This is a genomic window from Pseudomonas sp. HS6, from assembly GCF_023375815.1.
GTDB lineage: Bacteria > Pseudomonadota > Gammaproteobacteria > Pseudomonadales > Pseudomonadaceae > Aquipseudomonas.
In genome coordinates this window covers 5,483,662-5,539,662 of the sequence record NZ_CP067412.1, presented here as the reverse complement: position 1 = coordinate 5,539,662, position 56,001 = coordinate 5,483,662, and the positions used below count along the sequence as shown (strand labels likewise).

General features: G+C 60.5%; 53 protein-coding genes, 4 tRNA genes, 2 pseudogenes and 1 riboswitch (2 of these 60 cut by a window edge). Of the genes and pseudogenes, 19 read left to right on the top strand and 40 right to left on the bottom strand.

Going from position 1 to position 56,001, the window contains the following annotated elements:
- Together JJN09_RS25145 and hutU are read left to right on the top strand one after the other, a co-directional pair.
- Nucleotides 1-382, top strand: partial view of a HutD family protein gene (locus JJN09_RS25145; protein WP_249484223.1) — the 3' portion only. Its footprint begins 188 nt before the window's first position; only the last 382 of its 570 coding nucleotides appear in the window; the start codon falls outside the window, past its left edge; it ends in the stop codon at nt 380-382.
- A gap of 420 nt (nt 383-802) precedes the next feature.
- Nucleotides 803-1,747, top strand: a pseudogene (gene hutU, locus JJN09_RS25140) (urocanate hydratase); the annotation flags it as partial.
- Here the strand turns inward: hutU and JJN09_RS25135 are convergent.
- The 6 genes and pseudogenes from JJN09_RS25135 to JJN09_RS25110 all read right to left on the bottom strand — a co-directional run.
- Nucleotides 1,748-3,646: pseudogene (locus JJN09_RS25135) on the bottom strand (DUF6531 domain-containing protein); the annotation flags it as partial.
- A 225-nt stretch (nt 3,647-3,871) separates the two neighbouring features.
- Entirely contained in the window at nt 3,872-4,279 is a 408-nt protein-coding gene (locus tag JJN09_RS25130; protein ID WP_249484222.1) for a sel1 repeat family protein, read from the bottom strand.
- Entirely contained in the window at nt 4,280-4,651 is a 372-nt protein-coding gene (locus tag JJN09_RS25125) for a hypothetical protein (protein WP_003223109.1), read from the bottom strand.
- Nucleotides 4,648-4,989 (bottom strand): helix-turn-helix transcriptional regulator, encoded by a 342-nt coding sequence (locus tag JJN09_RS25120; protein WP_249484221.1) that lies wholly within the window; start codon nt 4,987-4,989, stop codon nt 4,648-4,650. The genes JJN09_RS25125 and JJN09_RS25120 overlap by 4 nt, the downstream gene beginning before the upstream one ends.
- Before the next feature lie 114 nt (nt 4,990-5,103).
- Nucleotides 5,104-5,559 carry a YkvA family protein gene (locus JJN09_RS25115; RefSeq protein WP_249484220.1) on the bottom strand — a complete coding sequence of 152 codons (456 nt, stop codon included), beginning with the start codon at nt 5,557-5,559 and terminating at the stop codon, nt 5,104-5,106.
- A gap of 296 nt (nt 5,560-5,855) precedes the next feature.
- Nucleotides 5,856-6,575, bottom strand: a complete 720-nt coding sequence (locus JJN09_RS25110; protein ID WP_096823013.1) for an FKBP-type peptidyl-prolyl cis-trans isomerase — start codon at nt 6,573-6,575, stop codon at nt 5,856-5,858.
- Between the two features lie 270 nt (nt 6,576-6,845).
- Between JJN09_RS25110 and JJN09_RS25105 the strand changes: the two genes are divergently transcribed.
- Nucleotides 6,846-8,654 carry a di-heme-cytochrome C peroxidase gene (locus JJN09_RS25105; RefSeq protein WP_249484219.1) on the top strand — a complete coding sequence of 603 codons (1,809 nt, stop codon included), beginning with the start codon at nt 6,846-6,848 and terminating at the stop codon, nt 8,652-8,654.
- A gap of 26 nt (nt 8,655-8,680) precedes the next feature.
- The gene (locus tag JJN09_RS25100; protein ID WP_249490851.1) at nt 8,681-9,817 is read left to right on the top strand and encodes a catalase family protein; all 1,137 of its coding nucleotides are present in this window, start codon (nt 8,681-8,683) and stop codon (nt 9,815-9,817) included.
- A 144-nt stretch (nt 9,818-9,961) separates the two neighbouring features.
- Here the strand turns inward: JJN09_RS25100 and JJN09_RS25095 are convergent.
- The 4 genes from JJN09_RS25095 to JJN09_RS25080 all read right to left on the bottom strand — a co-directional run bounded on the left by JJN09_RS25095 (nt 9,962) and on the right by JJN09_RS25080 (nt 10,495).
- Nucleotides 9,962-10,038, bottom strand: a tRNA-Asp gene (locus JJN09_RS25095).
- A 19-nt stretch (nt 10,039-10,057) separates the two neighbouring features.
- A tRNA-Val gene (locus tag JJN09_RS25090) sits at nt 10,058-10,133 on the bottom strand.
- Nucleotides 10,134-10,323: 190 nt separating this feature from the next.
- Nucleotides 10,324-10,400: transfer RNA gene (locus JJN09_RS25085), tRNA-Asp, on the bottom strand.
- Nucleotides 10,401-10,419: 19 nt separating this feature from the next.
- A tRNA-Val gene (locus JJN09_RS25080) sits at nt 10,420-10,495 on the bottom strand.
- Nucleotides 10,496-10,654: 159 nt separating this feature from the next.
- On the opposite strand from JJN09_RS25080, the gene rdgC reads away from it, so the two are divergent.
- The 3 genes from rdgC to sugE all read left to right on the top strand — a co-directional run bounded on the left by rdgC (nt 10,655) and on the right by sugE (nt 13,141).
- Complete coding sequence (gene rdgC, locus JJN09_RS25075; protein ID WP_007950430.1) at nt 10,655-11,575, top strand: recombination-associated protein RdgC; 921 nt, start codon at nt 10,655-10,657, stop codon at nt 11,573-11,575.
- 162 nt (nt 11,576-11,737) lie between these two features.
- Entirely contained in the window at nt 11,738-12,703 is a 966-nt protein-coding gene (locus JJN09_RS25070; protein WP_249484218.1) for a bile acid:sodium symporter family protein, read from the top strand.
- Between the two features lie 123 nt (nt 12,704-12,826).
- Entirely contained in the window at nt 12,827-13,141 is a 315-nt protein-coding gene (sugE, locus tag JJN09_RS25065) for a quaternary ammonium compound efflux SMR transporter SugE (RefSeq protein ID WP_249484217.1), read from the top strand.
- A gap of 123 nt (nt 13,142-13,264) precedes the next feature.
- On the opposite strand, the gene JJN09_RS25060 is transcribed toward sugE, so the two are convergent.
- The 4 genes from JJN09_RS25060 to JJN09_RS25045 form a co-directional block, all read right to left on the bottom strand.
- Nucleotides 13,265-15,139, bottom strand: coding sequence for an MFS transporter (locus JJN09_RS25060; protein ID WP_249484216.1), 1,875 nt, complete (start codon nt 15,137-15,139; stop codon nt 13,265-13,267).
- Nucleotides 15,140-15,237: 98 nt separating this feature from the next.
- Nucleotides 15,238-16,389: a TDT family transporter gene (locus JJN09_RS25055; protein ID WP_249484215.1), complete on the bottom strand. Its 1,152-nt coding sequence runs from the start codon at nt 16,387-16,389 to the stop codon at nt 15,238-15,240.
- 105 nt (nt 16,390-16,494) lie between these two features.
- Nucleotides 16,495-16,806 (bottom strand): cupin domain-containing protein, encoded by a 312-nt coding sequence (locus tag JJN09_RS25050; RefSeq protein WP_249484214.1) that lies wholly within the window; start codon nt 16,804-16,806, stop codon nt 16,495-16,497.
- A gap of 52 nt (nt 16,807-16,858) precedes the next feature.
- Entirely contained in the window at nt 16,859-18,046 is a 1,188-nt protein-coding gene (locus JJN09_RS25045; RefSeq protein WP_249484213.1) for an MFS transporter, read from the bottom strand.
- A 91-nt stretch (nt 18,047-18,137) separates the two neighbouring features.
- Here JJN09_RS25045 and JJN09_RS25040 point away from each other — a divergent pair, with 91 nt between their 5' ends.
- On the top strand, nt 18,138-18,680 hold the full coding sequence (locus tag JJN09_RS25040) for a TetR/AcrR family transcriptional regulator (RefSeq protein WP_249484212.1): 543 nt from the start codon (nt 18,138-18,140) through the stop codon (nt 18,678-18,680).
- A gap of 136 nt (nt 18,681-18,816) precedes the next feature.
- On the top strand, nt 18,817-22,287 hold the full coding sequence (locus tag JJN09_RS25035) for a PAS domain-containing hybrid sensor histidine kinase/response regulator (protein ID WP_249484211.1): 3,471 nt from the start codon (nt 18,817-18,819) through the stop codon (nt 22,285-22,287).
- 51 nt (nt 22,288-22,338) lie between these two features.
- Here the strand turns inward: JJN09_RS25035 and rmuC are convergent, their stop codons facing one another.
- Both rmuC and JJN09_RS25025 read right to left on the bottom strand, forming a co-directional pair.
- Nucleotides 22,339-23,703 carry a DNA recombination protein RmuC gene (rmuC, locus tag JJN09_RS25030; protein ID WP_249490850.1) on the bottom strand — a complete coding sequence of 455 codons (1,365 nt, stop codon included), beginning with the start codon at nt 23,701-23,703 and terminating at the stop codon, nt 22,339-22,341.
- A gap of 175 nt (nt 23,704-23,878) precedes the next feature.
- Nucleotides 23,879-24,202 (bottom strand): sel1 repeat family protein, encoded by a 324-nt coding sequence (locus JJN09_RS25025; RefSeq protein ID WP_249484210.1) that lies wholly within the window; start codon nt 24,200-24,202, stop codon nt 23,879-23,881.
- Nucleotides 24,203-25,155: 953 nt separating this feature from the next.
- Here JJN09_RS25025 and JJN09_RS25020 point away from each other — a divergent pair.
- The 3 genes from JJN09_RS25020 to JJN09_RS25010 all read left to right on the top strand — a co-directional run bounded on the left by JJN09_RS25020 (nt 25,156) and on the right by JJN09_RS25010 (nt 27,557).
- Nucleotides 25,156-25,380 (top strand): hypothetical protein, encoded by a 225-nt coding sequence (locus tag JJN09_RS25020; RefSeq protein WP_007950419.1) that lies wholly within the window; start codon nt 25,156-25,158, stop codon nt 25,378-25,380.
- Between the two features lie 276 nt (nt 25,381-25,656).
- Nucleotides 25,657-26,139, top strand: coding sequence for a hypothetical protein (locus tag JJN09_RS25015; RefSeq protein WP_249484209.1), 483 nt, complete (start codon nt 25,657-25,659; stop codon nt 26,137-26,139).
- 146 nt (nt 26,140-26,285) lie between these two features.
- Nucleotides 26,286-27,557, top strand: a complete 1,272-nt coding sequence (locus JJN09_RS25010; RefSeq protein WP_249484208.1) for an OmpP1/FadL family transporter — start codon at nt 26,286-26,288, stop codon at nt 27,555-27,557.
- 81 nt (nt 27,558-27,638) lie between these two features.
- On the opposite strand, the gene JJN09_RS25005 is transcribed toward JJN09_RS25010, so the two are convergent.
- The 14 genes from JJN09_RS25005 to cobO form a co-directional block, all read right to left on the bottom strand.
- Nucleotides 27,639-28,199, bottom strand: a complete 561-nt coding sequence (locus JJN09_RS25005; protein WP_096823002.1) for a glutathione peroxidase — start codon at nt 28,197-28,199, stop codon at nt 27,639-27,641.
- A 53-nt stretch (nt 28,200-28,252) separates the two neighbouring features.
- A complete protein-coding gene (locus tag JJN09_RS29675; RefSeq protein ID WP_302851920.1) occupies nt 28,253-28,378 on the bottom strand; it encodes a hypothetical protein in 126 nt (41 codons plus the stop codon).
- The gene (locus tag JJN09_RS25000; protein WP_249484207.1) at nt 28,375-29,583 is read right to left on the bottom strand and encodes an MFS transporter; all 1,209 of its coding nucleotides are present in this window, start codon (nt 29,581-29,583) and stop codon (nt 28,375-28,377) included. The genes JJN09_RS29675 and JJN09_RS25000 overlap by 4 nt, the downstream gene beginning before the upstream one ends.
- A 54-nt stretch (nt 29,584-29,637) precedes the next feature.
- Nucleotides 29,638-30,042 (bottom strand): MarR family winged helix-turn-helix transcriptional regulator, encoded by a 405-nt coding sequence (locus JJN09_RS24995; RefSeq protein WP_007950413.1) that lies wholly within the window; start codon nt 30,040-30,042, stop codon nt 29,638-29,640.
- 43 nt (nt 30,043-30,085) lie between these two features.
- Entirely contained in the window at nt 30,086-30,817 is a 732-nt protein-coding gene (locus tag JJN09_RS24990) for an adenosylcobinamide-GDP ribazoletransferase (protein WP_249484206.1), read from the bottom strand.
- Between the two features lies 1 nt (nt 30,818).
- Nucleotides 30,819-31,394: an alpha-ribazole phosphatase family protein gene (gene cobC, locus JJN09_RS24985; protein WP_249484205.1), complete on the bottom strand. Its 576-nt coding sequence runs from the start codon at nt 31,392-31,394 to the stop codon at nt 30,819-30,821.
- Nucleotides 31,391-32,446, bottom strand: coding sequence for a nicotinate-nucleotide--dimethylbenzimidazole phosphoribosyltransferase (cobT, locus tag JJN09_RS24980; protein ID WP_249484204.1), 1,056 nt, complete (start codon nt 32,444-32,446; stop codon nt 31,391-31,393). The genes cobC and cobT overlap by 4 nt, the downstream gene beginning before the upstream one ends.
- Entirely contained in the window at nt 32,443-32,964 is a 522-nt protein-coding gene (cobU, locus tag JJN09_RS24975) for a bifunctional adenosylcobinamide kinase/adenosylcobinamide-phosphate guanylyltransferase (RefSeq protein WP_249484203.1), read from the bottom strand. Before cobU ends, cobT begins: the two co-directional genes overlap by 4 nt.
- 99 nt (nt 32,965-33,063) lie before the next feature.
- Nucleotides 33,064-34,566, bottom strand: coding sequence for a cobyric acid synthase (locus JJN09_RS24970; protein WP_249484202.1), 1,503 nt, complete (start codon nt 34,564-34,566; stop codon nt 33,064-33,066).
- Nucleotides 34,563-35,573 carry a threonine-phosphate decarboxylase CobD gene (gene cobD, locus JJN09_RS24965; protein WP_249484201.1) on the bottom strand — a complete coding sequence of 337 codons (1,011 nt, stop codon included), beginning with the start codon at nt 35,571-35,573 and terminating at the stop codon, nt 34,563-34,565. Before cobD ends, JJN09_RS24970 begins: the two co-directional genes overlap by 4 nt.
- Nucleotides 35,566-36,474 carry an adenosylcobinamide-phosphate synthase CbiB gene (gene cbiB, locus JJN09_RS24960; RefSeq protein ID WP_249484200.1) on the bottom strand — a complete coding sequence of 303 codons (909 nt, stop codon included), beginning with the start codon at nt 36,472-36,474 and terminating at the stop codon, nt 35,566-35,568. Before cbiB ends, cobD begins: the two co-directional genes overlap by 8 nt.
- Nucleotides 36,471-37,121, bottom strand: a complete 651-nt coding sequence (gene bluB, locus JJN09_RS24955) for a 5,6-dimethylbenzimidazole synthase (RefSeq protein WP_249484199.1) — start codon at nt 37,119-37,121, stop codon at nt 36,471-36,473. The genes cbiB and bluB overlap by 4 nt, the downstream gene beginning before the upstream one ends.
- A complete protein-coding gene (locus tag JJN09_RS24950; protein WP_249484198.1) occupies nt 37,118-38,413 on the bottom strand; it encodes a cobyrinate a,c-diamide synthase in 1,296 nt (431 codons plus the stop codon). The genes bluB and JJN09_RS24950 overlap by 4 nt, the downstream gene beginning before the upstream one ends.
- Nucleotides 38,410-39,021 (bottom strand): cob(I)yrinic acid a,c-diamide adenosyltransferase, encoded by a 612-nt coding sequence (gene cobO / locus JJN09_RS24945; protein WP_007950401.1) that lies wholly within the window; start codon nt 39,019-39,021, stop codon nt 38,410-38,412. Before cobO ends, JJN09_RS24950 begins: the two co-directional genes overlap by 4 nt.
- Before the next feature lie 80 nt (nt 39,022-39,101).
- Nucleotides 39,102-39,328: riboswitch (cobalamin riboswitch) on the bottom strand.
- A 166-nt stretch (nt 39,329-39,494) separates the two neighbouring features.
- On the opposite strand from cobO, the gene JJN09_RS24940 reads away from it, so the two are divergent.
- Both JJN09_RS24940 and JJN09_RS24935 read left to right on the top strand, forming a co-directional pair.
- Complete coding sequence (locus tag JJN09_RS24940; RefSeq protein ID WP_249484197.1) at nt 39,495-40,079, top strand: hypothetical protein; 585 nt, start codon at nt 39,495-39,497, stop codon at nt 40,077-40,079.
- Nucleotides 40,080-40,144: 65 nt separating this feature from the next.
- The gene (locus JJN09_RS24935; protein ID WP_249484196.1) at nt 40,145-41,458 is read left to right on the top strand and encodes a sorbosone dehydrogenase family protein; all 1,314 of its coding nucleotides are present in this window, start codon (nt 40,145-40,147) and stop codon (nt 41,456-41,458) included.
- 70 nt (nt 41,459-41,528) lie between these two features.
- On the opposite strand, the gene JJN09_RS24930 is transcribed toward JJN09_RS24935, so the two are convergent.
- The 5 genes from JJN09_RS24930 to JJN09_RS24910 form a co-directional block, all read right to left on the bottom strand.
- Nucleotides 41,529-42,065, bottom strand: a complete 537-nt coding sequence (locus JJN09_RS24930; RefSeq protein ID WP_249484195.1) for a C40 family peptidase — start codon at nt 42,063-42,065, stop codon at nt 41,529-41,531.
- Between the two features lie 218 nt (nt 42,066-42,283).
- Nucleotides 42,284-42,901 carry a C40 family peptidase gene (locus JJN09_RS24925; RefSeq protein ID WP_096822988.1) on the bottom strand — a complete coding sequence of 206 codons (618 nt, stop codon included), beginning with the start codon at nt 42,899-42,901 and terminating at the stop codon, nt 42,284-42,286.
- Nucleotides 42,902-43,115: 214 nt separating this feature from the next.
- Nucleotides 43,116-43,820, bottom strand: coding sequence for a DnaA regulatory inactivator Hda (hda, locus tag JJN09_RS24920; RefSeq protein WP_249484194.1), 705 nt, complete (start codon nt 43,818-43,820; stop codon nt 43,116-43,118).
- Nucleotides 43,821-44,039: 219 nt separating this feature from the next.
- The gene (locus JJN09_RS24915; protein ID WP_249484193.1) at nt 44,040-45,113 is read right to left on the bottom strand and encodes an AI-2E family transporter; all 1,074 of its coding nucleotides are present in this window, start codon (nt 45,111-45,113) and stop codon (nt 44,040-44,042) included.
- A 36-nt stretch (nt 45,114-45,149) separates the two neighbouring features.
- A complete protein-coding gene (locus JJN09_RS24910) occupies nt 45,150-46,202 on the bottom strand; it encodes a DUF2066 domain-containing protein (protein ID WP_249484192.1) in 1,053 nt (350 codons plus the stop codon).
- 375 nt (nt 46,203-46,577) lie between these two features.
- Here JJN09_RS24910 and purM point away from each other — a divergent pair, with 375 nt between their 5' ends.
- The 3 genes from purM to JJN09_RS24895 are packed head-to-tail and all read left to right on the top strand — an operon-like array spanning nt 46,578 to nt 49,008.
- On the top strand, nt 46,578-47,636 hold the full coding sequence (gene purM, locus JJN09_RS24905; protein ID WP_249484191.1) for a phosphoribosylformylglycinamidine cyclo-ligase: 1,059 nt from the start codon (nt 46,578-46,580) through the stop codon (nt 47,634-47,636).
- The gene (purN, locus tag JJN09_RS24900; RefSeq protein WP_249484190.1) at nt 47,636-48,286 is read left to right on the top strand and encodes a phosphoribosylglycinamide formyltransferase; all 651 of its coding nucleotides are present in this window, start codon (nt 47,636-47,638) and stop codon (nt 48,284-48,286) included. The genes purM and purN overlap by 1 nt, the downstream gene beginning before the upstream one ends.
- A gap of 8 nt (nt 48,287-48,294) precedes the next feature.
- Complete coding sequence (locus JJN09_RS24895; RefSeq protein ID WP_249484189.1) at nt 48,295-49,008, top strand: DUF3108 domain-containing protein; 714 nt, start codon at nt 48,295-48,297, stop codon at nt 49,006-49,008.
- A 53-nt stretch (nt 49,009-49,061) separates the two neighbouring features.
- Here the strand turns inward: JJN09_RS24895 and JJN09_RS24890 are convergent, their stop codons facing one another.
- Complete coding sequence (locus JJN09_RS24890) at nt 49,062-50,687, bottom strand: methyl-accepting chemotaxis protein (protein ID WP_249484188.1); 1,626 nt, start codon at nt 50,685-50,687, stop codon at nt 49,062-49,064.
- Nucleotides 50,688-51,063: 376 nt separating this feature from the next.
- Here JJN09_RS24890 and JJN09_RS24885 point away from each other — a divergent pair, with 376 nt between their 5' ends.
- Both JJN09_RS24885 and JJN09_RS24880 read left to right on the top strand, forming a co-directional pair.
- Nucleotides 51,064-51,480, top strand: a complete 417-nt coding sequence (locus JJN09_RS24885; RefSeq protein WP_096822982.1) for an OsmC family protein — start codon at nt 51,064-51,066, stop codon at nt 51,478-51,480.
- Between the two features lie 61 nt (nt 51,481-51,541).
- Nucleotides 51,542-52,408 carry a pirin family protein gene (locus JJN09_RS24880; RefSeq protein WP_249484187.1) on the top strand — a complete coding sequence of 289 codons (867 nt, stop codon included), beginning with the start codon at nt 51,542-51,544 and terminating at the stop codon, nt 52,406-52,408.
- A 216-nt stretch (nt 52,409-52,624) separates the two neighbouring features.
- On the opposite strand, the gene JJN09_RS24875 is transcribed toward JJN09_RS24880, so the two are convergent.
- From JJN09_RS24875 to JJN09_RS24860, 4 genes are all read right to left on the bottom strand, one after another.
- Nucleotides 52,625-53,353, bottom strand: a complete 729-nt coding sequence (locus JJN09_RS24875) for a dienelactone hydrolase family protein (protein WP_249484186.1) — start codon at nt 53,351-53,353, stop codon at nt 52,625-52,627.
- A 68-nt stretch (nt 53,354-53,421) separates the two neighbouring features.
- Complete coding sequence (gene htpG, locus JJN09_RS24870; RefSeq protein ID WP_249484185.1) at nt 53,422-55,326, bottom strand: molecular chaperone HtpG; 1,905 nt, start codon at nt 55,324-55,326, stop codon at nt 53,422-53,424.
- An 81-nt stretch (nt 55,327-55,407) separates the two neighbouring features.
- Nucleotides 55,408-55,860, bottom strand: a complete 453-nt coding sequence (locus JJN09_RS24865; protein ID WP_249484184.1) for a PaaI family thioesterase — start codon at nt 55,858-55,860, stop codon at nt 55,408-55,410.
- On the bottom strand, nt 55,857-56,001 hold the 3' portion of the coding sequence (locus tag JJN09_RS24860) for a PaaI family thioesterase (RefSeq protein ID WP_249484183.1). The gene runs 332 nt beyond the window's last position; 145 of the gene's 477 nt are visible here — the last part of the coding sequence; its start codon lies beyond the right edge, outside the window; it ends in the stop codon at nt 55,857-55,859. Before JJN09_RS24860 ends, JJN09_RS24865 begins: the two co-directional genes overlap by 4 nt.

Sequence of the window (56,001 nt, the reverse complement as noted above, 5' to 3'; positions counted from 1 at the left end):
CACGGTGTTGCAGGGCGATGGCATGACTTTGTGCGTCGACGGTGACGACACGCGGCCGCTGTTACCCCTCGACCCGTTTGCCTTCAGCGGTGAAAGCCAAGTGTCCTGCACCTTGCTCGGCGGGGCGATCCGCGATTTCAACCTGATCTACGCGCCACAGCGTTACAGCGCGCGTTTGCAGTGGCTGGATGGCGAGCAACGGTTTTTCAGCTCCGCCCGCACTGTTCTAGTCTTCAGCGTCAGCGAGTTGCTGGAAGTGACGGTCGGTGACAGCGCTTCGCAACTCGGCCGACATGATTGCCTGCAACTGGACGGCAACACCGGGCTGGTGGAAATCGCCGTGAATGCCGGCTGCTGCGTGATCGAATTGACTGCACACTGATTGGCCCCTTAAAAACCGCCGCTTTGAACAGTGCCCGTAAGGGCCGTTGAGAGCGGCGGTTTTTTTCATCCCGGCGTTCCCGAACGCGCACCAACTTGTTACCGAACGCCCCAGCGTGGCGCAAAACCACGTTCCTGAAACAGCCTTCCGCGTCCTCTAACCAACCCCGCGAAAAAAATCATACACGCCACAACCCTTGATTCAGGCGTCCTCCAGCCGTGCCCGGCGTTTTTGTGGAACAGCCCTCCAACAAGTTGGCCGCTAGATTGCATATGCTTGTATGTACAAGTAAAGACGTATGCGTATGAGTCGTTAGAGGTTCTCCGCAGCGTCCCTGATTCGCTTGTCGCGCATTGAAGCGCACAAGCCGCTTGCCCATCGCCAGGGTTGGTTTGAATTGATCGCTGAGGAGTCTTTTTCGTGACTGACAATACCCAGAAACCTACGAAGTATCGTGACGTTGAAATTCGTGCATCGCGCGGCAACAAGCTGACCGCCAAGAGCTGGCTGACTGAAGCGCCGCTGCGCATGCTGATGAACAACCTCGACCCGGAAGTGGCCGAGAACCCGAAAGAGCTGGTGGTTTACGGTGGCATCGGCCGCGCCGCGCGCAACTGGGAATGCTACGACAAGATCGTCGAAAGCCTGACCAACCTGAACGACGACGAAACCCTGCTGGTGCAATCCGGCAAACCGGTCGGCGTGTTCAAGACCCACAGCAATGCCCCGCGCGTGCTGATCGCCAACTCCAACCTGGTGCCGCACTGGGCGACCTGGGAGCACTTCAACGAACTCGACGCCAAAGGTCTGGCGATGTACGGCCAGATGACCGCCGGCAGCTGGATCTACATCGGTAGCCAGGGCATCGTCCAGGGCACTTACGAAACCTTCGTCGAGGCTGGCCGCCAGCATTACAACTCCAACCTCAAGGGCCGCTGGGTCCTGACCGCCGGCCTCGGCGGCATGGGTGGCGCCCAGCCTCTGGCTGCAACATTGGCCGGTGCCTGCTCGCTGAACATCGAATGCCAGCAGGTGAGCATCGATTTCCGCCTGAAAAGCCGTTACGTCGACGAGCAAGCCAAAGACCTCGACGACGCGCTGGCGCGCATTGAGAAGTACACCAAGGAAGGCAAGGCGATCTCCATCGCCCTGCTGGGCAACGCCGCAGAAATCCTCCCGGAACTGGTCCGTCGCGGCGTGCGTCCGGACATGGTCACCGACCAGACCAGCGCCCACGATCCGCTCAACGGTTACCTGCCGGCCGGCTGGAGCTGGGACGAATACCGCGCCCGCGCCAAGACCGAACCGGCCGCTGTGATCAAGGCCGCCAAGCAATCGATGGCGGTGCACGTCAAAGCCATGCTCCGCCTTGCCGGAACGCTCCCACTCCCAGAAGAAACTCGCTCCGCCCGTTAACTGCCGCTGCAGGATGACGTGCTGGTCGTCGTAATCGTAACGCTCGCTTTCGCCGACGGCGTTGGTCGCCTCGATCAGTCGATGACGGGCATCAAAGCGGTAGCTGACCAGCGTCTGCTCGGTGCGCCAGGCCGCCTCACGCAAGACCTGATAATCGACCGCCACCAGATGCGCCCGGTCGTAGCGCAGTAACAGCGAACGGCCGGCCCCGTTGTCGAGGCGCAGCACCCGGTCGGAAAGATCCCGATGCACCGTCAGACGATTGCCGTAGGCATCGCTAACAGCAGTCAGACGCCCAGCCCGAAAGTGATAAAACCGCGCCGCGTCCCCCGCCAGCGCAACAATCAACTCCTCCGGCTCATCCCCGAGAAAGATCGCCGCCCGCGACAAGCTGTTGTGAATCGCCGGCCGCTCGACACTCGGCAACGGAAACCGCGTGTGCCGGTTCTCGTGGTCGATCCAGACCACCGAAGCGCCCTCAACCTCCAGCCGATGCGCCAGCGAATGACTCCAGCCAAACCCCAATCCGACATCGATCTCGGCGGCACTGGTGCGATACAACCGGCTGAACTCGAACGACAGCAACCCATCGAGCACGCCATCGGTCAGCGTCAGCAGCTCTTCGCCAGTGACCATCGACACCGGACAGCCATTGGTGCAGGTCAGCGGCGCGCAATCAGCGCTGTCACCGTTTGGATTTTTCGCCTGATCTGGCTTGTCGTCGTGGTGTTCGTCTTTTTTCAGGGAAGCGTTGCGCCGGGCATCCCAGCGCAGTTGCATGCGGCCCTTCTTCACGCCGGCGGCGATGCCGCGTGCGGCGACGGATTTGTACTGGTTCACATAGCCAATGAAGGTGCTGACGATGCCGAACATCGCCTTCACCAGACGCGTTACCGCCCACAACAATTGAGCGCCACGATCCACCAGACGCAAGGTCAGATACGCGATCCCCGCCCCGGCGCCGACGAAGGTCAGCACAATGCCGATCAAAACGTCGATCAGCAGCTGCACCACCACCATCGAGACCGCCTCGGCGGTTTTCCCGGCAATTTCAGTAGGCGGCAGCATCTCCAGCCAGAGGCTGGCGGTACGCAGCAACAGGCACAGCGCCGCCTCGTCACTGACCAGTAACTGCAGTTTCTCCATCATTGCAGGCGCAGTCTCTGCCAGCGCGATCAACTGTGCGGCGCCACTGCCCAATCGCTCGGCAAACTTTCCGGGATCCTGGAGAATCTCCGACAGCAACCCAATGCTGTCCCACACCCCCTCGATCGCCGCCCAGCTCCCGGCCAGCAAGCCGTTGCCCGCCGCCGTCGCCACCGATTGCGACCACTGCGGCCTGAAGCCCTGCCACTCGCTGCGCAGCCACCCATCCAGCTGCCGAGTCAGCCCATCGTAGGACTCGAAAAGCGCATCAACCTGCTGCTCGCTGGCGCCGCCGTGCACCACTACCCGGTAGAACTTGCCTGCCTCACCGGTGAACAAACCTTTGCCCTGAGCATCGAGCGTGACGGATTTGACTGCACCGCCATCCACCGCCACCACATCGACAACGATGTCGCCCAACGGAATGTCGTACACCGACTCGAATTTGCTTTCGATCTCCATCGGCCCGGTTTCCGGGCATTGCACGACAGCCGAAGAGAAGCGGCCGTCGTCAATCGCGACCGCCGTGCTGTGTTCGCCGAAACGAATGATCCGCTCCATCCCCATCAGCGACGGCAGATCGGCCGCATGACTGACGCTGTCTGCCGAGCGACTGAGCCAGTGCCTGAGCTGTTTACGATAGAGATCGAGGGTGCGGGGAAAGCTGTCGAGTGCTTGCTCGATGCGGGTGACGGCGTCCATCAGCGCACTCCCATGCGCATGACGAAATGAAAAACCGGGTCGAGCATGTGCGTTCCCTCGCGCAGAAATCAGGCGAAGGACTTTGCGGGGGATCAAACAGAAAAGAAGTCAGGCGAGTAGGCGATGGATGTAGGAGAAGTCTGTAACTGATCTTTATCGAACAGCAGACGCAAAAACGGAGCGGGAGGTTGCCCTCACGCCCCGTTCAGAGAACATGAAAATCGCTTACCGAGAATGATCCCGGCCGGCCAGCTCTTTCAATTTGAGCTCGGCCAACGGATGCCCGGCCTTGGCGGCCATGGTCCACCAGCGAGCAGCTTCCGAAGGGTCCGGAGCCTTGCTCGGTGTACCGGCAAGACTGATGACACCGACCTGATACGCCGCTTTGCCATCCCCGGCCAGTGCCGCCAGCCGCAGCAACCGGACACCCTCCTCACGCGCGCCAAGACCAACGCCGCGAAACGTCAGGATGTGCCCGTAAAAACTTTGCGCGCCGACATCGCCCAGGTTGGCCATGCGCGCAAATTGCCCTTCGAGCCAGCGCCAGCCTCGGGGCTGACGGACAAACCATGCCCAGTGAAACAGCCTACGGGCCAGCCAGTAACTTGCCCGCGCCTTGAGTCGTAAAAACACTCAGGCCTCCGCCGATTCCGGGTACTCGTATTCAAAGACCCGCACCACTTCCGAGGCATGCCATGAGGCTGCGGCAACACCATCTGACGGCCCGGAAAAACGCCCCAGGCGCTCGACACATTCAAAGAAACCGGTGCGTGGCAGGCGACTGGCGCCCTGGCTGATCACCAGCGAACTGCGCAACGGTTGTTCGGCTTTCGCGTCCAGCGCAGCGAGATGCTCCAGTGCAGCAGTCAAGGTCTGCATCGCCGGCGTGGGCAGTTGCAGACGTTCGAGCAAGGCTCGATAGGTCAGAAGATGGCGCTGCCTGCGCGCCTGGTCCAGCTCCCCCAGCAATCCGTCCCAATGTTGACGACTGATGCGTACGCTCACGATTGTTCCCTCCACCCTGGCACCGTCAACTCCCAGGCCAGACTGCGGCGAATCGCAGCGTCGGGCAGACGCTCACCGCTTTCGATCATGGCCAGGTAAGACGGGCTGATGCCTACCGTGCGGGCGAGCGCCTCAATGGCGATGCCCTTCCCTTCGCGCAAACTGCGTAACTGATCCAGACCTGGAAGAAGCGGGTCCGGTGTGGCCGCCAGCGGCGCTGGAGCCGGTTGCGACGGTGCTTCGTTGATGCCTGCTGCTTTCAGTAGAGCCTGATACTGAGCCCATGGCAGAACCGCATACTCGGGTTCGCCATCGCGTGCAATTATCTGAATATCCATGACTACCCCGTAGGACAACAACACTTAGCGAGTCGGCACTTTTCCCTAGAAGTGTAATCCTAACAGCGGCCAAGGTCGTGGGGGGTATCTATCTGTATAAGAGGCTGTCGCGATTCAGGACTTTTTCGGGCCCTGAAGCTGAAGCTGTTCGGGTGTATCGGGCAGTCGCTCGACAACCCTGAGCTTTTCCGGCGCCTGGCGCTGACGCCAGAGGCGGAACGCAGTGAGCTCGTCGTCGAGGGTTTTCATCACCCAGGCAAGAACCGCGATGTCATCGAGCATGCCGAAAACGGGAATGAAATCCGGGATCGCATCCACCGGACTGAGGAAGTACATCAGGCCTGCAACGACCGAAATCATGGCCTTGGGACTGATCGCGCGATACTCGCCACGCCAGTACGCCAGGCACAGGGCCTGGAGCAATCGCAGATCATCCTTCAGCTTGCCGAGACGATTGCCCTGGGCTGCACCTTTGCTCGCCACGGCGAACAACAGCGTTGGCAAGCGGCCTCGGGCCAGGAGTCGACCGGCCAACGGCAGGAATCGGGCGAAATTCCATGGAGCTTTCATCTATTTCTCCCGTTGAAATGTTATCCACACAAATTGTGGATAACCTTGTGAACAGAGCTGCATTTCGACGCTGAAAGCCCCGGTTCATAAGGGCTGCGCTCAGATCGGGCGTTTTTTACTCACATAAAAAACCCCATTATTTCATTGACTTGGCGGCTCAGGGCGTCTAGCGCGGGCGGCCTCAAAGTCTAGGACTGCGGTGACACGCATCGGTTCGGTCTGTTTACTCTGGCCGTGGCCCGGATGCAACAACGCCCCGCATAAGCGAGGCGTTGTTGAAGTCGGTGCCGAGCCTATTACTTGGCGGCGGCAGCGTCTTCTTTGGCTGGATCCTTGATGGCCAGCAGTTCCAGGTCGAAAACCAGAACCGAGTTGGCCGGGATTGCCGGGCTTGGCGATTGTGCGCCGTAAGCCAGATCGCTAGGGATGTACAGCTTGTACTTCTCGCCAACGTGCATCAGTTGCAGGCCTTCGACCCAACCCGGGATCACACCGCTGACCGGCAGATCGATCGGGCTGCCGCGCTCGACGGAGCTGTCGAATACGGTGCCGTTGGTCAGCTTGCCGGTGTAGTGAACAGTCACCACGTCGGTAGGCTTAGGCTGTGGGCCGTCGGCTTTCTTGACCACTTCGTACTGCAGACCGGAAGCGGTGGTGGTCACGCCGGCTTTCTTGCCGTTTTCTTCGAGGAATTTCTTGCCGGCGGCTGCCGACTCTTCGCTCATCTTGGCCATACGCTCTTCGGCACGCTTTTGCAGTGCAGCGAAGGCTTCGACCAGATCTTCATCTTTCAGCTTCTGTTCTTTCTTGCCGACGGCATCTTCGATGCCCTGGGCTACCGCTTTGGAGTCCAGATCATCCATGCCTTCCTGAGCAAGGCTTTTGCCCATGTTCAGGCCGATACCGTAGGAAGCTTTTTGCGCCGGGGTTTTCAGCTCTACGCTGGTCTGCGAATCACAACCCGCGAGTACCAGGCTAACCAGGGCTACCGCCGCCGCCAACCGATGCTGTTTCATGCTATTTCCTTGTTCATGCGCCGAAAGGGCAATCGAGTAAAGCCGCGAGCTTATCAGGCCGCCACGACCAATGGCTACCGGCATGAGAGCAGGAATCTTCCGATAAGTTCAGGGATTAAAAAGCATTTGGGCAAAGGCAGGATGAAGCTTCTGTCATCTTGACCTGACAGCGACCGATGCCCCTTCCCACAACACTTGGCGTAATGGCCACTTGCCGCATACGACTCGCCTCAGGCATAACAGCGCAACAACTCGACAAGGATGTTCATCTTGCGCCTCTTATTCCGTGTGCTGACGCTGATCGTGGTGCTGCTTGGACTGGTCCTGGCGGCGGTTCTTTACTATGTCGCCAATCCGAAATTGCCCTTCCCGACGCCCGTAAAACAAGTCCATTACCTTGAACAATGGACCGACGAGCAGCGCCAGACCTATTACTTCACGCCGCAAGGCACCCAGGTCAAAGGCCTGCGTTATGAATGGTTTCAGGCGCTGGAGCTGCCGTTCTCGCAGCAACGCTTTGCCTCCCCGGAATACCTCACACGCTTCGGTTTTCTGATCGACCCACAGCAGAAAGCCACGCCGAACAACCCTGGGAATCTGCCCGTGGGTTTCGCCCGGCATCAAAATTCCGGCAGCTCCGAGCAGTATCTGGACATCACCTGCGCGGCCTGCCACACCGGCGAGTTGCACCTCAACGGCCAGGCCGTGCGCATCGACGGCGGCTCGGCGCAGCACGTGCTGCCTTCCAGTGTTCCTACAATGCGTGGCGGCAGTTTCGGACAGGCTCTGGTCGCCAGTCTCGCCTCCACTTACTACAACCCATGGAAATTCGAGCGATTCGCCCGCAACGTGCTGGGCAATGACTACGACGCCCGCCATGAACAGTTGCGCAAAGACTTCAAAGGCTCACTGAATACCTTCCTCAAAGTGGCGTGGAACGACACCCATCGCGGACTCTACCCCATAGAGGAAGGCCCTGGCCGAGCCGATGCATTCGGACGAATTGCCAACGCGACCTTCGGCGATGCGATCTCCCCCACCAACTATCGTGTGGCCAACGCTCCCGTGGATTACCCGCAACTGTGGGACATGTGGACATTCGACTGGGTGCAGTGGAACGGCTCCGCGCAGCAGCCGATGGCACGCAATATCGGCGAGGCGCTGGGGGTTGGCGCGACCCTGAATTTCTTCGATGCCAATGGCCAGCCGCTGCAAGGGGACGAGCGTTATGCATCAAGCGTGCGCGTGCGTGATCTGCACAAGATCGAAGAAACCCTGCAAAAACTTCAGCCGCCTGCCTGGCCTGAAGAACTGTTTGGCAAGGTCGACAAGCCACTGGCGGCCAAGGGCCGAGTGTTATTTGCCGAAAACTGCGCCGGTTGTCATGTTCCGCGAGTGACGCAAGAAGGCGAACGCTGGGTCAAGCACCTGCACATGCTGCCGGTGGACGTCATCGGCACTGATCCGAACGCGGCCAACAACATCGCCAACCACCGTTTCGACCTGACAGCCCTGCAATGGGATCCGGCAGAACTTGAGCAGATGGACGTGAAGTTGCACCCCACGCCCAGCGAACCACTGGACCTCAGCCAGTTATCCGTGGCTAAGGGCCTGGCTTACGTCACGGCGTTCGTTGAAAACCGCGCCTATCGTGAAGCCGGCGTCACTGCCGCTGAAAAACCTCAGCTCGACGGCTTTGGTCTGCCGATCGGTGTCCGGGAAAAAGTCGCCTACAAGGCTCGGCCGCTGGCAAGCGTGTGGGCTACACCGCCCTTCCTGCACAACGGCTCGGTGCCGAGCCTCTATCAGTTGCTTTCGCCTCAGGATGAACGCGCCACCACTTTCTATAAAGGCACCTTCGAATATGACCCTCGGCACCTGGGTTATCGCACCGAAGCTTTTACCAACGCTTTCCTGTTCGACACACGCATCACCGGCAACCACAACAGTGGCCATGAATTCCGCGCCGGCGAGCGTGGCAACGGGGTCATCGGACGGTTGCTGCAGCCTGAGGAGCGCTGGGCGCTGCTGGAATACCTGAAAGTGCTGGGCGGCCCACTGGAGGCGCAACTGCCATGATCTTCAATTCGTTCAAGAAACCATCGATGCTGGCGCGTTTCTGGTTGTGGCTGGGGCGGTTACTGGGCAAAACCCTGCTGCTTTTGCTGGTGATCGGCGTGATCGGCTGGGCTTTGGCAACCGCCTGGTTCGCCTGGCAGCATCGAGGGCCGGTATCGGCACTGGAGCAAATTCCGGACGGCGAAGCGGACATGACGCAGGACGTGATCCAGACCGCTGTGCGAATTGTCGACCAGCACCGGGAAAGCACGCGTTTTCTGCGCGACGCCCATGCCAAGGCCCACGGATGTGCGAAGGCCGACGTGCAAGTGCTGCCGGATCTGGCTGAGGACCTGCGCCGAGGTGTTTTCAGCGAGCCCGGCAAGGTCTGGCAGGCGACGATGCGCCTGTCCAACGGCAACGCCTATCCGCAGTTCGACAGCATTCGCGATGCCCGGGGTATGGCGATCAAATTGCTCGACGTGCCGGGCAAGCCGTTGCTGGGCGATCGTCAGGGCCTGCACGAACAGGACTTCGTGATGTTCAGCCATCCGAATTTCTTCGTCAGTGATGTCGCTGAATATCGTCAGAATGTGGCGGCGCAGGCTGACGGCAAAAAGGTCATGGCGTTTTTTCCGGGCTGGGATCCTCGCACCTGGCAAGTCAGACATTTGTTCATTGCGCTGGCGACGCTTTCTCCGCCGCCAGAAAGTCCGACACGTACGACCTACTTTTCGGTATCGCCCTACAAGTTTGGTGAGGCCAATGCGAAGTTTCGGGTGATGCCGGATCCGGACAACTGCCCGGCCTACACGCTGCCGAAACAAAACCAGGATCTGCCGAATTTCCTGCGCAGTGCGCTGAATCAGCAACTGTCCACGGATCGGGTACCCGCGTGTTTTGTGTTGCAGATCCAGCGTCAGGACGCCAACCGGTTCATGCCGATCGAAGACACCAGCATAGAATGGCGCGAACAGGACAGTCCATTCCAGACGGTAGCTCGGATCACCCTGCCCCCGCAGGACTTCGACACCCCGGCTCTGAACCTGCAATGCGACAACCTGTCGTTCAACCCATGGTTCGGCATCGAAGCCCATCGCCCGATTGGCGGGATCAACCGTTTGCGTAAAGCGGTGTATGAAGCAGTGAGTGATTACCGGCACAGTCGCAACGCCGCGCAATAGCAGCGTCAGAAACGAAAAAAGCGACCGTCATAGGTCGCTTTTTATGTTCAGGCCCGGCAATAGCCGAACCCCGGACAGCAAAAAGCCCGCACTAGGCGGGCTTTCTGTGGCGACCTGGCGTTCAGTGTTCCAGGTTACCGAATATGGCGCAGCGGACGGGACTCGAACCCGCGACCCCCGGCGTGACAGGCCGGTATTCTAACCGACTGAACTACCGCTGCGCGAAACGCTTGAAACGAATGGTGGGTGATGACGGGATCGAACCGCCGACATTCTGCTTGTAAGGCAGACGCTCTCCCAGCTGAGCTAATCACCCTTCGCTTCGTTACGGGACGCATTATGCCACAAGTTTTCGTAAAGTGTTGATTTAATTGAAGTTTTTTTCAAATAAATCCGAAAACCGGTGAAACGACACATTCCGCATGTACAACTCGAGGCAGAAAAAAACCCGCCTTGGCGGGTTTTTCCGTGGTGACCTGGCGTTCAGTGTTCCAGGTTACCGAATATGGCGCAGCGGACGGGACTCGAACCCGCGACCCCCGGCGTGACAGGCCGGTATTCTAACCGACTGAACTACCGCTGCGCTAAACACTTGAAACGAATGGTGGGTGATGACGGGATCGAACCGCCGACATTCTGCTTGTAAGGCAGACGCTCTCCCAGCTGAGCTAATCACCCTTCGCTTCGGTGTGGCGCGCATTCTACGGAGCGACCCAACCTCTGGCAAGCACTTTTTTAATTAATTTTCTCAGGCCTTCCAAAGGCTTAGAGAAGGGTTGGCCTATGACCCGGCGAAGACAATAATGCCCCCCTTTGTATAAAGGAGAGACTCACCCCATGTGGTTCAAGAACCTGCTTATCTATCGCCTGACCCAAGACCTGCCTGTCGATGCCGAGGCGCTGGAAACTGCACTGGCCACCAAACTGGCGCGTCCATGTGCAAGCCAGGAGTTGACCACCTACGGTTTCGTCGCGCCGTTCGGCAAGGGCGAAGATGCACCACTGGTGCACGTCAGCGGTGACTTCCTGCTGATCTCCGCCCGTAAAGAAGAACGCATCCTGCCGGGCAGCGTCGTGCGCGACGCGGTCAAGGAAAAGGTCGAAGAGATCGAAGCCGAGCAGATGCGCAAGGTCTATAAGAAGGAACGCGATCAGATCAAGGATGAAATCATCCAGGCGTTCCTGCCGCGCGCCTTTATCCGCCGCTCGTCGACCTTCGCCGCCATCGCGCCGAAACAGGGCCTGATCCTGGTCAACTCCGCCAGCCCGAAACGCGCCGAAGACCTGCTTTCCACCCTGCGTGAAGTGATCGGCACCCTGCCGGTTCGTCCGCTGACCGTGAAAACCGCGCCGACTGCCGTGATGACCGAATGGGTCACCACCCAGCAAGCCGCCCCGGACTTCTTTGTACTGGACGAATGCGAACTGCGCGACACCCATGAAGATGGCGGCATCGTGCGTTGCAAGCGTCAGGACCTGACCAGCGAAGAAATCCAGCTGCACCTGAGCACTGGCAAAGTCGTTACTCAACTGTCGCTGGCCTGGCAGGACAAACTGTCGTTCATGCTCGACGACAAGATGACCGTCAAACGCTTGAAATTCGAAGACCTGTTGCAGGATCAGGCTGAACAGGACGGCGGCGACGAAGCCCTCGGTCAACTGGACGCCAGCTTCACCCTGATGATGCTGACGTTCGGCGACTTCCTGCCGGCGCTGGTTGAGGCACTGGGCGGTGAAGAGACGCCGCAGGGGATCTAAGCATAAAGCGGTTTCAACTGAAGAAACCGAATCAACTGTGGGAGCTGGCTTGCCTGCGATAGCGGTGTTACAGATAGCTCAAATGGCGTCTGACATACCGCCATCGCTGGCAAGCCAGCTCCCACAATGTTTTGTGGTGTCATTAATAATAAGGAACAGGCCATGCGCGCACTGGCTGCACTGAGTCGTTTTGTCGGCAACACCTTCGCTTACTGGGTTCTGATTTTCGCCGTGGTCGCGTTCCTGCAACCTGCGTGGTTCCTCGGTCTGAAAGGCGCAATCGTGCCGCTGCTCGGGCTGGTGATGTTCGGCATGGGCCTGACCCTCAAACTCGACGACTTCGCCGCCGTCGCCCGCCATCCGTGGCGAGTGGCGCTGGGCGTGGTCGCGCATTTCGTGATCATGCCGGGGATGGCGTGGTTGCTTTGCCAGATCTTTCACCTGCCGCCGGAAATTGCCGTCGGGGTGATTCTGGTCGGTTGCTGCCCGAGCGGCACCTCATCGAATGTCATGACCTGGCTGGCCCGGGGCGATCTGGCGCTGTCAGTGGCCATCGCCGCCGTCACCACCCTCCTCGCTCCGCTGCTGACGCCGGCGCTGATCTGGCTGCTGGCTTCGGCGTGGTTGCCGGTTTCGTTCATGGAGCTGTTCTGGTCAATCCTGCAAGTGGTGCTGTTGCCAATCATCCTCGGCGTGGTGGCGCAGCGACTGCTTGGGGATAAGGTTCGGCATGCGGTGGAAGTGCTACCGCTGGTATCGGTGGTCAGCATCGTGATCATCGTCGCCGCCGTAGTTGCTGCCAGTCAGGCGAAAATCGCCGAATCCGGCCTGTTGATCATGGCTGTGGTGATGCTGCACAACAGCTTCGGCTATTTGCTGGGTTACTTCACCGGGCGCCTGTTCGGTTTGCCGCTGGCTCAACGCAAGTCCCTGGCGCTGGAAGTCGGCATGCAGAACTCGGGACTGGGTGCCGCGCTGGCCAGTGCGCATTTCTCGCCGCTGGCGGCTGTGCCGAGCGCGCTGTTCAGTGTGTGGCACAACATTTCCGGGGCGCTGCTGTCGACCTGGTTCCGCCGCATGAGCGAAAAGGAAGATCGTGAGGCGTTGGCTCAGCAGACTGCCGACTGACTGATCCCCGGATTGATCCCCGGCGCACATTTTTAGGTACTATGTGCGCCACGCAGGGACGACCCTGCGGCTCAATCGAGTTTTCAATCTGGGGACGGCCCCGTCAATCGATGGAGGTCTTTCATGTCCTGGATCATTCTGTTTTTCGCCGGCCTGTTCGAAGTCGGCTGGGCCGTCGGCCTTAAATACACCGATGGCTTCACCCGTCCGCTTCCGACCGTTCTCACCGTCGCCGCCATGGCGGTCAGTCTTGGCCTGCTGGGCCTGGCGATGAAGGAACTGCCGCTGGGCACGGCTTATGCGATCTGGACTGGCGTCGGTGCAGTGGGCACGGTGATTGCCGGGATCATTCTGTTTGGCGAGTCGATGGCGTTGATTCGGCTGGCCAGCGTTGCACTGATCATCGCCGGATTGATCGGACTCAAGGTCAGCGCTTAAGCCATTACCGCCATCGCTGGCAAGCCAGCTCCCACAGAATCTCCAGTGAACACAAATCTTGTGTGCACCCAGGAAACCTGTGGGAGTCGGGCTTGCCCGCGATGAGGCCAGCACAGTCACTGATTATCTGACTGTCCCGCGCAATTCCCCGACCAACGCCTGCAACTGAGCAGGCTGCGCCGCCTCGACCGCCACCGGCGACCCCGCCACCAGCGTCACCCGCGACCACAATCGGTGAAACAGCCCTTTATTCGGATCGCGGCTGAAGAAACTCCCCCACAACCCCTGCAACGCCAGCGGAATCACCGGCACCGGCGTCTCTTCGAGAATCCGCGTCAGCCCACCCTTGAACTCGTTGATCTCACCATCGGCAGTCAACTTGCCTTCGGGGAAGATGCAGACAAGCTCACCATCCTTCAGATATTGAGCAATCCGGGTGAAGGCCTTTTCGTAGATCTGGATGTCTTCCTGGCGTCCGGCGATAGGAATGGTCCCCGCTGTGCGGAAGATAAAGTTCAGTACCGGCAGGTTGTAGATCTTGTAGTACATGACAAAGCGAATCGGCCGACGCACCGCGCCGCCAATCAGCAAGGCATCGACAAACGAAACGTGGTTGCACACCAGCAACGCCGCACCCTCATCGGGAATCGCTTCAAGGTTGCGATGCTCGACGCGGTACATGGAATGGCTGAGCAGCCAGATCATGAAACGCATGCTGAACTCGGGGACGATCTTGAAGATGTAGGCGTTGACGCCGATGTTCAGCAGCGACACCACCAGGAACAGCTGTGGAATCGACAGTTTGACCACGCTCAACAACACGATGGAGACGATGGCTGAAATCACCATGAACAGCGCGTTGAGAATGTTGTTGGCGGCAATCACCCGCGCCCGCTCGTTCTCGGCGGTGCGCGACTGGATCAGCGCATACAGCGGCACGATGTAGAAACCGCCAAAGATGCCGAGACCGAGGATGTCGACCAATACGGCCCAGGCGTGACCGAAGCCCAGCACCTCAGTCCAGCTATGGCCAACGGCGCTCTCTGGGATTCCACCGGAATGCCACCACAGCAACAGCCCGAAAACCGTCAGGCCAAACGAACCGAACGGCACCAGACCGATCTCGACCTTGCGCCCGGAAAGCTTCTCGCAGAGCATCGAGCCCAGTGCGATGCCGACCGAGAACACAGTGAGGATCAAAGTGACCACGGTTTCGTCGCCGTGCATCCATTCCTTGGCGTAGGCCGGGATCTGTGTCAGATAAATCGCCCCGACAAACCAGAACCACGAATTGCCGACAATCGAGCGCGACACTGCCGGCGTCTGGCCCAGCCCGAGTTTCAGCGTGGCCCAGGACTGGCTGAAGATGTTCCAGTTCAGGCGCATTTCCGGCGACGCGGCCGCCGCCCGGGGAATGCTGCGACTGGCGAGGTAACCGAGTACGGCGATGCCGACAATCGCGGTCGACACCAGCGGCGCATAGTGCGTCGAAGACATGATGACCCCGGCGCCGATGGTGCCGGCCAGGATCGCCAGGAACGTGCCCATTTCCACCAGACCGTTACCGCCGACCAGCTCATCTTCGTGCAAGGCCTGCGGCAGGATCGAGTACTTCACCGGCCCGAACAGTGCCGAGTGAGTGCCCATGGCGAACAGCGCCACCAGCATCAGCGACAGGTGATCGAACAGGAAACCGACGGATCCCACGGCCATGATGGCGATTTCCGCCAGTTTGATCAGACGGATCAGCGCATCCTTGGCGAACTTTTCACCGAACTGTCCGGCCAGCGCCGAAAACAGGAAGAACGGCAGAATAAACAGCAGCGCACACAGGTTGACCCAGATCGAGCGGTCACCTTCGATGGTCAGTCGATAGAGAATGGCGAGGATCAGCGACTGCTTGAACACGTTGTCGTTGAACGCGCCCAGCGACTGAGTGATGAAGAACGGCAGGAAGCGCCGGGTACGCAGCAGGTTGAACTGTGAGGGGTGACTCATCTTCCGTGTGTCCCTGATGTTGGGTAGCGAGTGGCCTGGATACGTTTATTGGAATGTCGATCCGCGATCCAGGCCACACCTTACCTAAACTTTTCAGGTTATTTCTTCAAACCTGCAATGCACGGTGAAACAAACAGCTCGCCGCGCCATGCGCCTTGCAGCGTGCGCTTGCCGACGATCAGCCACATCACCGCCAGCAGCGCCACCAACACACAACCGGCCACGCTGAAGAACGTCAGGTTCAACGTGCTGCCGAGCTTCAGGGTTGCCAACGAATACACGCCCAGCGGGAAGGTAAATCCCCACCAGCCAAGGTTGAACGGGATGCCGTCGCGCAGGTAACGCACGGTGATCAGCAGCGCCATCAACATCCACCACAAGCCAAAGCCCCAAAGCGTGATCCCGGCTATCAGGCCCAGGCCCGACGCGATTTCACCGATACCCGGCATGCCGTTAGCCGCGAAGATCGCCGGCGCGTCGCCGCCCAGCAGCAACATGCCCAGGGCACCAGTGCCGATCGGCCCCAGGGCCAGCCAGCTCGACGCCGCCATGTTTTCGTGGGGCAGTTTATGCAAGGCCATGCGCAACAGCAGGATGGTCAGAATGCTGAACGCCACGGGTAAGGAAAAGGCCCAGAGCACGTAGCTCGTCGCCAGCACCACCAGTTGCGAGTGCGCGTCAGCCAGATGTGGCGCCAGCAGTCCGCCGCTGGCCGCCGCCACTTCCGCCGCTACCACCGGCAACAGCCAGACGGCGGTCATCTGATCGATGCTGTGTTCCTGACGGGTAAACATCATGTAGGGGATCAGCACGCCGCAGGCCAGCGACATCGCCACGTCCAGCCACCACAGCACTTCAGCCAGATGAATGACGCCCTCGCCCCAGCGCGGCAGGCCGAACAACAGAAAACCGTTGATGATGGTCGCCAGGCCCATGGGAATGGTGCCGAAGAACATCGAAACCGTGGAGTGCCCGAAGATCCGCCGCGCCTCGTCGAAGAACAGAATCCAGCGCGCGGCGTAGGCGGCGGTAAACAGCACGAACAACAGAATGTTGAACATCCATAGCCCTTCGGCCACGGCGTGCAGTCCCGGGATGGCGAAAGGCAGTTGCGCCAGCGCCAACGCCAGCACACCGGTACCCATGGTCGCGGCGAACCAGTTCGGTGTGAATTGACGGATCACTTCACGCGGATGCTGAAGCTGGCTGAAAGGCTTGATGCCGGTTTTGGCACTGTTGGGGCAAGTCATCATGAACTCCTGTCCTCAGGTGAGGTTGAGTCCATGGTAGAACCGAATCGAATATCTATATAACGGGTAATATCTCTAACTGTTATCTGTTTTGTAGATATGCAGTCAGACACTGCCTTCGGTTTCAATCACCAGAATCCGCGCAGCGCCTTGCGGATGAGCAACATGCTCCGTGCCAATGGACGCGTAGAAGATGTCACCGACATCCAACTGCACCTGCTTTTCCTCGCCGGCTTCGCGGTAGTGCATGAGCACCTGACCATCGAGCACCACGAACACTTCCTCGCCATCGTTGACGTGCCATTTGTAGGGCTGATCAGTCCAGTGCAATCGCGTGGTGATGCCGTTCATGTTGGCGATGTCGAGCGCGCCCCAGGCACGCTCGGCGGTGAAGGTCTTGCTGCGGATAATCTTCATGTATCGATCCATGAGAAGAATGGGCTGGTCAAGGCTAACCGAATCCGCAGGGTTATGGCGCACTACAGGTCTTGGCCGCTTGCGCACGAAAACTCATCAGCAGCGCGCCGACCGCCAGCACGATCAGCACCGCGCCATACACATCGGTGGTGGCCAGCAGGCCCAGGCTATGGGTGAAGTGCCCGGCCAGCAACGCCGGCAGGCAGAACGCCAGGTAACTGAGCGCGTAGTAGGCCGACATCAACCCGGCCCGTTCGTGGGGTAAGGCCAGCGGCACCAGACTGCGCACTGCTCCCAGAAAACCAGAGCCGAATCCACAACCGGCGACCAATGTACCGAAGAAGAACAGCGACAGGCTGGCACTGTGGACACCCAGCAGAATCAACACGATTCCGGCCGGCAACAGGCTCGCGCCGAGTTGCAGCGCACGGGAGGCTGGGCGATTGCGCAAGGTGAAGATCATCAGGGCGCCGGTCACGGTCAATGCCGCCACGGTCGCACCGCCGATCAGATTAGAGGTGGAGCCGGTCGCCGTGCGCACCAGTGACGGTGCCAGCGAAGCATAGAAACCGCCGAGCGCCCAGGTCGCGGTGTTCAGCGGCAACACTCGCCACAGCGTCGAACGCGCCTGAACCGGCACATGCAGGGTCGGCCGCAACGAGGCCCACGCCCCGGCTTGCGGCGAGACGCTTTCCGGCAAGCGCCAGACGTAAATGCCCTGCACCACAAACAGTGCGAGTAGCAGCCAGTAGGTCAGTTGCAATGGTGCGGGGGCGAATTCCGCCAGCAAACCGCAACCCATCGCACCGAGTGCCATGCCGAGCAGCGGCGCCACGCTGTTGATCAGCGGCCCTTGTTGGCGGTCGGTGTCCAGCAGCGTCGCGCTCAACACGGCGGTGGCCATGCCGGTGGCGAACCCTTGCAGCACCCGCGCGCCGATCAGCCAGCCCACGCTGTCGGCGTAGATGAACAGCAGCATCGCTACGGCATTGAGGACAACAGCGGTGAAGATCACCGGTTTGCGTCCCAGGTGATCGGACAGCGAACCGACCGTCAGCAGCGCGGCCAGCAGACTCAGTGCGTAAACGCCGAAAATCAGTGTCAGCACCGCTGCCGAAAAATGCAGGTGATCCTGATACAGGTGATACAACGGCGTCGGCGCAGTGGAAGCGGCGAGAAAACTGAGTAAGGTGATCGCCAGAAACCACAGGCTGGAACGGTTGGAAGCAAGGCGGGTCATGGATATACTCCTTAAAAGCTATTTTTTTGCTTTTGCGGAGTGTGCTCCCGGCTTGCGCTTAAAGCAAATTCTTTGTGTTAAGGTCTGCCGCATGGCTATTAAAGAAGGTTTACGTCCGGGCGGTCGCAGTGCCCGGGTGCAGGAATCGATTCACTCGGCAGTCCGCGCACTTCTGCAGGAACAGGAGCGCTCAACGGTGACCGTCCCGCAAATCGCGGCGCGCGCCGGCGTGACGCCGTCGACAATTTATCGACGCTGGGGAGATCTGGCCACCTTGCTGGCCGACGTCGCCCTCGCCCGTATGCGCCCCGATAGCGAGCCAGCTGAAACCGGCAGTCTGCGCAGCGATATCCGTGCTTGGGCCGAACAATATCTCGACGAAATGAGTTCGGAACCCGGGCGTAACATGATGCGCGACGTGCAGGCGAGCGCTACGCCGGGCTATTGCGTGACAATCATCGGCGCGCAATTGCAGACCATCATTGAGCGTCACCCCGAGGAACCGGCGCCGAGCGTGGATCGGCTGATCAATCTGGTGGTGTCCCCTGTCGTGTTCCGCATTCTGTTTGCGGCAGCGCCTCTCGAAGTCGAAGAACTGCACCGGATGATCGACATCGCGCTGCGTCAGGACTGACAGCGCAGAACCGCCCGGTTCTGCGCCTGCGACACCCCGCCACGCCACGACCTTGGTCGACACTGACTAACCGCCGCGCGCATGCGAGACTGTCTGGCCGGGCGCGAGTCCGGTCGTATTTTGTCGGGAGTGTTCCATGTCGTTGTCCAGCGGGCTGATCGCCGCCGTCGCCCTGGCCTATATGGCCATCATGTTCGCCATCGCCTTCTACGGCGACCGTCGCAGCGCGCCGTTGCCGCCGCGGATACGTGCCTGGGTGTACAGCCTGTCGCTGGCGGTTTACTGCACCAGTTGGACGTTCTTCGGCGCGGTCGGTCAGGCGGCCGAACAGTTGTGGTCATTCCTGCCGATTTACCTCGGGCCGATCCTGCTGTTGCTGGGCGCACCGTGGGTCCTGCAGAAAATGGTGATGATCAGCAAACAGGAGAACATCACCTCAATTGCCGACTTCATCGCAGCCCGTTACGGCAAATCCCAATCGCTGGCGGTGGTCGTCGCGCTGATCTGCCTGGTCGGCGTTCTCCCTTATATAGCCTTGCAGCTCAAAGGCATCGTCCTCGGCGTGAATCTGCTGATCGGTGCCGGCGCCGACGCCATGGGCACCCGCGCCCAGGACACGGCGCTGATCGTGTCATTGGTGCTGGCGCTGTTCACCATCGTTTTCGGCACGCGCAACCTCGACGCCACCGAGCACCACCGAGGCATGGTGCTGGCGATTGCGTTCGAATCGCTGGTGAAGTTGTTCGCCTTCCTCGCCGTCGGCGCCTTCGTCACTTATGGCCTGTATGACGGCTTCGACGACCTGTTCAATCAGGCGATGCTCGCGCCGCGCCTCGAGGAATACTGGAAAGAAACCATCAACTGGCCCTCGATGGTGGTGCAGACCGGCGTGGCGATGATGGCGATCATCTGCCTGCCCCGGCAGTTCCATGTGACGGTGGTGGAAAACATCGACCCGCAGGACTTGCGTCTGGCCAAGTGGGTGTTCCCGGCCTACCTCGCATTGGCAGCGCTGTTTGTAGTCCCGATCGCCCTGGCTGGTCAGATGATGCTGCCCAGCTCCGTCCTCCCGGATTCTTTCGTCATCAGCCTGCCACTGGCCCAGGCCCACCCGGCGCTGGCGATGCTGGCATTCATTGGTGGTGCGTCGGCGGCCACCGGCATGGTGATCGTGGCGAGCGTGGCTTTGTCGACCATGGTGTCCAACGACATGCTGTTGCCGTGGCTGTTGCGACGCAACAATGCCGAGCGGCCGTTCGAAGTGTTCCGGCAGTGGATGCTCTCGGTACGCCGGGTCAGCATCGTGGTCATTCTGTTGCTGGCTTACGTCAGCTATCGCCTGCTCGGCTCCACCGCGAGCCTGGCGACCATCGGCCAGATCGCTTTCGCCGCCGTTACCCAACTGGCGCCGGCGATGCTCGGCGCGCTGTACTGGAAACAGGCCAACCGCCGCGGCGTGTTCGCCGGCCTCGCCACGGGCACCTTCCTGTGGTTTTACACCCTGATTCTGCCGATTGCCGCCCGCAGCCTCGGTTGGTCGCTGGACACGTTCCCCGGCCTGGCCTGGCTGCACAGCAATCCGCTCAACCTGCCGATCACCCCGCTGACCCAAGGCGTGGTGCTGTCGCTGGCGGGTAACTTCACGTTGTTCGCCTGGGTCTCGGTGTTGTCGCGCACCCGGGTGTCGGAACACTGGCAGGCCGGGCGTTTCATCGGTCAGGAAATCAGTGCCCGGCCCAGCGCACGCTCGATGCTGGCAGTGCAAATTGACGACTTGCTGCAACTGGCCGCGCGATTTGTCGGTGAAGAACGTGCGCGGCAGAGCTTCATCCGCTTCGCCTATCGCCAGGGCAAAGGCTTCAACCCGAACCAGAACGCCGACGGCGAATGGATCGCCCACACCGAGCGCTTGCTGGCGGGTGTCCTCGGCGCTTCTTCGACGCGGGCTGTCGTAAAAGCCGCCATTGAAGGTCGGGAAATGCAGCTGGAGGACGTCGTCCGGATCGCCGACGAAGCCTCGGAAGTGTTGCAGTTCAACCGCGCGCTGCTGCAAGGCGCCATCGAAAACATCACCCAGGGCATAAGCGTGGTCGACCAGTCGCTGAAACTGGTGGCCTGGAACCGGCGCTACCTGGAGCTATTTAACTACCCGGACGGATTGATCAGCGTCGGCCGGCCGATTGCCGACATCATTCGCTACAACGCCGAACGCGGCTTGTGCGGCCCCGGCGAAGCGGAAGTCCACGTCGCCCGCCGCCTGCACTGGATGCGTCAGGGCCGCGCCCACACCTCCGAACGTCTGTTCCCCAACGGCCGGGTGATCGAACTGATCGGCAACCCGATGCCCGGTGGCGGTTTCGTCATGAGTTTCACTGACATCACCGCGTTCCGCGAGGCCGAGCAGGCGCTGACCGAGGCCAACGAAGGGCTGGAACAACGGGTCAGCGAACGGACTCAGGAACTGTCGCAACTCAACGTCGCGCTGACGGAAGCCAAGGGCAATGCCGAGGCGGCCAACCAGTCGAAAACCCGCTTCCTTGCAGCGGTCAGCCACGACTTGATGCAACCCCTGAACGCGGCGCGGCTGTTCTCCGCCGCCCTCTCCCACCAGGACGACGGCTTGAGTAGCGAGGCGCAGAAACTGGTGCAGCATCTCGACAGTTCGCTGCGTTCGGCCGAAGACCTGATCAGCGACCTGCTGGACATCTCCCGCCTGGAAAACGGCAAGATCAACCCGGATCGCAAGTCGTTCGCGGTCAATGAAATGTTCGACATTCTCGGTGCGGAATTCAAGGCACTGGCTCAGGAGCAAGGCCTGAACTTCCGGGTGCGCGGCAGTCATTTGCGCATCGACAGCGACATCAAATTGCTGCGGCGGATTCTGCAGAATTTCCTCACCAACGCCTTCCGCTACGCCAAAGGCCCGGTGTTGCTGGGCGTGCGTCGGCGACAGGGCGAGATTTGCCTGGAGGTCTGGGATCGTGGGCCGGGGATTCCGGAAGACAAGCAGCAGGTGATTTTCGAAGAATTCAAACGCCTCGACAGCCACCAGACCCGCGCCGAGAAAGGCCTGGGCCTGGGCCTGGCGATTGCCGATGGCTTGTGCCGGGTGCTCGGGCATACCTTGCGCGTGCGTTCATGGCCAGGGCGCGGCAGCGTGTTCAGTGTGCGGGTGCCGCTGGCACGGACGCAGATCGCCCAGCCGAGCGCGGCGGTCGAACTCAACGGCAAATTGCACAGCGGCGCGCAGGTGCTGTGCATCGACAACGAAGACAGCATCCTGATCGGCATGAACAGCCTGCTCACACGTTGGGGTTGTCAGGTGTGGACGGCGCGCAACCGCGAAGAATGCGCGGCGCTGCTCAACGATGGCGTGCGGCCGCAACTGGCACTGGTGGATTTCCATCTCGACCACGGCGAGACCGGCACCGATCTGATGGCCTGGTTGCGTACGAGCCTGGGCGAGCCAGTACCCGGCGTGGTGATCAGCGCCGATGGGCATCCGGAAACCGTGGCCAAAGTGCATGCGGCGGGGCTGGATTATCTGGCCAAACCGGTAAAACCGGCGGCGTTGCGGGCGTTGTTGAGTCGCTATTTGCCTCTCTAAAAGCGCCTCTCTAAAAGCGCCTCTATAAGAGCGCCGCTTTGGCGCCGCGGCTTATTCGGGTAATTCGACCAAGCCGTCGGCATCGGTCATCGCGCGCTCCAGCAGATCTGCCGGCAGGCTCTTGCTGGCCCGTGCGCCGAGCAATTTCAGCTGTTCGCTGCGGCTGACAAGGTTGCCGCGCCCTTCTGTCAGCTTGTTTCGCGCTGCGCTGTAGGCTTTGTCCAGTTGCTGCAGACGATTGCCGACTTCATCCAGATCCTGAATGAACAACACGAACTTGTCGTACAGCCATCCGGCACGCTCGGCGATTTCCCGGGCGTTCTGGCTCTGGCGCTCCTGCTTCCACAGGCTGTCGATGACTCGCAGGGTGGCGAGCAGCGTGGTCGGGCTGACGATCACGATGTTGCGATCGAAAGCTTCCTGGAACAACGTCGGCTCGGCTTGCAGCGCCGCGGAAAACGCCGCCTCGATGGGTACGAACAGCAAGACGAAATCGAGGCTGTGCAACCCTTCCAGTCGCTTGTAGTCCTTACCGGCCAAGCCTTTGACATGACTGCGCAGCGACAGCACGTGCTGCTTCATGGCGATCTGGCCAATGGCATCGTCGTCGGCCGCTACATATTGCTGGTACGCCGTGAGGCTGACCTTGGAGTCGACCACCACTTGCTTGTCGCCCGGCAGGTAAATGATCACGTCCGGCTGGAAGCGCTCGCCATCCGGGCCCTTGAGGTTGACCTGGGTCTGGTACTCGCGGCCCTTCTCCAACCCGGCATGTTCCAGCACTCGCTCAAGGATCAGTTCGCCCCAGTTGCCCTGAGTCTTCTGGCCTTTCAGGGCGCGAGTCAGGTTGGTCGCTTCATCGCTCAGGCGCAGGTTCAGTTGCTGCAGGCGCTCAAGCTCCTTGGCCAGCGAGAAGCGCTCGCGGGCTTCTGCCTGATAGCTTTCCTCGACACGCTTTTCGAAGGACTGGATGCGTTCTTTCAAAGGATCAAGCAACTGCCCGAGGCGCTGCTGACTGGTTTCGGCAAAGCGCTGTTCACGCTCGTCGAAGATCTTGCCGGCCAGTTCGGCGAACTGGGCGCGCAACTCGTCACGGGAACCTTGCAGGTCATCGAGGCGCTGCTGATGGCTTTCCTGCTGCTCGCGCAACTCGGCACTCAATGAAGCCGCCTGAGCGTCCAGGCGTCGCAGCTCGGCTTCCTTGTTGGCGCGCTCCAGGTTCCAGGCATGGGCGGCGTCACGGGCGTCGTCGCGTTCGATCTGCAACAGCTCGACTTCCCGGCGCACGGCCGCAAGGTCCGCTTGTTTCGAGGCATTGGCCTGACCAAGGTCGGCGACTTCGTCGCGACAGGCTTCTAGCTGGGCGTTGAGGCCGTCCTGGGCCATTTGCGCCGTGGCCAGTCGCTCTTCGAGCAATGCAACTTCAGACTCGCCATGACTGGCCCGGCGCTGCAGTTGCCAGGCCAGCGCCAGCAGTGGCAAAGCCGCGCCTGCCAAACCGAGCAAGAGGCTGGTCAAGTCCATCGCCATAGTCATTCCCGCCAATCCGATAAAGCCTGAAGGTTAACCAAGGCGTCAGGTCTTGGACAGCTCAGTCTTCGATCAGGCCAAGTTCCTGTTGCGCACGTCGATCACCCGCACGGGCAGCCTGACGCAACAGGTCCTGACCGATTCGACGATCCCGGGCATTGCCGCATTCACGGCACATCAATTGACCAAGGCGACTTTGCGCCACAACTACGCCTTCACGGGCCGGTTGTTTGAGCAGGCGGCCGGCGAGGTGCTTGGCGTTCTGGCTGTCGCCCAGGCGCGGGCTGTCCAGCAGCCATTCGGCCACGCGCACGGAAAATCGCTTGGGAGCGGTAACACGAGAGGGTTGGGAAGTAACAGAATCTGGAGCTGAGCGAAACTTCATAAAGCACTGTGGGACAGATCGGAAGGCGCGCCACTCTACTCTTTTTTTCGCACAGGTAAAGTCGAAAAAAACCCGGCACGCCCGTGCTAGAGCAAGCGCTCGGGACAATCCACAGAAGCTGTGGATAACTCAGTGGACAACCGCCCCTGACTCGCCGCAAAGCCTTATGGAATGGGGCCCGCAGTCAAACTGACGATTTTTTCACCAGTAAAAAAAAGCGATGTTTTTCATTGACTTAAACTTTCGTTACAGGCAGCCACCGGGGTCAGGATCGATGTGACAGCGTCGTTACCGTCCGCGCAACTAATGTGCACAAGTACCTGTTACGCGGTTATATCGGTGCGCGTTTTCGGGTCGTTTTGGCCACTTGGCTGGGGATAAGCCCTTGCGCTACGCTCGTCCGGCTCGCCCAGTGCGACGACCGACGGTCGGAATGTGAGCCAAATCGGGGCAGGGCCGGGGCTCTCGGCACCGTCTGCTCGTACTTTTTAAAAAACAGGTTTGCCTTCCTGGAAGCGTTCCGTTAGTATCCGCGGCGTTAGTACCAAGCTGAAAGTCAATTCCGGTCGAACAAACCCCACGGTCAGCCTTCTCTCAGGGAAGCCTCCACCGACAAAGCGGGATCGACCCCTCGATGGTTTCCAGGTAAATCTTGCGACGACACAGCCTTTGAATCGAAAGCAAAGGGTGTTGCGAAGACCACTTACTCTGACCGAACCAACCTGCAAATTGATCAGGATCTTCACCCCGGGCCCAGAACCTTTGCCCTCGATGTGTTGCCTGCCCTCCTAAGTACCTACCTGCCAGCCCAAGCGCGCCAACTTATCAGCGCTTCAAACTGGCTGCTTTGTTCCAGTCGGGTTCTTCGTTCGACCAATGGTGGTCGACGTTACTGGAACGTTTTAACGTTGCACGGTTCTTATCCGTGTCATTTGTAGGAACACCTAATAACTATGTCTACTCAAATCCAGACTCAGGATGCCATTCGCACCCTAACCAACGCTTTTGCTCCAATGAACTGCCTGATCATGGCCGCTCGCAAAGGCTGCTTCAGCTTCACCGTGGTCAATGAACACGGGATCGCCCGCCATAGCGAGCGTCTGTACCCTGATCAGTACTCCAGCGCCGAACCGCTGCAGGCCGTGATTGATCGCACCCGCCAGGCATTGATCGCCTGAGAGGCCGCAATGGCTGCAAAAGCAAAAGCCCCGCTTGAAACGCGGGGCTTTTTATTGCCCGATGTTTCTCTTTTTGTCATTCGCGATTAAGCACCAACCGGTATAACGGTTATAACTGCTCGCTGGAAATATTTTAAAAACAGGCCTTTACGTCGCGAATATGACACTACACTTCAACTCAAGCGGCGTGATCCGCTTCCGGCGGGCCTGAGTCGATTCACAGCTGCCAAGCTCCCCTTCAGGCCTCGCCGCCCAATAACAAGATCCGAGGCTTTTATGGGTATCGCCGCCAGCGAACTGTGCCGCTATGTGATCCGTCCAACGCTGATTTATCTGGGACGCCACTGCGCCACCGCCGAATCCCTGCTGCTGGGCATCGCCGCCAGCCAGTCCGCCCTGGGTTCCGCCCTGCATGACCGCCGCGGCCACGGCTTGTACCGGATTGCCGAACATCGCCACCAGGCGCTCTGGGATCATTATCTGGCGCTCGATCCGGAGCGCGCCAGCCTGGTTCGCGGCCTCGCCAGCCAGCATGCCTTTCTCAGCGGTCCGCACCTCGAACTGACCGTCAACCTGCGTTATGCCACAGCCATCGCCTGGCTGCTGGTCGAAGAGCAAAATCCCACCCTCCCCGACCCGGAGGATCTGCTGGGAATGGCGCGTATCTGGCGCCAGACCTTTCAACCCCAGGGTCGTCTGCGTGACTTCACCTGTGCATGGCAGACCTGTGTTTCACCGCTGAATCAGGTCGCGTGCTGACTCACCAGTTTCGCAAGATCGCCCAACGGGTCGCGAATCTGGTCGGATTGTCCTACAAAACCGCTCTAACTCAAGCCATACGGACTATAGCGCTGTGACGAAAATGTTGGTAATTTTCGCCCCGGTGATCACCAGGAGTTCTAATAATGAAAAAAGTAATGCTCAAAACCACCCTTAGCCTCGCCGTTTCCTTGGCATCCACCCAGATTTTCGCAGCTGGCTTTGCCATCAACGAACACAGCATCAGCGGGATGGGGACTGGGTACGCCGGGCGATCTTCTTCTGCCGACGACGCAAGCACTGTTTATGGCAACCCTGCCGGCATGTCGCGCATCACGCGCGAACAAGTGACCGGTGGTGTTGCATTCCTCGATGCCAAGACCGATATCAGCGACGCCAGCTCCAGCCCTAACGGCGGCAGCAACAAAGGCGACATGGTGCCCTTCACCTCCGTACCTATGGGCTACTACGTCAAGCCAATCGACGAGCATTGGGCATTCGGCCTGGGTGTCTACGTACCCTTCGGCCTGATTACCGATTATGAAAAAGGCTTTGCCGGCCGTTACTTCGGCAGCAAATCCGAAGTACAGGTCATCACCTTCCAGCCGACTGTCAGCTACAAGTTCAACGACGTTGTGTCGATCGGCTTCGGTCCGACCATCAACCGTATCGACGGCACCCTGGAATCCAACCTGTCGATCACTCAGGCCCTGCCGGACGGCAAGGTCAAGATCAAGGGTGACGACACTGCACTGGGCTACAACATCGGTGTTCTGGTACAGGCGACCGACACCACTCGTCTGGGTCTGACTTACCACTCGAAAGTCGACTACAAGCTCGAAGGCAACACTAAGGTCAACTATGGCGCCCTGGCCCTGGCCGGCCTTAGCTCGAGCCAGAAGTACGACGCTTCGCTGAAGATCACCACGCCTGAGTCCGTGGACTTCTCGGTTACCCAGGAGATCAACGACCGCTGGAACGTCTACGCCGGTACCACCTGGACCCGCTGGAGCCAGCTGGAAAAGATCACCGTCAACAACAGCGGCGTACAACCAGCGCTGGCCGGCCAATTCGGCCAGATCACCGAAGAACAGAACTGGCATGACACCTGGGCTTACGCCATCGGTACGTCCTACCAGTTGAACAAGGAATGGGTACTGCGCACCGGTCTGACTTTCGACCAGTCGCCGACCAACAACGTCGACCGTTCGCCACGCATTCCTACCGGCGACCGTACGATCTTCAGCATCGGTGCCGGCTGGAGCCCGACCGAAGACCTGACCATCGACGTTGCTTACTCGTACCTGCAGGAAGAGAAAGTCAGCATCCGCAACGAGAACGATCGCGGTCAGACCTACGATTCCAAGTATGAAAACTCGGCAAACGGTTTCGGTGTTGGCGCAACCTACCGCTTCTGATGCTGTGCGGCGAGGCTAACCCCTCGCCCACTAAAAAGCCCCGCTCTCTCGACAGAGGCGGGGCTTTTTTGTGGGCGTCGATCAGGGTTTCAGGGGCTTCGACGCGATGGCTTTCTCGATGGCCGCCAAAAACTCCGGATCGTCAGGCTTGGTCAGGCTGGAGAAATTGGCGATTACCTTGCCCTGGCGATCGACCACATATTTGTAGAAATTCCACTTCGGCGCGCTGCTTTGCGCGGCCAGTACCTGGAACAGGTGGGTGGCACCGTCACCGCGGACTTTCTGCGGTTCGGTCATGGTGAACGTCACGCCGTAGTTGGCGTAGCAGACCTTGGCGGTCTCGGCACTGTCCTTGGACTCCTGCTTGAAGTCATTGGAGGGTACACCAAGCATTTCCAGCCCTTGCGCCTTGTAGCGCTGATTGAGCGCTTCGAGGCCTTCGAACTGCGGAGCGAAACCACAGAAGCTGGCGGTGTTGATCACCACCAGCGGTTTGTCGGCGTAGTGCTGGCACAGGTCGATGGATTCCTTGGCCCGCAATTTGGGCAACGAACCTTGCAGCAACTCCGGACAGTCCGCGGCCTGGGCCAGTCCGGTCAACGCCATCAGCAACGCGGGAACAGCACACCAGCGCTTGAGCATGTCGGGCTTCCTTGATGCATTCGTCAGAACCCGACGTTACTCGCCCACCCAGCCTACAAGCAAGCGCCCATGCCCAACTGCATCAGCGCCAGCCCGCCCTGATGCCAGCCCCACCACACCAGCGCCAGCAACACGGCACCGAAAGCGATGGCCAGCATTCGAGGCCAGTAGCCGTTCATGCTGCGCTCGCGTGGGTTTGCAGGCGCGCGACCGGACGCTCGCGCACCGGCCAGTTCAGCGCGGCTGCCAACAGACTCAAGAGAATCGCCACTTGCCAGATCAAGTCATAACTCCCGGTTCGGTCATACACCACCCCGCCCAGCCAGCCACCGAGGAACGAGCCTAGCTGATGGAACAGGAACACGATCCCGCCGAGCATGGACAGGTTTCGCACGCCAAACAAGGTTGCCACCGTACCGTTGGTCAACGGCACCGTCGACAGCCACAGGAAGCCCATCGCCATGCCGAACAGATACGCCGTGGTGGTCGTCACCGGCAGCCACAGAAATAGCCCGATCACCACCGCCCGCAGCAGGTACAGGCCGGTCAGCAGTCGCGGCTTGGACATGCGTCCGCCGAGCCAGCCGGCGGTGTAGGTGCCGAAGATGTTGAACAACCCGATCAACGCCAGCACGGTAGTGCCGACGGTCGCCGGCAGATGTTGGTCGACCAGATACGCCGGCAGGTGCACGCCAATGAATACCACCTGGAAACCGCAGACGAAGAAGCCGAACGCCAGCAGCCAGAACCCGGAGTGCGAGCAGGCCTCACGCAGGGCTTCGGACAACGTTTGTTCATGCCCGAGCACCGGCAACGGTTTGTCCTTAAGCATGCTCACCAGCGGCACAATCAGCGCTACCAGCACGCCCAGCACCAGCAACGCGGCAGACCAGCCCAGCCAGCCAATCAGCCCGAGAGTGCCGGGCAGCATGGCGAATTGGCCGAAGGAGCCGGCGGCGCTGGCAATGCCCATACCCATGCTGCGCTTTTCCGGTGGCACGGCACGGCCGACGACGCCGAGAATCACCGAGAAAGACGTGCCGGACAGGCCGATGCCGATCAGCAAACCGGCGCTCAGGGACAGGCCCAACGCTGTTTCCGACAGGCCCATGAACACCAGCCCCAAGGCGTAGAGCACGCCGCCGATCAGTACCACTTTCGCTGCGCCAAAACGGTCAGCCAGTGCACCGGTGAACGGTTGCGCCAGACCCCAGATCAGGTTCTGCAAGGCAATGGCAAAGGCGAACACTTCACGCCCCCAGCCGAACTGGGCGCTCATTGGCGACAGGAAAAGCCCGAAGCCGTGCCGTACGCCCAATGACAACGCCAGAATCAGCGCGCTCCCCAGCAACACCCAACCGCACGTACGCCACATCGAACTCATTGTTATTCTCCAGTCGCGGGTATATACCCGCTTAGATTCGGAAAAAACCGGCTCTCAGGCCAGTTCATCCAATAGCCGCAGCAAGGTTTCACGCTTCTCGGCACCCAGTCGGTCGATCAACCGCTGTTGCGCCGCTTCCCAGGCCGGCAGGGCCGCTGCCAAGCGTTGTGCGCCGGTTTCGGTGAGCCGGACGATGCGGTTGCGCATGTCTTCGCCCTCGGCCAGCGCCACCAGCCCCTCACCTTCCAGCACCCGCAGATTGCGCCCGAGAGTGCTGCGATCCAGACCCATGGCCTCGGCCAGTTCGGAAATGCTCGGCTGATCCAGACGCTGCAGGTTGCACAGCAAAGAATACTGGGCAACGTTGATCCCGAAGCCGTCGAGAGCGCCGTCGTAATGCCTGCTGACGCCACGCGCGGCGCGACGCAGGTTGGTGCACAAACACTGAGAAGGAAGCATGATGCGTGTATATACCCGCGAGTCTGTTAAATCAAGTTACAGATCAAAACAAGGCCAGCCCAATCAGCACTGACATCTCCAACAATTCCAGCAGTGCGCCCGCCGTATCGCCCGTCGTCCCACCCAGTCGCCGCACCATCAAATGCCGCAGCCAGATGAACACGACGACCGACAGCAGCAACGCCACGACAGCATTGAACCCGGCGATCAACACGCACACCACCGCACTCACCGCCAGCACCTGCCAACCCGTTTTGCGCGGCAGATGATCCGCCAGCGCCTGCCCCAACCCGCCGGCCCGGACATAGGTTGTGGTGAGGAACAGTCCGAGCAGTGCTGCCCGCCCAAGTAGCGGCACAATAATCAACGCCAAGCCTTGTTTTTGCTCGATTAACGCCAACAACGCGGCGTATTTGAGCAGCAACACCAGCACCAGCGTCACCACCGCGATCGGCCCGCTGCGCGGATCCTTCATGATCGTCAGCGTACGCTCGCGATCACCGAAACCGCCGAGCCACGCATCGGCGCTGTCCGCCAATCCATCAAGGTGCAGCGCACCGCTGAGCAACACCCACACCGTCAGCAACAACGCGGCATGCAACAGCAAGGGCGCGCCCGCCAACGCAATATTCAGTGCCCAGAGAATCACGCCGAACAGCAATCCCACCAGCGGATAGAACAGCAGCGAGCGGCCGAGTTCTTCAGGCGCCGGCATGCCCGGCAGACGAATCGGCAGGCTGCTGAGAAATTGCAGGGCGATCCACAGGGGCAGCATGTCAGCACACTTCCTTGAGCGAACCGTCAGCCTCGACGATCAGCGAAAACAGCGCGCCGTGGCCGACTTCGACATTGAGCAGTTGTTCACGGGGCAAACCACGAGCGCGGGCCAGCAACAGGCGCATGACGCCGCCATGACTGACCAGCAACACCCGCTCTCCCGCATGCGCCGCGTGCAAGCGCGTGACCGCCGCCAGCACCCGCGCCGAAAAATCACTGACCGGCTCACCCTGCGGCGGGGTAAACCCATACGGATCGGCCCAGAACAAGCCCAGCGCTTCTGCATCGGTTTCCATCAGTGCCGCTGCGCTCTGCCCTTCCCAGACACCGAAATGCAGCTCTTGCAGATCCTTGTCCAGAGATACCGGCAAATCCCGTTGCGCGCCCAGCTCATCAGCGAATCGCGCGCAACGCTGCAATGGCGAACTGACCAGCCGATCCCACGGTCCCTGCCCGATCACCGACTCGCGCATCTGCGCCCAGCCCTTTTCGGTCAGCGCATCGTCGAGACTGCCGCGCAGGCCGCCGCCGAGCTCGGTTTCACCGTGGCGCAGCAGGTCCAGACGCAAGGTCATGCCGGGCGATCCGCCACCGCCGCTTCGGCGAAGGTCGCCATCTGCCCGTGCAGGTCGCAGGCCAGACGCAGCAACGGCACCGCCAGCGCTGCGCCACTGCCCTCGCCCAGACGCAGGCCCAGTTCCAGCAGCGGTTCAGCGCCGAGAGTTTCCAACACATGGCGATGGCCCGGCTCGGCGCCGCGATGCCCGAACAGCAGCCATTCACGGCAGGCCGGATTCAGTTGCACCGCCACCAACGCCGCCACCGTGCAGATGAAACCGTCCACCAGCACCGCAACGCCTTCCTGAGCACAGGCCAGATACGCGCCGACCAAAGCCGCAATCTCGAAGCCGCCGAGATTGAACAGCGTCTGCAACGCATCGCCGCGTTGTGCCGCGTGCAGCGCCAGCGCCCGCTCGATCACCTGCGCCTTGTGGCTGACGCCTTCGGCATTCAGCCCGGTGCCGGGACCGGTCAGATGTACAACCGGGCAATCGAGCAGTGCACAGGCCAGCGCACTGGCGGCCGTGGTGTTGCCGATGCCCATTTCACCGCCGATGAACAGTTGCGCACCCGCCGCCTTCGCGCGCAGCACACTGTCGCGGCCAGCTTGCAGGGCCAACTCGCCCTGAGCCGACGTCATCGCCGGCCCCTTGGCGAAATTCGCGGTGCCCGGGCCGATGTTCAAGTGACGCACACCCGGAAGGTTCAGCGACGGGGTCACCGTGCCCAGATCCACCACTTCCAGTTGCGCGCCCAGTTGCCGCGCCAGCACGCTGATCGCCGCGCCGCCACTGACGAAATTCAACAGCATCTGCCCGGTGACTTCCTGCGGGAACGCGGAAACGCCTTCGGCGACAACGCCGTGGTCGCCAGCAAAAATCGTGATCCAGACCTGATCGAGTGTCGGCTTGATCCGGCCCTGCAATCCGGCCAGTTGCACCGCCACCGATTCAAGCTGCCCGAGGGAGCCCGCGGGTTTGGTCAATTGCTGCTGACGCGCCGCCGCGTTTTCAACGGCGTCCGTATCCACCGGTTTGCACGGGTTCAGCCACCAGGCTTGGGTCATAACGCAGGTCCTTTCAGAGTCAGGGGCAGGCCGGCAACCGTCAGGACGACTCGCTGACAACGCTCGGCCAGAGCTTGATGCAGCCAACCGGCTTCATCGACGTAGCGGCGAGTCAATTCGCCCAGCGGCACGACACCCATTCCGGTCTCGTTGCTGACAAAAATGATTTCACCCGGCAGTGACGCCAGGCATTCAAGCAGGGCTTCGCGTTCGGAGGCGAGGCGTTCAGCGTCATCGAGCATCAGCAGATTGGTCAGCCACAGCGTCAGGCAGTCCACCAGCAGGCAGCGCTCTGCACTGGCGGTTTCGCGCAGCACACGGGCCAGCTCCAGCGGCTCCTCAATCAACGCCCATTCGGCGGGACGACGGGCGCGATGATGGGCGACACGTTCATTCATCTCGCCATCCAGCGGCTGGCTGGTGGCGATATAAGTCACGGCCAGCGCGCTGTCAGTGGCGAGTTTTTCGGCCAGGCGACTTTTGCCGGAGCGGGCACCGCCAAGGATCAGTTGGAGCATGGAGGCATCCTGAAAAAAAATCGTTGAGACAACTGACCTCTTCGCGGGCAAGCCCGCTCCCACAATGGATTTAGGCCAAACATGGCATTTGAGTACACCTCAGCACCCTGTGGGAGCGGGCTTGCCCGCGAAGAGGCCATCACATCCAGCCTGAATGCCACAGAGTTCACACAACAGATCAGTATCGAGATGCTTTTCCACCAGATCCGCCAGCCGCTCGATATCGCGTTCGCGCAGGCCGTGGTAATCCACTTCCTGCACATCGCTCAAACCGGCCCAGCGCAACAGCGCCGCACTGGCCGCCGGCGATTCGAACAGGCCATGCAGGTAGGTGCCGAAAATCTGTCCATCGAGACTTTGCGCACCGTCGCAGCGGCCGTCGTCCAGATGTACAGCGGCGTTTTCCAGCGCAGTTCCCGTCGTCACGCCGGCATGAATTTCATAACCGCTGACCTCGGCATCTTCCAACCCCAGACGCCCGCGCACATTGCGCAACTGCTTCTCGGCCTCGAGCTGCGTTTCAAACGCCAGCAACCCCAGACCGGCGCTGGAGCCCGGCGCGCCTTCAAGGCCCAACGGATCATGCACCTGCTCGCCGAGCATTTGCAGACCGCCGCAGATTCCCAGAAGCTTGCCGCCATAACGCAGATGTCGGCAGATGGCGGTTTCCCAGCCATTGGCACGCAGGTAGGCCAGGTCGCTACGCACGCTTTTCGAGCCCGGCAGGATGATCAAATCAGCTGGCGGAATCGCTTGCCCCGGGCCGATAAATTGCAGATCGACTTGAGGATGCAGACGCAGTGGATCGAAATCGGTGTGATTGCTGATGCGCGGCAACACCGGCACCACCACTTTCAAGACTTGCTCGGCCTTGTCCGTCTGGCGCTGGTCGATGCCGTCCTCGGCTTCCAGATGCAGATCCATCACATACGGCAGCACGCCCACCACCGGTTTGCCGGTGCGTTTTTCCAGCCAGTCGAGGCCCGGTTGCAGCAAGGCGATGTCGCCGCGAAAACGGTTGATGATGAAGCCTTTCACCCGCGCCTGTTCACTCGGAGACAACAGTTCCAGCGTGCCCACCAGATGGGCAAACACGCCGCCACGATTGATGTCGGCGATCAGCAACACCGGACAATCCACCGCTTCGGCGAAGCCCATGTTGGCGATGTCGCCGGCACGCAGATTGATCTCTGCCGGCGACCCCGCACCCTCGACCATCACCAGCGGATACGCGGCGCTCAAGCGCTCGTGGGAAGCGAGAACCGCCTGCATGGCGATGGCTTTGTAGTCGTGATAGGCGACAGCGTTCATGCTGGTGACCGCGCGCCCGTGGATGATGACCTGGGCGCCGGTGTCGCTGTTGGGTTTGAGCAGCACCGGATTCATGTCGGTGTGTGGCTCAAGGTGGGCCGCTTGCGCCTGCACCGCTTGTGCCCGGCCGATCTCGCCGCCGTCCGCAGTCACCGCGCTGTTGAGCGCCATGTTCTGCGGTTTGAATGGCACCACGGCAATGCCCTGTCGGGTTGCCCAGCGGCACAGCGCCGTCACCAACGTGCTTTTACCGGCGTCGGAGGTGGTGCCCTGCACCATTAATGTGGTCATGCTGGTTTGATTTCCATAGAACGGTCCATGGCGAATGCTTGCAGGGCTTGCTCAAGGCGCGCTTCATCGCTGGCATTGGCGGGCAGGCCGAAACGCAGGCTGCTGTTGTGCACGAAGAGGCGCAGGAGAATGCCGCGTCTGGCCATGAATTCGTGCAGCGCGGCGGCGTGTTCGGTAATCAGCCATTGAAACAGCGCGCAGCCTCCCTGAGGCTTGAAACCGAAACGTTCGAGCAGCGCAGCCAGCCGTTCACTGGCCTCGTCGCTGCGGATCCGCTGGCGGGTATGACCTTCGGTATCTTGCAGACAGGCCTGACCCAACACGCGGGTCGGCCCGCTGACGGCCCAAGGGCCGACCTGTTCGGCCAGCAACCGGAGCAACTTGCGCTCGGCCAGCACAAACCCCAGTCGTACGCCGGCCAGACCGAAAAACTTGCCGAACGAGCGCAACACGATCAAACCGACCTGATGAGCATGCGGAGCCAGACTCAGCTGTGGCGTGTTGTCCATGAACGCTTCGTCGACTACCAGCCAGCCGCCCCGTTGGGCCAGCCGCGCATGCCAGTCGAGCAACCGCGCCGGGGTCAGGCTCAGGCCCGTGGGGTTGTTCGGATTGACCACCACCAGCACGACGAGGCTATCGAGGAAAAAATCGACTTCCTGCTCCAGCACTTCGCGGACGATGTAACCACTGCGTCGCCAGGCTTCGGCATGCTCGGCGTAACATGGCGACAGCACGCCGACCTTGCCGGCACGACGCAATCGCGGCAGCAACTGAATGGCCATCTGCGAACCGGCCACCGGCAACACTTGCGCGGCGCCGTAGTAGTCACACGCAGCCTGCTCCAGACCGTCATCGGCTTCCGGCAACCGCGCCCAGGCCCGCTGCGGGATGTCCGGGACCGGAAACGGCCATGGCGCGAGACCAGTGGACAGGTCGAGCCAGTCTTCTTCCGCGATGCCGTATTCGAGCGCCGCCCTGCGCAGCCGGCCACCGTGTTCAAGCATAGAATTCAGCCCCCACGCAGAGAATCAGCAGCCATAACCATACCCCGCGCTGGACCAATTGCCAGCCGCGATCAATGGAATCGGCATCCGCCGGTGCGCCTTCGCCCAGTTGCGGACGCTCGTGCAACTCGCCGTGGTAAATCGCCGGACCACCCAGCTCGACGCCCAAGGCACCCGCGCCGGCGGCCATCACCGGGCCGGCGTTCGGGCTGTCCCATTTCGGCGCCTGGGTGCGCCAGCATTTCAGCGCCAGTCGGGTTTTGCCGAGCAGCGCGTAGGTCAACGCCACCAGCCGCGCAGGAATGTAGTTGAGGACGTCGTCGATTTTTGCCGCTGCCCAGCCGAAACGTTCGAAGCGTTCGTTGCGATAGCCCCACATCGCATCGAGCGTGTTGCTCAGGCGATAGAGCACCACGCCCGGCGCACCGGCCACGACAAACCAGAACAGTGCGGCGAACACGGCATCGCTGCCGTTCTCCAGCACCGATTCGGTGGCGGCGCGGGCGACAGCAGTGCTGTCCAGTTCACTGGTCTGGCGGCTGACCAGATAACCCACGCGTTTGCGCGCTTCTTCCAGATCATCGCTGCGCAGGGCCTTGGCCACCGGCTCGACGTGTTCGCCGAGGCTGCGCATGCCGAGAGCGCAATACAACGCGAGAATCTCGACGACCCAGCCGACATAAGGCGCCCAGGACAATGCCGTGGCCAGCAGGGTCAGCGGCAGCACTGCAATCACCCACGCAGTAACACCATGGCTGCGCCAGCCGCGACCGCCGCTATTGAAACGTTGCTCGATGCGCCCGGCGAAATTGCCGAACGCCACCAGCGGATGCCAGCGTTTCGGTTCACCCAGCAGCGCGTCCAGCGCAACCGCGGCGACACTCAACAACGCCACACTCATTGACTCACTCCCCAGAAATTTTCATACAGCAGCTCATTGAGCGGACGCACCTGCGCCCACCCTTCGAGTACCAGCATCGGCGCCGGATAGAATTCCTTGACTGGCCCCAGACAAAGAACCGCCAACGGCTTGGCCCCGACCGGCAGTTTCAGCAGATTGGCCAGCGCCTGCGGCTCGAACAGCGACACCCAGCCCATGCCCAGGCCTTCGGCGCGAGCCGCCAGCCACAGGTTCTGGATCGCGCAGGACAGCGACGCCATGTCCATCTCCGGCAGCGTGCGGCGGCCGAAAATGTGTCGCTCGCGATCGTCCATCAATGATGCAACCAGCACTTCGGCGCAATCATTGATGCCTTCGACTTTAAGCTTCATGAACTCGTCGCTGCGCTCGCCTAGGGCTTCGGCGGTGCGTACGCGTTCTTCCTCTACAAGATCCTGGATCTGGCCGCGCAAGGCGCGGTCGCTAATACGGATGAAGCGCCACGGCTGCATCAAGCCGACGCTCGGCGCCTGATGTGCGGCCTCAAGCAATCGGCGAAGCAATTCAGGCTCGACCGTGCCGCCGCTGAAGTGGCGCATGTCGCGACGTTCGGCGATGGCGCGATAGACCGCTTCGCGCTCGGTTTCAGTGAATGCGTTGTCGGTCATGGCACCAACAGTGCGGCAATCGCCGACGGATTCGACGGGAAGTAAAAATGCACGTACGAAGCGGTCATCCGCCCTTCCCGGTAAACCGCTTCCGCGCCGCGCCCGCCGTTGGGGCTGTGGCCACGGGCGATGGGGGTCAGTTCGGTGGTGGTCAGGGAATGGTGATAGGTGTGACCTCGCAGCAAGCCCTCCGGCAGTTCCACGGACTGCAACGCCAACGCAGCCAGTCGTTTTTGCATCACGGCATCACCGTTGAGCAAACCGACCAGTTCGGCGCGGGTACCTTCGACGTCGGTCAAGGAGTCGAGCAGATACAACATGCCGCCACATTCGGCGAGCAGCGGTTTGCCGGCGGCGTGATGTGCGCGGATCGCTTTGAGCATGTCGGTGTTCTGCGACAAGGCAACGTGGTGCAACTCCGGATAACCGCCGGGCAGGTACAAGCTGTCGGCCTCAGGTAATTGCGTATCGCGGATCGGCGAGAAGAAACTCAGCTCCGCGCCCATCGCCCTTAGAAGGTCGAGACTGGCGCCATAGGTGAAGGCGAAGGCTTCGTCACGGGCGACGGCAATCCGTACGCCTTCGAGCAGTCTTTCGTTCTTGACGATTTCTGGCGCAGCGAATTCCACGGCCGGTGGCAGCGCTACCTCGCAGGTACTGGCCAGCGCTTCAGCGGCGGCGTCGAGGCGCAGATCGAGGTCATTGAGTTCGCTGGCCTGCACCAGACCGAGATGGCGGCTTGGCAATTCGATCCCGGTTTCCCGGGACAATGCGCCGTACCAGCGCAGGCCTTCGGTGAGACTGCCTTCAAGCAACTGCGCGTGGCGCACAGTGCCGACACGGTTGGCCAGCACGCCGGCGAACGGCAAGTCCGGCTGATAGCGCGCCAGCCCCAGGGCCAAGGCGCCGAAGGTCTGGGCCATGGCGGTGCCGTCGATCACGCCGAGCACCGGCACGCCGAAGTGCCGCGCCAGATCGGCGCTCGACGGTGTGCCGTCGAACAAGCCCATCACGCCTTCGATCAGGATCAGATCCGCTTCAGCGGCGGCTTCCCACAACAGACGTCGACTTTCCTGCTCGCCGACCATCCACATGTCCAGTTGATAGACCGGCGCACCGCTGGCACGTTCGAGGATCATCGGGTCGAGAAAATCCGGGCCGCATTTGAACACGCGAACCTTGCGCCCCTGATTGCGATGCAGGCGAGCCAGCGCGGCGGTGACGGTGGTCTTGCCCTGGCCGGAGGCCGGCGCGGCGATCAGTACCGCCGGGCAGTGACGTGGTTGATTCAAAGTTCGACGCCTTTCTGCGCTTTGATACCGGCCTGAAAGGCGTGCTTGATCATGCCCATTTCGGTGACGGTGTCGCCCATCTCGATCATTTCCGGCTTCGCAGCGCGACCCGTGACGATCACATGCTGCATCGGCGGACGAGCCTGCAGATCGCTGAGTACCTGATCCAGATCGAGGTAGCCATGCTTGAGGGCGATGTTCAGTTCATCGAGCACCACCAGACCGATCGACGGATCACGCAACAGCTCACGGGAGACTTCCCAGGCAGCCTCGGCGGCGGCGATGTCACGCTGGCGGTCCTGGGTTTCCCAGGTGAAGCCTTCGCCCATCACGTGAAAGCGCACCTGCTCGGGGAATCTACGGAAAAACAATTCTTCGCCTGTGCTGTTACGACCCTTGATGAACTGCACCACGCCGCACTGCATGCCGTGGCCCATGGCGCGGGCAAGCATGCCGAACGCCGAGCTGCTTTTGCCTTTGCCGTTGCCGGTCAACACCAGCACCAGACCGCATTCATCTGGTGAATTGGCGATGCGCTCGTCGATCACGGCTTTTTTACGCTGCATGCGCGCCAGGTGACGCTCGTCGCGTTCGGGGGAATCAGTCATGAGGGAGCTCTCCGTTGAGGCTGGATAACGGCGGGCAGGCACAAGAATAGACGGCAAAAAGCCTGGCATCGCCCACCGTGATGCCGCTGGATGGATCAGGCCGGTCTCCGGGCTCATGAGCGGCGTTGGCCTGGCTGCGCGCCTTCCCGCTTTGCAGCAGTGGCATCGGACGCAGCTTTTACTCATTTACCGTTGCGGGGGCAGCGCCGGGATCGCGAGGGTTCTTCGCTTGAAGACCCGCCTCACCGGCTTCCCTGTTTCACTCTGTCGACAGCGGTCACAGAGCACCTGAAACAAGCCGCGAAGGTTAGAGGGTTGGGGGTGGAGCGTCAAATGAAGAGGCCCCCTGAAAGCGAATAACTGCCGTCGATCAATTATCTGACGCCAATCTTGTGCCACACTGTCAGCAGTGATATCAAAGAGCCATGCTTTTTGAACGCAGAGAGCACATCACAATAACAAGGGAGAGCACCATGCAAGGCATGATCATCAGCAATCCGCGGCTGGAATTCCTGCGCCCGGTGCTGGAACGATGGTTTGACTGTATCGACCGCTACAACGCCGTGCGCGGCGACAACGACACACCGTACTGGCACGACGAAAAAGCCAACCTCGGCCTGCTGTCAGCCGCCGCGTGGATGGCAGAACTGGTGACACTGCGCGATACCGCCACGCGCAAACAGAACGAGGAAGGCGAACGCAATGCCCGCGCCGACCTGTTCCTGGCCGGCGCCGAAGATCGCGCCTACATCCAGGCAACCCAGCGCTGGCCACGCGTCAACAGCCTGAATCTGACCCAGGCCCTGGTCGATATCACCAGCGATGCGAAGCGCATCAGCTACGCCAGCGATCTCAAACTTGGCTGCCTGTTCGTCGCCCCACAGAAAGCCCAGCACAGCGCCAGCCCGGAAGAATTGCAGGACATGGTCGACGACCTGCAAAAGGAACACACCTGCGCCGTCGCCTGGTACTTCCCGTACGCCTACCGCAAATTGCGCAGCGAGGCTGGCAACTATCACCCCGGCATTGCCGTGCTGTTCAAGGAAGCTCGCGGCTGAGGGGGGGACCATCGGCTCGCGCACTTATGTATGATTAGAAATGCATTCATAAGGGAAGATAAATAATGCGCAAGCCCCACCTCGTTTTCGTCATCGCACTTGCCGGAGGGCTCACCGCCTGTGGTGAATCCTCCAGCCTGCAAGTTTCCGACGGCACCGGCCCGTCTCCAAAACTCCCCGAACCGAACAAGACCCTGATTCCGACGGTGAACATCGCCCCGGCGATCGGCTGGCCGGCCGGCGCGAAACCGACGCCAGCGGCAGGCACTCAAGTGGCAGCGTTTGCCGAGAACCTCGATCACCCGCGCTGGCTATACATGCTGCCCAACGGCGATGTGCTGGTGGCGGAAACCAATGCCCCGCCAAAACCGGACGATAGCAAAGGCATACGTGGCTGGGTGAAGAAAAAAGTCATGGACCGCGCCGGCGCCGGCGTCCCCAGTCCGAACCGCATCACCCTGTTGCGCGATGCCGATCACGACGGCGTGGCGGAAACCCGCACGGTATTTCTGCAAAATCTGAATTCACCGTTCGGCATGACGCTAGTCGGTAACGATCTGTACGTCGCCGACACCGACCGCCTGCTGCGCTTTCACTACGAGCCCGGCGCAACGGAAATCAAGAGCCAGCCGATCAAGGTCGTGGATCTGCCGGGCGGCACGCTCAACCATCACTGGACCAAGAACGTCATCGCCAGCAAGGACGGCAGCAAGCTGTACGTTACGGTCGGCTCGAACAGCAACGTCGGCGAAAACGGCCTGGATCAGGAGGAAGGTCGCGCGGCGATCTGGGAAGTGGACCGGGCGACCGGCAATCACCGGATCTTCGCCTCGGGCATTCGCAATCCCAACGGCCTGGCCTGGGAGCCGCAAAGCGGAGCATTGTGGACAGCAGTGAACGAGCGTGACGATATCGGCAGCGACCTGGTGCCGGACTACATCACCTCGGTCAAGGACGGCGGCTTCTATGGCTGGCCGTTCAGCTATTACGGCCAGCACGTCGATGTGCGCGTGAAACCACAACAACCAGAGATGGTGGCCAAGGCCATCGCTCCGGACTACGCCGTCGGCCCGCATACAGCGTCACTGGGCTTGTCTTTCGCCGAAGGCAACACGCTGCCGGCGCAATTCAAGGAAGGCGCATTCATCGGCCAGCACGGCTCATGGAACCGTAAGCCGCACAGTGGCTACAAGGTGATCTTCGTACCGTTTGCCGCCGGCAAGCCGAGTGGAGCGCCAGTGGATGTACTGACTGGCTTCCTCGATAAAGATGAAAACGCCTTGGGTCGCCCGGTCGGCGTGGTGATCGACCAACAAGGCGGGCTGCTGGTGGCGGACGACGTGGGGAACAAGGTCTGGCGAGTATCAACGGCTAAATAGCCGGGCCCAAACGCAAAAAAACCTGTGAGAGCCAATGTGCTCCCACAGGTTTTTTTATCGTTTCGCCTGACTATGGGTTATGCGCCAGATGCTCCGGCTGCAGAACGCGCTTGGCACTCAGGTAGGCTTTCTGCCAATAGGCCTTCGACAGGCTGTCCAGCTTCACCGTGCCACCGGTGGCCGGTGCATGAACAAAGCGCCCTTCCCCGACGTAGATTCCCGCATGGCTGACTTGAGAGCCGCCATTGGTCGCGAAGAAGATCAGGTCGCCGGTTTGCAGCCCTTCCTTGCCGACATTCGGCGCCTGCATGACGATCAACTCGCGGGTCGAGCGCGGCAGGCTGATGCCGGCGGCGTCGCGGTAGACAAAACCGATCAAGCCACTGCAATCGAAACCCGAGTCCGGCGTGTTGCCGCCCCAGCGATAAGGCGTGCCCACCAGCCCGAGCGCACGGAACAGCACGTCTTCGGCAGCGGGAGAAAAGGCCTGGGAGGATCCGAACACAATCGGAGCACGAACCACCGGCGCAGGTGGCAGAGTGCGGCTGGCGCAAGCGCTGAGCAGCGCTGCGAAGAACATCAGGGCGAGGCGGGCCGGCATCGTCATAAGCAGAACATCCTGATCTGGCTGCGGCTTTTACTGCCGATTCGACAGAAAACAAAACCGCCTGCGTTTGGACGCAGGCGGTTTGCCATCAATATAGATCAGGATTCTAGCGGCTACGCGGCAAACTTCAAGTAAGACTTTAACTTCACCTTGTAAAGTTTAAGTCTATTACCCCTGAAGGACCGCTTGTCGCCACGAGCGTGGCGACTAAGGCGTGATTACTTGCGAGCGGTAACCACGGTTGGAGCGTTCGCCAAAGCGCGTTTGGCTTCGATGAAGGTCTTGCTCCAGTAGCTGTCACCCAGGCTGTCGATGCGGACACCGCCACTGCGACGACTGCTGGAGTGGATGAACTGGTTGTCGCCCAGGTAGATCCCGGCGTGGCTAACACGACCGCGACGACCATTGGTGGCGAAGAACAGCAGATCACCCGGCTCGAGGTTGCTGCGCGATACCAGCGGAGCATCCACGTTGATCATTTCGCGGGTGGAGCGCGGCAGGTTCATGCCGGCTTCTTCGCGGAACAGGTAGCCGATGAAACCGCTGCAATCGAACCCGGCTTCAGAAGTACCGCCGAAACGGTAACGGGTACCGATCAGGGACATGCCGCGTTCAAGAATGCTGTCTGCCAGAACCGGGAGCTGATAAGGCTTCTTGCCGTTGAAAGCGGCGAGTTCCTTTTCGGTGTCCAGCTCTTCCTGATAAATAACGGAAGACTGGGCGGTGGCAGAATTTTTAGCCTGTTGCTGCTCTTGATTAACAGGTGAATGAGCAGCGCAACCGAACAACAGGGTGACGAGTGCGAGAGGCACGAGGGGTGCGAAGCGCTTTAGCATGGGCACGACCGTGGCTGATAGTTGTAAAGAAGCCGAGACTATGCCCGCTATCAGCCTCATTTGCAAATTCAATCGATCTTTTTGTGACTTCTCGGTTTCTCGTTTACATCTAAGCGCTTAAGCCTATTTGAATCGAGACGCGGCCTGTGCAGTGCACAGGAAAGCGGATTTTCTGGCGCCTGAAATATGCCGAAACCCGCTGAAACCCACGGTTTTACCAGCCCAGGGTTTCTTTCAGGAAGGGAATGGTCAGCTTGCGTTGAGCCTGCAAAGAGGCCTGATCGAGCTGTTCGAGCAGGTCAAAAAGCGCGCTCATGCTGCGGGTGCCGCGAGTCAAAATAAAATGACCGACCTCGTCGGTCAGATGCAGACCGCGACGGGATGCACGCAATTGCAGGGCACGCAGTTTGTCTTCATCGGAGAGAGGACGCATCTGAAAAATCAGCGCCAGGGTCAGGCGAGATTTCAAATCCGCCAGTTTTACCGGCAATTCACGCGGTGATGTAGCAGCGGCGATCAGCAACCGGCGACCGCTGTCGCGCAGACGGTTGAACAAGTGAAACATCGCCTCTTCCCAGTCGGGCTTGCCGGCGATCACCTGCAAGTCGTCCAGACAGACCAGTTCGTACTGTTCGAGGTTGTCGAGGATTTCGATGCCACGATCCATCAGCTCGGCCAGCGGCAAGTACACCGCCGGTTCGCCCATCTGCTCGAACCGCAGGCACGCGGCCTGCAACAGATGCGTACGCCCTACCCCGTGCTTTCCCCACAGATAGATGAGGCTTTCGGTCCAGCCGGCGTCGGCTTCGCATAGACGCTCGACATAGCCGAGTGCAGCGGCATTGGCGCCTGGGTAGTAGTTGATGAAGGTGGCGTCGTCACGCAGACGCACACCTAGGGGCAGCTGAATCGGTTTCATGCTGACTGAACAGTTCCCAAGGAACCGTTAGTGGCCTCTGTGTAAAGTGTGCGAAGTTTATACCCGTGAAGCGGAGCGCACAATGCGACAGACCCCAAGCAAAATCAAAGGTTTGCGTTAACGTGCTGGTTTTATGACAGTTTCTTTGGCGCACAGGCGCCGGCCTTGCCTGCATGAGACGGGCCAACCCGGCGATCCACCGGGCGGCCCTCCATTGCCTTACAGCTTCGGATCATCCACTCCGCTAAAAATGTCGGAGTCCTTGTACAAGTCATGGACGTGACGCACCAATACCATGATCACCGCCGCTACCGGCAGCGCCAGCAGCACCCCCGTGAAGCCGAACAGCTCACCGCCGGCCAGGATCGCAAAGATCACCGCCACCGGATGCAGGCCGATTCGATCGCCGACCAGCAACGGCGTCAGCACCATCCCCTCCAGCGCCTGCCCCACCATGAACACCGCCACAATCCCGATCATCGGGTACAGGTCGCCGCCAAACTGGAACAGCCCGGCAATCAGCGCAGCGCCGATACCGATCACAAATCCCATGTAGGGCACGATGGCCGCCAGACCGGCAATCAGGCCGATCAACAGCCCCAGCTCCAGGCCGACAATCATCAGGCCCGCCGCATAGATCACGCCCAATGCCAGCATCACCAGCAACTGCCCACGCACGAAAGCGCCGAGCACCTCATGACACTCGCCCGCCAACGCCACCACACGCTCTTCGCGATCGCGCGGCAACAGACTGCGGATCTTGGCCACCATCACGTCCCAGTCGCGCAGCAAGTAGAAACTCACCACCGGGATAAGCACCAGATTCGCCAGCCAGCCGATCAGCGCCAGGCTGGAAGCCGTGGCCTGACTCAGTACCACACCGACGATGTCGGTTGTCTGACCCATGTGTTCGGTGATCGCCGCCTTGACCTTGTCGAATTTCCAGAAGCCCTCCGACAGCCCCAACTTCGACTGCGCCCATGGCAGTGCCGTGTGCTGCAGCCAGTCGAGCATCTGCGGTGCCAGCTCATACAGGCGCAGCAACTGCTTGGCGAGCATCGGCACCAACACCAGCAACAGCGTGGTGACGATCAGGGTAAATAAGGCAAATACCGCGATCACACCCCAAGTACGGGACAAGCCAAGCCGCTCAAGACGATCCACCAGCGGATCGAACAGATAAGCGAGCAACAGCGCCACCAGAAATGGCGTGAGGATCGGATGCAGCAACCAGACAAACGCGCAAAGCAGGAGCACCCCACCGAGCCAGAACCAACGCCGCGTATCGGCCATGTAACACTCCATTGCTTCTATATATGAAAGAAAAACCTACCAGCGAAACCGCAACGACGGTGCCGCAGGTGTCGGTGCCGGCGCACCACCTGGCACTGCGGGTTGCGGAGCCACCGGAGCCACTGGAGCCGGCGCCTCGGCCGGCATTTCCTGCAACTTCGCCAGCGACAACTGCGCCCGCAACTGATCGGCACTGCCGTTCACCCGATACACAATGCGATCGGCGTCGACACTCTGCAGACGCACACCAAAGGGTTCGAGCATCCGCAGCAACGTCGCGTAATGCTCCAGATTCATGCCTTGCACTTCCAGAGTCTGTTGACCCGAAGCGCCAGGCTTGGCGACAAAACGAGGCGCCAGACGCTCGGCGACCGCCAGCATCACGGCATCGGCGACGGCGGCCTGATCAGCCCCTTGCACGCTGCCCGCTTCCTTTTGTTCGCCCAGCCACAAATGCCATTTGGCTTGCCACTGACCGCCTTCTTCGCGGGCATGCACCGCGAGCAAGGCATCAGCGTTGTAGCGCTCCGAGGCTGCATGCAATGGTGCGGGATCGGTGCCTTCGAGCGTCGGCGCGGTCGCGACCAGTTGCTCGCTCAAATCCGCCAGCGGCAGGCGCAGCGGCAACCCTCGGTGCTGGGCGGCACGCCGCAACGGCGCGGCACTGGCCTGACCGTCGCCCACCAGGCTCGAACCTTCGGCGGAATCGTTCAGCCACCAGCTCAGGATCGATGGCCGACTCGCCCCCCACAGCGCCAGCCCGGCACGGCGCAACGCCTGCTCGGTGGTGGCCGGGTCGAAATCGACCTTCAACACTTCAGGCGGCCCGGCATCGAAGCCGAATTGACTGATGATCTGCTGCGGGTCCTTGCGAATCGTCGCCAGCCCGGGGTTCTGCGGCGCCTTCGGGTCGCCGGTGAGACGCAGCACCAGCGTGTCGAGCGCGGACTGAGTGGCGCGATCACGCTCCTCCGGCGACTGGCCGTTGACCGGTTCGCGCACCTGATAAAGACCTTTGACGTTTTCGGCCTGGCTCGCCAGGCTGACCAGAGACAAGCAGCCCACTAACAGCAATTTACACAAACGCATGGAGAATTCCCGTCGACAAGAGCGGCTGGAACAGGCCGCGTGAACCGGATTGAGCAAGCCTGTGACCACTGGCCGTTGCAAAACATTCACACGCTGGCGATAAGTTTTTGCATAGCCCTAACGATAGACGGTTCCTTATACAGGCACCCGTGATGTCACCCACAGCTTCATTTGCAAAAAATTTCGGTCGATATGCCCCTGCCCGTCGGCGTGAGGATGGCCGCTGCCCCTCAAGCCTGATAAAATCGCGCGCCTTCGCAGACCGGCAACAGCCGGGCACATCGATTTCGCGTGAGGCAATCGCCTCCGTCGGATTCGGCGTTCCCGCTGGACTCGGTCGTTACCCCTGAATCCCCTCCCCTAAAGGCCTGGATCATGAGCAAGCAACCCTCCCTGAGCTACAAGGACGCCGGTGTAGACATCGACGCCGGTGAAGCATTGGTCGAACGCATCAAGAGCGTCGCCAAGCGCACTGCGCGCCCGGAAGTCATGGGCGGCCTGGGCGGTTTCGGCGCCCTCTGCGAAATCCCGGCCGGCTACAAGCAGCCAGTACTGGTTTCCGGCACCGACGGCGTCGGCACCAAGCTGCGCCTGGCGCTGAACCTGAACAAGCACGACAGCATCGGCCAGGACCTGGTCGCCATGTGCGTCAACGATCTGGTGGTATGCGGCGCCGAGCCGCTGTTCTTCCTCGATTACTACGCCACCGGCAAGCTGAACGTTGATGTTGCAGCCACCGTCGTCACCGGTATCGGTGCAGGCTGCGAACTGGCTGGCTGCTCCCTGGTCGGCGGCGAAACCGCTGAAATGCCTGGCATGTACGAAGGCGAAGACTACGACCTGGCCGGCTTCTGCGTCGGCGTCGTGGAAAAAGCGGAAATCATCGACGGCTCGAAAGTCGCTACCGGTGACGCCCTGATCGCTCTGCCATCGTCCGGCCCGCACTCCAACGGCTACTCGCTGATCCGCAAGATCATCGAAGTGTCCGGCGCCGACATCGAAACCGTTCAGCTCGACGGCAAACCGCTGACCGAACTGCTGATGGCCCCGACCCGCATCTACGTGAAGCCGCTGCTCAAGCTGATCAAGGACACCGGCGCTGTCAAAGCGATGGCCCACATCACCGGTGGCGGCCTGCTGGACAACATCCCACGCGTTCTGCCAAAAGGCGCTCAAGCGGTGGTTGACGTGGCCAGCTGGACTCGCCCGGCCGTCTTCGACTGGCTGCAAGAGCAAGGCAACGTGGACGAAACCGAGATGCACCGCGTGCTGAACTGCGGCGTGGGCATGGTGATCTGCGTAGCTCAGGAGCACGTTGAAGTTGCCCTGAACACCCTGCGTGACGCTGGCGAGCAGCCTTGGGTCATCGGTCAGATCGCTGCTGCCGCCGAAGGTGCTGCCCAGGTTGATCTGCAGAACCTTAAGGCTCATTAATGTCCGCAACCTGTGATGTCGTGGTGCTGTTGTCCGGCACCGGCAGTAACTTGCAGGCCCTGATCGACAGCACGCGGACCGGCGACAGCCCGGTCCGCATCGCTGCGGTGATTTCCAACCGCGCCGACGCTTACGGCCTGCAACGCGCCAGTGACGCGGGTATCGCCACCCGCTCGCTGGATCACAAGGGATTCGAAGGCCGCGAGGCCTTCGATGCCGCCCTGATCGAACTGATCGACGCCTTCAAGCCCAGACTCGTGGTACTGGCCGGGTTCATGCGCATTCTCAGCGCTGACTTCGTCCGTCATTACCAGGGTCGCCTGCTCAACATCCACCCGTCGCTGCTACCCAAATACAAAGGGTTACACACTCATCAGCGCGCGATGGAAGCCGGCGACGCCGAACACGGCTGCTCCGTGCACTTCGTCACCGAGGAACTCGATGGCGGACCACTGGTCGTACAGGCAGTAATACCGGTAGAGTTGCACGATTCGCCGCAGAGTCTGGCGCAACGGGTTCACGTTCAGGAACACCTGATCTACCCGATGGCCGTACGCTGGTTTGCCGAAGGACGGCTGACCCTCGGCGAGCAAGGTGCTTTACTGGATGGTCAGTTACTTGGGGCCAGCGGTCACTTGATTCGAAACTAGGAGATTTTATGCGTCGCGCCCTGCTCTTCGCTTGCGCTCTGCTCGCCCTGCCTTTCGCCCAGGCGGCAGACCTTCAACCGTTCTCCGCCAGCTACACCGCCGACTGGAAACAGTTGCCCATGAGCGGCACTGCCGAACGCAGCCTGACCAAGGAAGCCAACGGCGTCTGGAAGCTCACCTTCAAGGCGTCGATGATGATCGCCAGCCTGTCCGAAGAAAGCACCCTGACCCTGGACAAGGACACCCTGCTCCCGCAGTCCTACCACTTCGAACGTGGTGGCCTGGGCAAAGCGAAAAAGGCTGACCTGGACTTCGACTGGACCACCAAGATGGTCACCGGCACCGATCGCGGCGACGCGGTAAAAGTCCCGTTGAACCGCGGCATGGTCGACAAGTCCACTTACCAGTTGGCGTTGCAGCATGACGTCGCCGCCGGCAAAAAGACCATGAGTTATCAAGTGGTCGACGGCGGTGAAGTCGATACCTATGACTTCCGCGTATTGGGCTCGGAGAAAGTCGAGACCAAGGCGGGCAAGATCGACGCCATCAAGGTCGAGCGCGTGCGCGACCCGACACAAAGCAAGCGCACCACCGTGATGTGGTTCGCCAAGGACTGGGATTACCTGCTGGTCCGCCTGCAACAGGTCGAAACCGACGGCAAGGAGTACAACATCATGCTCCTGGACGGCACGGTCAACGGCAAGACTGTCAAAGGCAGTTGATTCAACGAAAAGCCCCGCGATTGCGGGGCTTTTTTTCGCCTGTCGAACGGTGATCAAACCGAGAATTTCGCCACCATATTGTTCAGATCCACCGCCAGCCGCGACAACTCCTGGCTCGCGGCACTGGTCTGATTGGCCCCGGCGGAGGTCTGCATCGCCAGATCGCGGATGTTCATCAGGTTACGGTCCACCTCCCGCGCCACCGCAGCCTGCTCTTCCGACGCACTGGCGATCACCAGATTGCGCTCGTTGATCAAGGTGAACGCCGACGCAATTTCCTCCAGCGCCACCCCGGCAGCTTTCGCCAGATCGAGGGTCGAACGCGCGCGGACATTGCTCTGCTGCATCGAACTGACCGCCGAATCGGTGCCCTGCTGGATACCGCCGATCATCTGTTCGATTTCCTGGGTCGATTGCTGAGTACGATGGGCCAGCGCCCGGACTTCGTCGGCCACCACCGCGAAGCCACGCCCGGCGTCACCGGCGCGGGCAGCCTCGATCGCCGCGTTCAGCGCCAGAAGATTGGTCTGTTCGGCAATCGAGCGGATCACCTCCAGCACTTTGCTGATGCTGTAGACCTTCTGCGCCAGATCCTCCACCTGCGTGGCGTTGGCAGTGACATCATCCGCCAGCAGTTCGATGGAGGACACAGTCTGCTGCACTTGCTCACGGCCATGCTGGGCAATGCGATCCGACTCGCGCGACGCCTCGGAAGTCGCCACGGCGTTGCTGGCGACCTCCTCCACCGCCGCAGTCATCTGATTGACTGCCGTGGCGGCCTGTTCGATCTCCAGGCTCTGCTGATGCAGCCCGCGCGTCGCATCTTCGGTGACGCAACTCAGCTCCTCCGAGGCCGAAGCCAACTGACTGGAAGACTCCGAGATCTGCCGGATGGTGTCGCGCAAGTTGTGCTGCATGCTTTTGAGCGCGTGCAGCAGCCGTGCCGGCTCATCCTTGCCGATGATGCTGATATCGCCGGTCAGATCGCCGCCGGCCACCACCTCGGCAACCCCCAGCGATTGCGAGAGCGGTACCACGATACTGCGGGTGAGCAGCAGCGCCAGACCAATGGTGATCAGCGCAGTGATGCCGATCATCACCCCGACCCAGACCCGCGAATTGATAAACACCAGCCGTGCCGCCTCCGTGGCGAGGTTGGCATTGTGCTTGTTCAGCTCCACCAACTCTTTAAGCGTGACCGCAATATCGTCGGCCAGCGGACTCATCTGCGCATTGAGAATGCTTGCCGCCTCTTCCACCCGGCTCTGGGCCGACAGCGCCATCACCTGAGCCTGAAGTTCCAGATACTTGTGCTCGGCCACCTTGAAGCGGTCGAACAGCGCCCGCTCCTCGGGCAACACGATCAATACGTCGTAGCGCTGCTGGGCTTCGCTCAACACACCACGCAGCTCGTTGAGCTTGGCGACATTCTGATCGAGCGCCTGAGGATCGCGATTGAGCAACAGGCGCATGGTCAGGGCGCGCAGGCGCAGCATGTCCTGACTCATTTCACCCACCGCCATCACGCTCGGCAACCAGTTGTTGTCGACCTCATCGGACTGAGCGCGCATGTTCGACATTTGCAGCAAAGCGAATGCGCCAAGGCCGAACACCATCAACGCCAACAGGCCGAAGCCCAGCCCGGCACGGGGGGCAATATTGAGACTACGGATACTCATTGCTCTGGTTCCTTCCAAAAGCGCTGCATCAACCCTGCAGCTGGCTGCTTTAGAAGGTATCGGCCCGGCGAAAATTTGCGTAAGACCAAAACGTGATATCAAAAGGCCTTAATACTTCGAACCCTTGGCATTAACGATTCAGCGTCGATTTGCCGGACTTGAACACCGTTCGATGCAAGATCAATAAGAAGTTATTGGAAAACCCTGAAACAAACCCGCAGGTGAAACACCGACACAAGTAATCGTCAACTCAACGGCATAACCTGTCGCCCTGCCGCGTACCGGCAAGAAAGTGGAACGCGCCCCTGCGGGAATGCTCTATACCTGCAAGGTCTTATTTGATCGAATGACTTTTCCTACCGCTTGCGAGGTTCACATGACCGTCACCGTCAATACCATCTCCGCCGAAGGTTTCCGTCACACCGTACAGATCGATGAGCACGAACTGTTTGCCGATGTCCCGACGACTGCCGGCGGCGAAGGCTCGGCTCCGGAGCCACACGATTACTTCGACGCCGCCCTCGGCGCCTGCAAGGCTCTGACGCTGAAGCTGTACGCGAAGAAAAAAGACATTCCGCTTACCGGCGTCGGTGTCGAGGTCAAGCGCGACAACAGTCAGGAACAGAAAGGCAAGTACGCCCTGCACGTCACCCTGACACTTAAAGGCGTGCTCACCGACGCACAACGCGAAGAGCTGTTGCGAGTGGCGGATCGCTGCCCGATTCACAAACTGATGACCACCAGCGAAGTCACCATCGAAACCCACGCCCCACAAGGCTTCGACAGCCAGTAATCACCAACACGACACCGGCGGGTTATGCTCCACGCATCACCCGCTCAGCCTGGAATGGACCATGGACACCCAACCCCTGATCATCCGCCCGCGCGCCGAAGACGTCGAAGGCCAGCCGATCCTGCGCCCGCTGCCGTCAGCCAAATGCCGCAGCGTCGGCCCTTTCGTGTTTTTCGATCACATGCTCGAAACGGTTTATCCCGCAGGCAAAGGGATGAACATCCGACAGCATCCGCACATTGGTCTGTCGACCTTGACCTATCTGTTTGAGGGGCAGATCCAGCACAAGGACAGCCTCGGCTCCGATCAAGTCGTCAGCGCCGGCGATGTCAGCTGGATGACGGCGGGCAGCGCGATTGCCCATGTCGAGCGCACACCCGAACCTCTGTGGGAACAGAGCTTCAAGATGCACGGGCTGCAAATCTGGCTCGCCTCGCCCAAGAATCACGAACAGGGTCCCGGGCATTACAGCCATCACCCAGCGTCGACATTGCCAGTCAGCGATAACCTCGGTGTACAGATCCGCATGATTGCCGGGTCAGGCTTTTGCCTGGAATCGCCGGTGCCGGTGCTTTCTCCGACGCTGTATGCAGAACTGAAGATGCAAACGGCAACCACACTGCTGATCCCGACCGAACATGAAGAGCGGGCGCTGTATGTGTTGAGCGGTGATGTGCAATTGAATGGCGAAGCGGTCGAACCGCATGCGCTGGTGGTGTTGCCGGCCAGGGAAGATATGAGTCTGTTCGCAGAGAGCGACAGTCATGCCGTACTGTTCGGCGGCGCACCACTGGACGGGCCTCGGCGGATCAACTGGAATTTTGTGGCGAGCGATCCGGCGGCGATCGATGAGGCGCGGCGCAAGTGGGCGGTTGGGGATTGGCCTACGGTGCCGGGGGAAGTCGAGCGGATTGAATTGCCGCGTTAAACCGCCCGCCCTCACCCCAGCCCTCTCCCGGGGGGAGAGGGAGCCGACCGTGGTGTCTTGCGTCATACATCGACCTGAAAGACCGAGTCGATTATGGATTCGGTGATTCACTTTCAGGTCGATGCAACTCTCGAGAAACTCACGGTCAGTCCCCTCTCCCTTTGGGAGAGGGTTAGGGTGAGGGGCTTTCGCTTTTGGCTTTTCGCTTTTCGCTTTTCAGCCCTTGAACACTTCTTCCAGCAAGTCATGCATCGACTTGAACGCCCGCGCAGCGGTTTTCGCGTCGTACATCATCTTGCCCGGCACATTGGCGTGCGGATCGGTGAACGAGTGCACCGCGCCGCCGTAGCTCAGCAATTGCCAGTCCACACCGGCGGCGTTCATCTCGTCTTCGAATGCCGGCAGTTGCTCTTTCGGCACCAGCGGATCGGAAGCGCCGTGCAGCACCAGCACCGAGCCCTTGATGTTTTTCGCATCCGCCGGGTTCGGCGAATCCAGCGTGCCGTGGAACGATACTGCCGCTTTGATTGCAGCACCTGTACGGGCCAGATCCAGTGCACAGCACCCGCCGAAACAGAAACCGAACACCGCCAGTTTCGACGTATCAACCGCCGCTTCGCCCTGTTTCTGCAATTGTTCGAACGCTGCCTGCATACGCTTGCGCAGCAGTGCACGGTCATTTTTCAGCGGCATCATCGCCGCGCCCGCCTGGTCGCCGTTCTGCGGACGCACCGCTTGCCCGTACACGTCGGCGATCAGCACCACGTAGCCCTTGGCCGCCACCGATTTGGCGATTTCTTCAGCGCCAGCGCTGACACCCATCCAGTTCGGCGCCATCAACAGGCCCGGACGCGCACCTTTGTGCTCGGCGTCGAACGCCAGGCGGCCTTCATAAGGCTGGCCGTCAATCTGATAGACCACGGAACGTACAGTGACTTGGCTCATTTCTGACTCCTGATTGGTTGAACACCAGAATGAAAAAACCCGCCGAAGCGGGTTTTTCTACAGCCTGATCAAGCGGACAGCTCGACCAGCAGCTTGTTCAGGCGGCTCACGTACGCGGCCGGGTCTTTCAAGCTGTCGCCAGCCGCCAGGGCGGCCTGGTCGAAGAGGATGTGCGACAGGTCGCCAAAACGCTCTTCGCTGGTCTCGTTGTCGAGCTTCGCTATCAGTGGGTGGCTCGGGTTGAATTCGAAGATCGGCTTCGAATCCGGCACCTTCTGCCCGCTGGCCTCGAGGATCTGACGCATTTGCAGACCCAGGTCCTGCTCACCGATGGCCAGAATGGCCGGCGAATCGGTCAAACGATGGGAAACGCGGACTTCGGCAACGGAGTCGCCCAGTGCGGTTTTCAGACGCTCAACCAGACCTTCCTTCGACTTGGCGACTTCTTCTGCGGCCTTCTTGTCCTCTTCCGAGTCCAGGTTGCCCAGGTCCAGGTCACCGCGCGCGACGTCGACAAAGCTCTTGCCGTCGAATTCGCTGAGGTAGCTCATCAGCCACTCGTCGATACGGTCGGTCAGCAGCAGCACTTCGATGCCTTTCTTGCGGAAGACTTCCAGGTGCGGGCTGTTCTTGACCTGCGCGTAGGTTTCGCCGGTCAGGTAGTAGATCTTGTCCTGACCCTCCTTGGCGCGGGCCAGGTAGTCGGCCAGACCGACGAGCTGCTCGCCGTCGTCGCCGTTGGTCGATGCGAAACGCAGCAGACCGGCAATTTTTTCCTTGTTGGCGAAATCTTCTGCCGGGCCTTCTTTCATGACCTGACCGAAGTTTTTCCAGAAGCCCTTGTATTGCTCAGGCTCGTTCTTCGCCAGTTTTTCCAGCATGTCCAGCACGCGCTTGGTCAGCGCCGACTTCATCGAGTCGATGATCGGGTCTTTCTGCAGGATTTCCCGCGACACGTTCAGCGACAGGTCGTTGGAGTCGACCACGCCCTTGATGAAGCGCAGGTACAGCGGCAGGAACGACTCTGCCTGATCCATTACAAATACGCGCTGTACGTACAACTTCAGGCCTTTCGGCGCTTCACGCTGGTACAGATCGAACGGTGCACGGGCCGGCACGTACAGCAGCGAGCTGTACTCGAGCTTGCCTTCGACCTTGTTGTGGCTCCAGGCCAGCGGATTTTCGAAGTCGTGGGCGATGTGCTTGTAGAACTCCTGGTATTCCTCATCCTTCACTTCAGTGCGAGGACGGGTCCACAGGGCGCTGGCGCGGTTGACGGTTTCCCATTCAACTTCAGGTTTCTCTTCACCTTCGGCAGCGGCCACTTCTTTCGGCAGCTCGATCGGCAGCGCGATGTGGTCGGAGTACTTCTTGATGATGTTGCGCAGACGCCAGCCATCGGCGAACTCGTCTTCGTCTTTTTTCAGGTGCAGGACGATGCGGGTGCCACGCTCAGGCTTGTCGATGGTAGCGACTTCGAACTCGCCCTCGCCTTTCGACGACCAGTGCACGCCTTCGCTCGAAGCAGTGCCGGCGCGGCGGCTGTACACATCAACTTTGTCAGCAACGATGAAGGCCGAGTAGAAGCCCACACCGAACTGGCCGATCAGGTGCGAATCCTTCTTCTGATCGCCCGACAGGTTTTTCATGAAATCAGCGGTGCCGGATTTGGCGATGGTCCCCAGGTGGGTGATCACATCGTCGCGGTTCATGCCGATGCCGTTGTCTTCGAGGGTGACGGTTTTGGCGTCCTTGTCGAAGCTCACACGGATTTTCAGCTCAGCGCCACCTTCGAGCAACTCAGGCTTGGCCAGGGCTTCGAAGCGCAATTTGTCGACGGCGTCGGAGGCGTTCGAGATCAATTCGCGAAGGAAGATTTCCTTGTTGGAATACAGCGAATGGATCATGAGGTGCAGCAGTTGCTTCACCTCGGTCTGGAAGCCCAGGGTTTCCTTTTGAGTTTCCACACTCATGGTCATCAAACTCCAATCAGATGGCATTGGCCGCGACCCAAATGGTCTGCGGCGGGTTGTTCACTGAGTTGGGGGCGGTGTTCAGGATTTCAAGGGCTCGTCGATTTTGAAGTGGGCGCGCGCCGTGGCAATCGGTTCGCTTTCGGTGCTTTGCCAGGCCGTGACCGCAACGTTGGCCACCCGCCGGCCCTGACGACAGACCTGACACCTGGCCCAGGTATCGCGAAACTGCCCGGCCCGCAGGTAATCGAGGGAAAAGTCGATGATCTTCGGCACACCGGGCGCACCGGTGAAAATCAGCAGATGCAGGGCTGCTGACAGCTCCATGAACCCGGCAATCACCCCGCCGTGGATCGCCGGCAATAAAGGGTTACCAATGTTGTCCTTGTTCGCTGGCAGCTTGAACAGCAGGTCATCACCGACTCGCGAACATTCGACGCCGATCAGTCCGGCGTAGGGAATCAGCTTCAGCAGCGGCGCGTAGTCAGCCTTTTCGTGGGCCTCTTGCAGCTGCTGTTTGAAATCATCGTTCATTGGCTGTCTCCCTTGATCGCGCCACCAAAGCCTTTGGTGCCTTTAAGGCCCTTGCCCATGCGCATGAACGTGCCGACGACGTGGGCGATGGGTTGCTCGGGATCATCCTGATAAGCGAAGCCCCGGGCGAAGATCACGTCG

What these genes read in the sequence shown, in the direction of transcription:
- JJN09_RS25120 (WP_249484221.1), bottom strand. Translation starts at nt 4,989, where the DNA reads ATGGATATTCAGATAATTGCACGCGATGGCGAACCCGAGTATGCGGTT.
- JJN09_RS25115 (WP_249484220.1), bottom strand. Translation starts at nt 5,559, where the DNA reads ATGAAAGCTCCATGGAATTTCGCCCGATTCCTGCCGTTGGCCGGTCGA.
- JJN09_RS25110 (WP_096823013.1), bottom strand. Translation starts at nt 6,575, where the DNA reads ATGAAACAGCATCGGTTGGCGGCGGCGGTAGCCCTGGTTAGCCTGGTA.
- JJN09_RS25100 (WP_249490851.1), top strand. Translation starts at nt 8,681, where the DNA reads ATGCTGGCGCGTTTCTGGTTGTGGCTGGGGCGGTTACTGGGCAAAACC.
- rdgC (WP_007950430.1), top strand. Translation starts at nt 10,655, where the DNA reads ATGTGGTTCAAGAACCTGCTTATCTATCGCCTGACCCAAGACCTGCCT.
- JJN09_RS25070 (WP_249484218.1), top strand. Translation starts at nt 11,738, where the DNA reads ATGCGCGCACTGGCTGCACTGAGTCGTTTTGTCGGCAACACCTTCGCT.
- sugE (WP_249484217.1), top strand. Translation starts at nt 12,827, where the DNA reads ATGTCCTGGATCATTCTGTTTTTCGCCGGCCTGTTCGAAGTCGGCTGG.
- JJN09_RS25060 (WP_249484216.1), bottom strand. Translation starts at nt 15,139, where the DNA reads ATGAGTCACCCCTCACAGTTCAACCTGCTGCGTACCCGGCGCTTCCTG.
- JJN09_RS25055 (WP_249484215.1), bottom strand. Translation starts at nt 16,389, where the DNA reads ATGACTTGCCCCAACAGTGCCAAAACCGGCATCAAGCCTTTCAGCCAG.
- JJN09_RS25050 (WP_249484214.1), bottom strand. Translation starts at nt 16,806, where the DNA reads ATGAAGATTATCCGCAGCAAGACCTTCACCGCCGAGCGTGCCTGGGGC.
- JJN09_RS25045 (WP_249484213.1), bottom strand. Translation starts at nt 18,046, where the DNA reads ATGACCCGCCTTGCTTCCAACCGTTCCAGCCTGTGGTTTCTGGCGATC.
- JJN09_RS25040 (WP_249484212.1), top strand. Translation starts at nt 18,138, where the DNA reads ATGGCTATTAAAGAAGGTTTACGTCCGGGCGGTCGCAGTGCCCGGGTG.
- JJN09_RS25035 (WP_249484211.1), top strand. Translation starts at nt 18,817, where the DNA reads ATGTCGTTGTCCAGCGGGCTGATCGCCGCCGTCGCCCTGGCCTATATG.
- JJN09_RS25025 (WP_249484210.1), bottom strand. Translation starts at nt 24,202, where the DNA reads ATGAAGTTTCGCTCAGCTCCAGATTCTGTTACTTCCCAACCCTCTCGT.
- JJN09_RS25020 (WP_007950419.1), top strand. Translation starts at nt 25,156, where the DNA reads ATGTCTACTCAAATCCAGACTCAGGATGCCATTCGCACCCTAACCAAC.
- JJN09_RS25015 (WP_249484209.1), top strand. Translation starts at nt 25,657, where the DNA reads ATGGGTATCGCCGCCAGCGAACTGTGCCGCTATGTGATCCGTCCAACG.
- JJN09_RS25010 (WP_249484208.1), top strand. Translation starts at nt 26,286, where the DNA reads ATGAAAAAAGTAATGCTCAAAACCACCCTTAGCCTCGCCGTTTCCTTG.
- JJN09_RS25005 (WP_096823002.1), bottom strand. Translation starts at nt 28,199, where the DNA reads ATGCTCAAGCGCTGGTGTGCTGTTCCCGCGTTGCTGATGGCGTTGACC.
- JJN09_RS29675 (WP_302851920.1), bottom strand. Translation starts at nt 28,378, where the DNA reads ATGAACGGCTACTGGCCTCGAATGCTGGCCATCGCTTTCGGTGCCGTG.
- JJN09_RS25000 (WP_249484207.1), bottom strand. Translation starts at nt 29,583, where the DNA reads ATGAGTTCGATGTGGCGTACGTGCGGTTGGGTGTTGCTGGGGAGCGCG.
- JJN09_RS24995 (WP_007950413.1), bottom strand. Translation starts at nt 30,042, where the DNA reads ATGCTTCCTTCTCAGTGTTTGTGCACCAACCTGCGTCGCGCCGCGCGT.
- JJN09_RS24990 (WP_249484206.1), bottom strand. Translation starts at nt 30,817, where the DNA reads ATGCTGCCCCTGTGGATCGCCCTGCAATTTCTCAGCAGCCTGCCGATT.
- cobC (WP_249484205.1), bottom strand. Translation starts at nt 31,394, where the DNA reads ATGACCTTGCGTCTGGACCTGCTGCGCCACGGTGAAACCGAGCTCGGC.
- cobT (WP_249484204.1), bottom strand. Translation starts at nt 32,446, where the DNA reads ATGACCCAAGCCTGGTGGCTGAACCCGTGCAAACCGGTGGATACGGAC.
- cobU (WP_249484203.1), bottom strand. Translation starts at nt 32,964, where the DNA reads ATGCTCCAACTGATCCTTGGCGGTGCCCGCTCCGGCAAAAGTCGCCTG.
- JJN09_RS24970 (WP_249484202.1), bottom strand. Translation starts at nt 34,566, where the DNA reads ATGACCACATTAATGGTGCAGGGCACCACCTCCGACGCCGGTAAAAGC.
- cobD (WP_249484201.1), bottom strand. Translation starts at nt 35,573, where the DNA reads ATGCTTGAACACGGTGGCCGGCTGCGCAGGGCGGCGCTCGAATACGGC.
- cbiB (WP_249484200.1), bottom strand. Translation starts at nt 36,474, where the DNA reads ATGAGTGTGGCGTTGTTGAGTGTCGCCGCGGTTGCGCTGGACGCGCTG.
- bluB (WP_249484199.1), bottom strand. Translation starts at nt 37,121, where the DNA reads ATGACCGACAACGCATTCACTGAAACCGAGCGCGAAGCGGTCTATCGC.
- cobO (WP_007950401.1), bottom strand. Translation starts at nt 39,021, where the DNA reads ATGACTGATTCCCCCGAACGCGACGAGCGTCACCTGGCGCGCATGCAG.
- JJN09_RS24940 (WP_249484197.1), top strand. Translation starts at nt 39,495, where the DNA reads ATGCAAGGCATGATCATCAGCAATCCGCGGCTGGAATTCCTGCGCCCG.
- JJN09_RS24935 (WP_249484196.1), top strand. Translation starts at nt 40,145, where the DNA reads ATGCGCAAGCCCCACCTCGTTTTCGTCATCGCACTTGCCGGAGGGCTC.
- JJN09_RS24930 (WP_249484195.1), bottom strand. Translation starts at nt 42,065, where the DNA reads ATGACGATGCCGGCCCGCCTCGCCCTGATGTTCTTCGCAGCGCTGCTC.
- JJN09_RS24925 (WP_096822988.1), bottom strand. Translation starts at nt 42,901, where the DNA reads ATGCTAAAGCGCTTCGCACCCCTCGTGCCTCTCGCACTCGTCACCCTG.
- hda (WP_249484194.1), bottom strand. Translation starts at nt 43,820, where the DNA reads ATGAAACCGATTCAGCTGCCCCTAGGTGTGCGTCTGCGTGACGACGCC.
- JJN09_RS24915 (WP_249484193.1), bottom strand. Translation starts at nt 45,113, where the DNA reads ATGGCCGATACGCGGCGTTGGTTCTGGCTCGGTGGGGTGCTCCTGCTT.
- JJN09_RS24910 (WP_249484192.1), bottom strand. Translation starts at nt 46,202, where the DNA reads ATGCGTTTGTGTAAATTGCTGTTAGTGGGCTGCTTGTCTCTGGTCAGC.
- purM (WP_249484191.1), top strand. Translation starts at nt 46,578, where the DNA reads ATGAGCAAGCAACCCTCCCTGAGCTACAAGGACGCCGGTGTAGACATC.
- purN (WP_249484190.1), top strand. Translation starts at nt 47,636, where the DNA reads ATGTCCGCAACCTGTGATGTCGTGGTGCTGTTGTCCGGCACCGGCAGT.
- JJN09_RS24895 (WP_249484189.1), top strand. Translation starts at nt 48,295, where the DNA reads ATGCGTCGCGCCCTGCTCTTCGCTTGCGCTCTGCTCGCCCTGCCTTTC.
- JJN09_RS24890 (WP_249484188.1), bottom strand. Translation starts at nt 50,687, where the DNA reads ATGAGTATCCGTAGTCTCAATATTGCCCCCCGTGCCGGGCTGGGCTTC.
- JJN09_RS24885 (WP_096822982.1), top strand. Translation starts at nt 51,064, where the DNA reads ATGACCGTCACCGTCAATACCATCTCCGCCGAAGGTTTCCGTCACACC.
- JJN09_RS24880 (WP_249484187.1), top strand. Translation starts at nt 51,542, where the DNA reads ATGGACACCCAACCCCTGATCATCCGCCCGCGCGCCGAAGACGTCGAA.
- JJN09_RS24875 (WP_249484186.1), bottom strand. Translation starts at nt 53,353, where the DNA reads ATGAGCCAAGTCACTGTACGTTCCGTGGTCTATCAGATTGACGGCCAG.
- htpG (WP_249484185.1), bottom strand. Translation starts at nt 55,326, where the DNA reads ATGAGTGTGGAAACTCAAAAGGAAACCCTGGGCTTCCAGACCGAGGTG.
- JJN09_RS24865 (WP_249484184.1), bottom strand. Translation starts at nt 55,860, where the DNA reads ATGAACGATGATTTCAAACAGCAGCTGCAAGAGGCCCACGAAAAGGCT.